Annotated in this window: 51 protein-coding genes and 5 pseudogenes; 38 read left to right on the top strand and 18 right to left on the bottom strand. The window is 58.5% G+C overall.

Annotation, left to right across the window (positions count from 1 at the left end; all coding sequences use genetic code 11):
* Positions 1 to 282 (top strand): annotated as a pseudogene (locus tag ACMX25_RS35545) (hypothetical protein); the annotation flags it as partial.
* A gap of 254 nt (positions 283 to 536) precedes the next feature.
* On the opposite strand, the gene ACMX25_RS35550 reads toward ACMX25_RS35545, so the two are convergent.
* The 4 genes from ACMX25_RS35550 to ACMX25_RS35565 form a co-directional block, all read right to left on the bottom strand.
* Positions 537 to 2,093: a class I SAM-dependent DNA methyltransferase gene (locus ACMX25_RS35550; protein ID WP_414954565.1), complete on the bottom strand. Its 1,557-nt coding sequence runs from the start codon at positions 2,091 to 2,093 to the stop codon at positions 537 to 539.
* Positions 2,094 to 2,234: 141 nt separating this feature from the next.
* Entirely contained in the window at positions 2,235 to 3,359 is a 1,125-nt protein-coding gene (locus ACMX25_RS35555) for a hypothetical protein (RefSeq protein WP_414954566.1), read from the bottom strand.
* A 38-nt stretch (positions 3,360 to 3,397) separates the two neighbouring features.
* Positions 3,398 to 4,360: a tyrosine-type recombinase/integrase gene (locus ACMX25_RS35560; RefSeq protein ID WP_414954567.1), complete on the bottom strand. Its 963-nt coding sequence runs from the start codon at positions 4,358 to 4,360 to the stop codon at positions 3,398 to 3,400.
* The gene (locus ACMX25_RS35565) at positions 4,353 to 4,745 is read right to left on the bottom strand and encodes a hypothetical protein (protein WP_414954568.1); all 393 of its coding nucleotides are present in this window, start codon (positions 4,743 to 4,745) and stop codon (positions 4,353 to 4,355) included. The genes ACMX25_RS35560 and ACMX25_RS35565 overlap by 8 nt, the downstream gene beginning before the upstream one ends.
* A gap of 122 nt (positions 4,746 to 4,867) precedes the next feature.
* Between ACMX25_RS35565 and ACMX25_RS35570 the strand changes: the two genes are divergently transcribed.
* From ACMX25_RS35570 to ACMX25_RS35585, 4 genes are all read left to right on the top strand, one after another.
* Positions 4,868 to 5,287, top strand: coding sequence for a response regulator (locus tag ACMX25_RS35570; protein ID WP_414954569.1), 420 nt, complete (start codon positions 4,868 to 4,870; stop codon positions 5,285 to 5,287).
* 118 nt (positions 5,288 to 5,405) lie between these two features.
* The gene (locus tag ACMX25_RS35575; protein ID WP_414954570.1) at positions 5,406 to 5,777 is read left to right on the top strand and encodes a hypothetical protein; all 372 of its coding nucleotides are present in this window, start codon (positions 5,406 to 5,408) and stop codon (positions 5,775 to 5,777) included.
* Entirely contained in the window at positions 5,774 to 6,289 is a 516-nt protein-coding gene (locus ACMX25_RS35580; protein ID WP_414954571.1) for a sensor histidine kinase, read from the top strand. Before ACMX25_RS35575 ends, ACMX25_RS35580 begins: the two co-directional genes overlap by 4 nt.
* Positions 6,259 to 6,498, top strand: coding sequence for an ATP-binding protein (locus ACMX25_RS35585; RefSeq protein ID WP_414954572.1), 240 nt, complete (start codon positions 6,259 to 6,261; stop codon positions 6,496 to 6,498). The genes ACMX25_RS35580 and ACMX25_RS35585 overlap by 31 nt, the downstream gene beginning before the upstream one ends.
* 117 nt (positions 6,499 to 6,615) lie before the next feature.
* On the opposite strand, the gene ACMX25_RS35590 is transcribed toward ACMX25_RS35585, so the two are convergent.
* The 4 genes from ACMX25_RS35590 to ACMX25_RS35605 all read right to left on the bottom strand — a co-directional run bounded on the left by ACMX25_RS35590 (position 6,616) and on the right by ACMX25_RS35605 (position 9,686).
* Positions 6,616 to 6,804, bottom strand: coding sequence for a hypothetical protein (locus ACMX25_RS35590; RefSeq protein WP_414954573.1), 189 nt, complete (start codon positions 6,802 to 6,804; stop codon positions 6,616 to 6,618).
* A 116-nt stretch (positions 6,805 to 6,920) separates the two neighbouring features.
* A complete protein-coding gene (locus tag ACMX25_RS35595) occupies positions 6,921 to 7,892 on the bottom strand; it encodes an NADP-dependent oxidoreductase (protein WP_414954574.1) in 972 nt (323 codons plus the stop codon).
* 86 nt (positions 7,893 to 7,978) lie between these two features.
* The gene (locus ACMX25_RS35600) at positions 7,979 to 8,413 is read right to left on the bottom strand and encodes a cupin domain-containing protein (RefSeq protein WP_414954575.1); all 435 of its coding nucleotides are present in this window, start codon (positions 8,411 to 8,413) and stop codon (positions 7,979 to 7,981) included.
* An 82-nt stretch (positions 8,414 to 8,495) separates the two neighbouring features.
* On the bottom strand, positions 8,496 to 9,686 hold the full coding sequence (locus tag ACMX25_RS35605) for an MFS transporter (RefSeq protein WP_414954576.1): 1,191 nt from the start codon (positions 9,684 to 9,686) through the stop codon (positions 8,496 to 8,498).
* A 207-nt stretch (positions 9,687 to 9,893) separates the two neighbouring features.
* Here ACMX25_RS35605 and ACMX25_RS35610 point away from each other — a divergent pair, with 207 nt between their 5' ends.
* Together ACMX25_RS35610 and ACMX25_RS35615 are read left to right on the top strand one after the other, a co-directional pair.
* Positions 9,894 to 10,874: a GlxA family transcriptional regulator gene (locus tag ACMX25_RS35610; protein WP_414954577.1), complete on the top strand. Its 981-nt coding sequence runs from the start codon at positions 9,894 to 9,896 to the stop codon at positions 10,872 to 10,874.
* A gap of 808 nt (positions 10,875 to 11,682) precedes the next feature.
* Positions 11,683 to 12,331, top strand: a pseudogene (locus tag ACMX25_RS35615) (SOS response-associated peptidase family protein); the annotation flags it as partial.
* Between the two features lie 400 nt (positions 12,332 to 12,731).
* On the opposite strand, the gene ACMX25_RS35620 reads toward ACMX25_RS35615, so the two are convergent.
* Positions 12,732 to 14,099: an autoinducer binding domain-containing protein gene (locus ACMX25_RS35620; protein ID WP_414954578.1), complete on the bottom strand. Its 1,368-nt coding sequence runs from the start codon at positions 14,097 to 14,099 to the stop codon at positions 12,732 to 12,734.
* 182 nt (positions 14,100 to 14,281) lie between these two features.
* Between ACMX25_RS35620 and ACMX25_RS35625 the strand changes: the two genes are divergently transcribed.
* Entirely contained in the window at positions 14,282 to 14,569 is a 288-nt protein-coding gene (locus ACMX25_RS35625; protein ID WP_414954579.1) for a hypothetical protein, read from the top strand.
* Positions 14,570 to 14,614: 45 nt separating this feature from the next.
* Here ACMX25_RS35625 and ACMX25_RS35630 read toward each other — a convergent pair whose 3' ends face one another.
* Positions 14,615 to 14,884 carry an Arc family DNA-binding protein gene (locus ACMX25_RS35630; protein WP_414954580.1) on the bottom strand — a complete coding sequence of 90 codons (270 nt, stop codon included), beginning with the start codon at positions 14,882 to 14,884 and terminating at the stop codon, positions 14,615 to 14,617.
* 391 nt (positions 14,885 to 15,275) lie between these two features.
* Here ACMX25_RS35630 and ACMX25_RS35635 point away from each other — a divergent pair, with 391 nt between their 5' ends.
* From ACMX25_RS35635 to ACMX25_RS35735, 21 genes and pseudogenes are all read left to right on the top strand, one after another.
* A complete protein-coding gene (locus ACMX25_RS35635) occupies positions 15,276 to 15,941 on the top strand; it encodes a lytic transglycosylase domain-containing protein (protein WP_414954581.1) in 666 nt (221 codons plus the stop codon).
* A 203-nt stretch (positions 15,942 to 16,144) separates the two neighbouring features.
* Entirely contained in the window at positions 16,145 to 16,357 is a 213-nt protein-coding gene (locus ACMX25_RS35640; RefSeq protein ID WP_404615466.1) for a hypothetical protein, read from the top strand.
* 7 nt (positions 16,358 to 16,364) lie between these two features.
* Positions 16,365 to 16,802 carry a VirB3 family type IV secretion system protein gene (locus ACMX25_RS35645; RefSeq protein WP_414954582.1) on the top strand — a complete coding sequence of 146 codons (438 nt, stop codon included), beginning with the start codon at positions 16,365 to 16,367 and terminating at the stop codon, positions 16,800 to 16,802.
* Positions 16,799 to 19,369, top strand: coding sequence for a VirB4 family type IV secretion system protein (locus ACMX25_RS35650; protein WP_414954583.1), 2,571 nt, complete (start codon positions 16,799 to 16,801; stop codon positions 19,367 to 19,369). The genes ACMX25_RS35645 and ACMX25_RS35650 overlap by 4 nt, the downstream gene beginning before the upstream one ends.
* On the top strand, positions 19,369 to 20,160 hold the full coding sequence (locus ACMX25_RS35655; protein WP_414954584.1) for a TrbJ/VirB5 family protein: 792 nt from the start codon (positions 19,369 to 19,371) through the stop codon (positions 20,158 to 20,160). Before ACMX25_RS35650 ends, ACMX25_RS35655 begins: the two co-directional genes overlap by 1 nt.
* Positions 20,150 to 20,395 (top strand): hypothetical protein, encoded by a 246-nt coding sequence (locus tag ACMX25_RS35660; protein ID WP_414954585.1) that lies wholly within the window; start codon positions 20,150 to 20,152, stop codon positions 20,393 to 20,395. The genes ACMX25_RS35655 and ACMX25_RS35660 overlap by 11 nt, the downstream gene beginning before the upstream one ends.
* A 69-nt stretch (positions 20,396 to 20,464) precedes the next feature.
* Positions 20,465 to 21,340: a TrbL/VirB6 family protein gene (locus ACMX25_RS35665; protein WP_414954612.1), complete on the top strand. Its 876-nt coding sequence runs from the start codon at positions 20,465 to 20,467 to the stop codon at positions 21,338 to 21,340.
* A 243-nt stretch (positions 21,341 to 21,583) separates the two neighbouring features.
* The gene (locus tag ACMX25_RS35670; protein ID WP_414954586.1) at positions 21,584 to 22,531 is read left to right on the top strand and encodes a VirB8 family type IV secretion system protein; all 948 of its coding nucleotides are present in this window, start codon (positions 21,584 to 21,586) and stop codon (positions 22,529 to 22,531) included.
* A gap of 44 nt (positions 22,532 to 22,575) precedes the next feature.
* Positions 22,576 to 23,439, top strand: a complete 864-nt coding sequence (locus ACMX25_RS35675) for a TrbG/VirB9 family P-type conjugative transfer protein (protein ID WP_414954613.1) — start codon at positions 22,576 to 22,578, stop codon at positions 23,437 to 23,439.
* A gap of 18 nt (positions 23,440 to 23,457) precedes the next feature.
* Entirely contained in the window at positions 23,458 to 24,825 is a 1,368-nt protein-coding gene (locus tag ACMX25_RS35680) for a TraB/TrbI/VirB10 family type IV secretion system protein (RefSeq protein WP_414954587.1), read from the top strand.
* An 11-nt stretch (positions 24,826 to 24,836) separates the two neighbouring features.
* Positions 24,837 to 25,496 (top strand): hypothetical protein, encoded by a 660-nt coding sequence (locus ACMX25_RS35685; RefSeq protein WP_414954588.1) that lies wholly within the window; start codon positions 24,837 to 24,839, stop codon positions 25,494 to 25,496.
* A 54-nt stretch (positions 25,497 to 25,550) separates the two neighbouring features.
* Entirely contained in the window at positions 25,551 to 26,588 is a 1,038-nt protein-coding gene (gene virB11 / locus ACMX25_RS35690) for a P-type DNA transfer ATPase VirB11 (RefSeq protein ID WP_414954589.1), read from the top strand.
* On the top strand, positions 26,585 to 26,875 hold the full coding sequence (locus ACMX25_RS35695) for a hypothetical protein (protein ID WP_414954590.1): 291 nt from the start codon (positions 26,585 to 26,587) through the stop codon (positions 26,873 to 26,875). The genes virB11 and ACMX25_RS35695 overlap by 4 nt, the downstream gene beginning before the upstream one ends.
* 56 nt (positions 26,876 to 26,931) lie before the next feature.
* A complete protein-coding gene (locus ACMX25_RS35700; protein WP_414954591.1) occupies positions 26,932 to 27,294 on the top strand; it encodes a hypothetical protein in 363 nt (120 codons plus the stop codon).
* Positions 27,291 to 29,078: a type IV secretory system conjugative DNA transfer family protein gene (locus tag ACMX25_RS35705; RefSeq protein ID WP_414954592.1), complete on the top strand. Its 1,788-nt coding sequence runs from the start codon at positions 27,291 to 27,293 to the stop codon at positions 29,076 to 29,078. Before ACMX25_RS35700 ends, ACMX25_RS35705 begins: the two co-directional genes overlap by 4 nt.
* Positions 29,075 to 30,754 carry an LPD7 domain-containing protein gene (locus tag ACMX25_RS35710; protein ID WP_414954593.1) on the top strand — a complete coding sequence of 560 codons (1,680 nt, stop codon included), beginning with the start codon at positions 29,075 to 29,077 and terminating at the stop codon, positions 30,752 to 30,754. The genes ACMX25_RS35705 and ACMX25_RS35710 overlap by 4 nt, the downstream gene beginning before the upstream one ends.
* Positions 30,755 to 30,813: 59 nt before the next feature.
* Complete coding sequence (gene stbB / locus ACMX25_RS35715) at positions 30,814 to 31,524, top strand: StbB family protein (RefSeq protein ID WP_414954594.1); 711 nt, start codon at positions 30,814 to 30,816, stop codon at positions 31,522 to 31,524.
* Complete coding sequence (locus tag ACMX25_RS35720; protein ID WP_414954595.1) at positions 31,524 to 31,964, top strand: hypothetical protein; 441 nt, start codon at positions 31,524 to 31,526, stop codon at positions 31,962 to 31,964. Before stbB ends, ACMX25_RS35720 begins: the two co-directional genes overlap by 1 nt.
* A gap of 58 nt (positions 31,965 to 32,022) precedes the next feature.
* Positions 32,023 to 32,349, top strand: a complete 327-nt coding sequence (locus ACMX25_RS35725) for a TrbM/KikA/MpfK family conjugal transfer protein (RefSeq protein ID WP_414954596.1) — start codon at positions 32,023 to 32,025, stop codon at positions 32,347 to 32,349.
* A gap of 577 nt (positions 32,350 to 32,926) precedes the next feature.
* Positions 32,927 to 33,172, top strand: coding sequence for a hypothetical protein (locus ACMX25_RS35730; RefSeq protein ID WP_414954597.1), 246 nt, complete (start codon positions 32,927 to 32,929; stop codon positions 33,170 to 33,172).
* Between the two features lie 58 nt (positions 33,173 to 33,230).
* A pseudogene (locus ACMX25_RS35735) lies at positions 33,231 to 33,389 on the top strand (ABC transporter substrate-binding protein); the annotation flags it as partial.
* Between the two features lie 247 nt (positions 33,390 to 33,636).
* On the opposite strand, the gene ACMX25_RS35740 reads toward ACMX25_RS35735, so the two are convergent.
* Both ACMX25_RS35740 and ACMX25_RS35745 read right to left on the bottom strand, forming a co-directional pair.
* Complete coding sequence (locus ACMX25_RS35740; protein WP_414954598.1) at positions 33,637 to 33,831, bottom strand: hypothetical protein; 195 nt, start codon at positions 33,829 to 33,831, stop codon at positions 33,637 to 33,639.
* A 100-nt stretch (positions 33,832 to 33,931) separates the two neighbouring features.
* Positions 33,932 to 34,540: a hypothetical protein gene (locus ACMX25_RS35745; protein WP_414954599.1), complete on the bottom strand. Its 609-nt coding sequence runs from the start codon at positions 34,538 to 34,540 to the stop codon at positions 33,932 to 33,934.
* A 468-nt stretch (positions 34,541 to 35,008) separates the two neighbouring features.
* Between ACMX25_RS35745 and ACMX25_RS35750 the strand changes: the two are divergent.
* The 5 genes and pseudogenes from ACMX25_RS35750 to ACMX25_RS35770 form a co-directional block, all read left to right on the top strand.
* A pseudogene (locus tag ACMX25_RS35750) lies at positions 35,009 to 35,772 on the top strand (zinc-binding dehydrogenase); the annotation flags it as partial.
* 31 nt (positions 35,773 to 35,803) lie between these two features.
* A complete protein-coding gene (locus ACMX25_RS35755; protein ID WP_414954600.1) occupies positions 35,804 to 36,058 on the top strand; it encodes a hypothetical protein in 255 nt (84 codons plus the stop codon).
* Positions 36,059 to 36,726: 668 nt separating this feature from the next.
* Entirely contained in the window at positions 36,727 to 38,667 is a 1,941-nt protein-coding gene (locus tag ACMX25_RS35760; protein ID WP_414954601.1) for a putative bifunctional diguanylate cyclase/phosphodiesterase, read from the top strand.
* 899 nt (positions 38,668 to 39,566) lie between these two features.
* A complete protein-coding gene (locus ACMX25_RS35765) occupies positions 39,567 to 39,836 on the top strand; it encodes a DUF1488 family protein (RefSeq protein WP_414954602.1) in 270 nt (89 codons plus the stop codon).
* 64 nt (positions 39,837 to 39,900) lie between these two features.
* Complete coding sequence (locus ACMX25_RS35770) at positions 39,901 to 40,155, top strand: hypothetical protein (protein ID WP_414954603.1); 255 nt, start codon at positions 39,901 to 39,903, stop codon at positions 40,153 to 40,155.
* 284 nt (positions 40,156 to 40,439) lie between these two features.
* On the opposite strand, the gene ACMX25_RS35775 is transcribed toward ACMX25_RS35770, so the two are convergent.
* The 4 genes from ACMX25_RS35775 to ACMX25_RS35790 form a co-directional block, all read right to left on the bottom strand.
* Positions 40,440 to 41,810: a hypothetical protein gene (locus ACMX25_RS35775; RefSeq protein ID WP_414954614.1), complete on the bottom strand. Its 1,371-nt coding sequence runs from the start codon at positions 41,808 to 41,810 to the stop codon at positions 40,440 to 40,442.
* 471 nt (positions 41,811 to 42,281) lie between these two features.
* On the bottom strand, positions 42,282 to 42,866 hold the full coding sequence (locus tag ACMX25_RS35780) for a DUF7713 domain-containing protein (RefSeq protein ID WP_414954604.1): 585 nt from the start codon (positions 42,864 to 42,866) through the stop codon (positions 42,282 to 42,284).
* Between the two features lie 235 nt (positions 42,867 to 43,101).
* Positions 43,102 to 43,254 (bottom strand): hypothetical protein, encoded by a 153-nt coding sequence (locus ACMX25_RS35785; RefSeq protein WP_414954605.1) that lies wholly within the window; start codon positions 43,252 to 43,254, stop codon positions 43,102 to 43,104.
* A gap of 149 nt (positions 43,255 to 43,403) precedes the next feature.
* Positions 43,404 to 43,649 (bottom strand): hypothetical protein, encoded by a 246-nt coding sequence (locus tag ACMX25_RS35790; RefSeq protein WP_414954606.1) that lies wholly within the window; start codon positions 43,647 to 43,649, stop codon positions 43,404 to 43,406.
* 529 nt (positions 43,650 to 44,178) lie between these two features.
* On the opposite strand from ACMX25_RS35790, the gene ACMX25_RS35795 reads away from it, so the two are divergent.
* Positions 44,179 to 44,415, top strand: coding sequence for a type II toxin-antitoxin system ParD family antitoxin (locus ACMX25_RS35795; protein ID WP_414954607.1), 237 nt, complete (start codon positions 44,179 to 44,181; stop codon positions 44,413 to 44,415).
* Positions 44,416 to 44,566: 151 nt separating this feature from the next.
* Positions 44,567 to 44,749 carry a type II toxin-antitoxin system RelE/ParE family toxin gene (locus ACMX25_RS35800; protein ID WP_414954615.1) on the top strand — a complete coding sequence of 61 codons (183 nt, stop codon included), beginning with the start codon at positions 44,567 to 44,569 and terminating at the stop codon, positions 44,747 to 44,749.
* A gap of 382 nt (positions 44,750 to 45,131) precedes the next feature.
* On the opposite strand, the pseudogene ACMX25_RS35805 reads toward ACMX25_RS35800, so the two are convergent.
* Together ACMX25_RS35805 and ACMX25_RS35810 are read right to left on the bottom strand one after the other, a co-directional pair.
* Positions 45,132 to 45,473, bottom strand: a pseudogene (locus ACMX25_RS35805) (SDR family oxidoreductase); the annotation flags it as partial.
* An 82-nt stretch (positions 45,474 to 45,555) separates the two neighbouring features.
* Positions 45,556 to 45,714: a hypothetical protein gene (locus ACMX25_RS35810; RefSeq protein WP_414954608.1), complete on the bottom strand. Its 159-nt coding sequence runs from the start codon at positions 45,712 to 45,714 to the stop codon at positions 45,556 to 45,558.
* A gap of 909 nt (positions 45,715 to 46,623) precedes the next feature.
* On the opposite strand from ACMX25_RS35810, the gene ACMX25_RS35815 reads away from it, so the two are divergent.
* Together ACMX25_RS35815 and ACMX25_RS35820 are read left to right on the top strand one after the other, a co-directional pair.
* On the top strand, positions 46,624 to 47,355 hold the full coding sequence (locus ACMX25_RS35815; protein WP_414954610.1) for a Crp/Fnr family transcriptional regulator: 732 nt from the start codon (positions 46,624 to 46,626) through the stop codon (positions 47,353 to 47,355).
* A gap of 322 nt (positions 47,356 to 47,677) precedes the next feature.
* Positions 47,678 to 47,947 (top strand): DUF1488 family protein, encoded by a 270-nt coding sequence (locus ACMX25_RS35820; RefSeq protein ID WP_414954611.1) that lies wholly within the window; start codon positions 47,678 to 47,680, stop codon positions 47,945 to 47,947.
* Positions 47,948 to 48,241 lie beyond the last annotated feature (294 nt).

Below are 48,241 nucleotides of genomic sequence, written 5' to 3' on the forward strand. Positions count from 1 at the left end.
TTCCTGCTTGACCTGCTGAGCCGCGAACTCACGCCCAAGACACTGCGACGCCATCGCGACAATCTCTGGCTGCTGGGAGGTGAATTGATCCGCAGGCGTTACGAGGACACCAGGCTCAAGAAACTGCCCGCGCAAGAGGCCATCGCCGAGTTGATAGAACCAGACGGCGGCCCTCTGATCTGGCCACGCATCAGCCAGACTGATCAAGACTCCCTGGATGCCACCTGTCGCAGGCTATACAGGTTTCTCGAAGCCCGGGAAAAACCGGCAGCTAAAGGGTAGCGTGCTGCCACGGCTTACCCACCGAGTGCTTCGCACCTGTGGACAAGCCGCCTTGTGTGCCAGTGAAAGGCACCTCGGCTTGTCCACAGGCAAGCTCGGTGGATAAGCCTGCACCTGCGCATAACATCGTTCAAAAAACCATACCTGAACTACGAAACCACCCATAAATTCCGCCGACCAAGCAAAAAAAATCTTGCTTAATTCCAGCGCCGTTGAGCGTTGTAGCAACACTCCCCAATCGAACTGCTCTCCATTCAGAATTCATAGCCGAGCGCCCCCAGTTTTTGCCGGATCAACACATCGAGTTCTACCCCTCGGGCCGTCTGCTCGCCGAGTTGCTCGGTCAGCTTTTGCATCTTGTCGATGAAGGCTTGGTCGTCGTCTTCGACGTCCTCTGCTCCGACGTACCGGCCTGGAGTCAACACATGGCCGTGTTCGGCGATTTCGGCAAGCGTGACACTGCGACAGAAGCCCGGCACATCCTCATATGGGGTCTTGGCATCCGCATTGCCACGCCACGCAGAGACTGTATCTGCGATTCGGTCGACGTCTTCATGGGCAAATTCGATCTGTACCCGACTGATGGATTGCCCCAGCTTCCGTGCATCAATGAACAGCACCTCACCTTTGCGGGTAGTCTTTTGCTTCGCAAGGAACCACAGGCAGGCCGGAATCTGCGTGTTGAAAAACAGCTGTCCTGGCAGCGCAATCATGCAATCAATGACATCAGCTTCGACCATCGCCGCGCGGATCTCGCCCTCGCTGTTTTGGCTCGAACTCATCGAGCCGTTCGCGAGCATAATGCCGGCGCGGCCGGCCGGCTTCAGGTGATACAGCATGTGCTGGAGCCACGCGTAGTTCGCATTGCCCTGCGGAGGCGTGCCATACACCCAGCGTGGATCACCCTCGAGGCTGCCGTGCCACCAGTCCGACACGTTGAACGGTGGATTCGCGAGCACAAAGTCCGCGCGCAGATCCGGATGCTGGTCGCGCACAAAACTGTCGGTTGGCTCCTTACCTAAATTGAAATCGATACCCCGGATTGCCAAGTTCATCGCGGCAAGGCGCCAGGTCGTCGGATTCGATTCCTGACCATAGATCGACACATCGCCCTGTTTGCCGCCATGGGATTCAACGAACCGCTCGGATTGCACGAACATGCCGCCGGATCCGCAGCACGGGTCATATACGGTGCCTTGATGCGGAGATAGCACAGCCACGAGCGTGTTCACGATGCTCGCGGGCGTATAGAATTGGCCGCCTTTTTTGCCTTCGGCACTCGCGAACTGGCCGAGGAAGTATTCATAGACTTGACCGAGAATATCCTTGGCCTTCGCGGTGTCGTCGCCAAAACCGATTTTCGAGACCAGGTCGACAATCTCACCGAGCTTGCCGTCAGGCAACTGCGCGCGCGCAAAACGCTTATCGAGAATGCCTTTGAGCTTGGGGTTGTCGACTTCGATCAGCGCCAACGCATCATCAATCCGCTTGCCGATGTCGGCTTGCTTCGCCTGCGCGCGCAGAGCTTCCCACCGCGCTGTTTCCGGCACCCAGAACGCATTCACCGCACGGTAGTAATCGCGGTCCTCGAGCTCAGCTGCGAGCAATTGGGGATCGTCGTCGCCCAGATAATATTCGTCCTGCTCGTCGAGAAACCGCTTGGTGAGCTCGTCACGACGTGCCTGAAACGCGTCGGAGATGTATTTCACAAAAATCAGCCCGAGCACGATGTGCTTGTACTCGGCTGCGTCCATGTTGGCGCGCAACTTATCGGCGGTCGCCCACAGGGTTTTCTTGATGTCTTCGATCATTGCTCTCTTTTTGGTCTGATTGCTGCGTGGACGTCATTATGGCGTTTACGGCTTCATGGTCTTTAAAGTGAAGCGCTATCGCCCCGTTTAGCTTCGTTCGACCGCGACGACGGATCAATAGAATGAGGCGGCACTGTATCGTCACCCGGCAGCAACGGGTCCAGTTGGGCAGCGAGCGCGAGCGCCCACGCTGCCCATGTTTTGCGGTCGCCCTCGAAGGCTCGTCCGGCGATCGCATCGGGCGTTGCCTGCTTGCTGTCGGGCTGCCACCTGTGCAAAAAGCCGGCTGACCCGGTCCGCTTCTGCCTGGGCGATCCGCTCGCGCTCGCGCCGCTCAGCGTCTTCGCGCTGTTTGCGCGCGGCTTCAAGTGCCTCCTCATAGGAAGACAGTGCCCATTCATAGCTGTGTTGCCGTGACTTCCGGTGTTGCCGCTCGCCAGTCAAGATGATCGCGATGGCGATCTCTCGTATCTTGCCTTCGAGTTTTCCTGCGTCATCATCGCTCCAAAATAGCACCTCGTCCGCCTCATTGTGTTTCCACCGGCCCACTTTGAGCTCGATCGCGAGCGGCTCAGCGGGTCGACCCGGTGCCTTGGATGGATGCCGTCGCGGCCGTAGCTTCGCGGTCGTATCGACCGTAAAGCGGACCCATTGATTGCCGACGTGCGCGTGGGTCTCCCGGGCGTCATTGCCGCGAATGGCAGGCTGTGCATCCATCTGAAACAGCAGCCCGAACAGATTGCTGATGAGCAGCAGGCGCCGTTGCTCCACGCGGCTTTCAAAACGGGGGACGTCGTAGGTTGAGCGTGGGGAGCGATCACGTGCCGTTCGACGTTCCTGGTCTTCACCCAGCAGCCGGGCAATGGCAGGATAGGGAGCATCAAGCGAGCGGGCAGGGCGCCAGCCTTTGGGCACCATCTTTTCGACGCGCGCGGCGACTTGTGCTTCGGTTTCTTCGTAAGCAGGGGGCTTGGGCGCCGTCGTTGGTTGGGACTCGGCACCGCGGTAGTGAGGGTATCGTCCTCCGCCAACGGTGACCTGATCGCTTTCACCAGGCGCACGAAGTGGTAAGGACGTTTTGCTCACAATCTGACCCGCGTACAGCTTGGCCCAGTAGCCGCGTGGCGGCAACGGGATATTGCTTAAACGGCAGGTCTTGGCGAGCCAGACGTCGGACACCTGCAGGGTTTTAGCGAGTGCCCTGATCGGTTCAGCCCAGACCCGCTCGTAAAGTTCGCGACGTGTAAAGAGATGACCTGTACCCATATCCGCGCGCTCCGCATCGCAATATGAAACCCTGCAATTTACACGCGGATCCGCTCAACTTCGTCGAGAGTAATGTCGTCTCGACGCCGGTCGTAGAGCTGGGTTGTGCGAGTCGATGCGTGATTGGCCATCGCGGCGGCGTTCTCCAGCGTGCCGCCGTTTTTCAGATAGGCGGTGATACCCGTCGCACGAAACGTGTGGTTGCCGATCTTCGTGCCGAGGCCAGCCGCGAGCGCCCGGCGCGTCACCATCGCGTACGCGTTAGCCTGGGGCAGGGCGGTGGTACTGAGCCGCCCGGTGCCACGCTGAATGGTGCGAAACAGCGGCCCCTTGCCATCGGCGCCAATCCCGGCGCCTTCGATGTACGTATCCAGATAGATTTCTAGCGTGTGGTGACAGGGCATCTCGTGTTGCTTGCCGCCTTTCTCGCGCAGGCGCACCCACAATCGCTTGTTCTGGGTATAGACGTCCTCAACCCGCATGGCGAGCGCTGCGCCGATGCGAGCGAACGAAAACACCATCAACGCAATCAACGCCCGGTCCCTAAGGCCAATGGGTGTGCTGACATCGATGCTATCGAGCAACTGCCGGGCTTCCGTTGCATCGAGCACGGGCGTCTTGCCCTTGCGGGTCGTGTGACTGGGGCCGCGCACGGACGCAGCGGGATTGTGCGGCACGACTTGGCCGATGACGAGCCAGTCAAACAGGTGACGAATCGCAGCTAAGCGAAGCTTGACCGTCGGCGCCGACAAGGTCTGCGTTTGCAGCTCGATCCAGGTGGCCACATGCAACGGTTGCACGGCTGTGACCGAGATCACGCCGACCTGCGCGCACCAGGTCAGGAATTCGCCTACCGCATGCGCATACGCTCGCCGCGTGTTCGGGTTGCGAATGGTCGATGCGAAAAACTCGTGAAAGCGCCCGCTCGCCCGCTCGCCGGCATTGATCACCACTGCCGGCAGTGGAGAGGACGATCGAACCGCAAGCGCGGCCTCAGACATGATCAGTCGCGGGCTTTTCGTGCCGTTCCGTGACGGCCATCGTCAGGTTTAAAAGGGCGTACAGCTCACCCGCACTGGTCGCATCAACTTCAACGTCGCCCATTGTCAGGCGCAACGTGCGCCCGGCTCGACCTTGCAGCCAGGCGCCGGTCGCCGCGGTGAGCGTGGACCCGGCGACGGGCGTGCACGGGACCATGAATTCCCCAACGAAGCCGTCACCCCCGTCCGCGTGGGCCGCCGTGAAAGTGACCGCGTCAATCTTGCCGCCCTCGGCACGGGCGAGGCTATAGAACTGCCGCAACTCGCGCTGATATCCCGGACTAAAGGACGCTTCGTCGTCGAGTGCGCGCACCAGGGTCAGGCGCAGGGTGTCCGGGGTCGGCATGGCGGCTCCTGATATATGTGATAAAGGCCATTATCATATATAAAAGTTATATTTAAGCGGCAAATCTTGAAGGCTTGGCCGTTGCTCCTAAAATGCGATTGTTGGAGTCTTCGTGCACTCCCATGAAAAATTCCCTTTCTCGGCCCTGGACCGAACGTCGCATTCCGCCCTATACCGCACCCCTGCGCGTATTTATCGTTGATGATCACCAAAATGGGGCCGACGCAATTGGTGCCTATCTGTCACTTCGAAACATGGAGTGCCGCATTGCGCCGGGCGGAGCGCAAGCGATTGAGATGGGAGCGGCTTGGCTGCCTCACATCATTGTGATGGACATATCAATGCCGGAGGTCAACGGGTTCGACGCAACGCTTGCTTTGCGGCGCGGTCTGCGCACGGGCAGCATCATTATCTTGGCATTCACCGCGTTGGATGAAGCTGAGGTACTAAGGCACGGTTCGCATGCGATGTTCGATGGCTATTGTCAAAAGGGGCAGTCCCCGGCCGCGCTAATTGCGTTGATCGAACATTTTGCGAATTAGCCACCACGAAGCGAAAAAAGTACGCAGTGGCGTCTTAATCGGTCTGTCAGGTGGGCCAAAGTCGATATGGGAACACCATGCACGGTTGATTACCCCAAACTATGAGCGCGAGGAACGCATGCCATTGTTCGACTTTATTGAAGCTAACCTCGATGCACTGGTTGATGACTGGGCCGAATTCGCCGGCCAGCTGCTGCGTGAGGGTATGCCGCTCACAGAGCGCGAACTGCAGGACTCCGCTCGCCACATGTTGCAGAGAGTGGCCGCCGATATGCGTTTGGATCAAAGCGGCGTCCAGCAGGTAGAAAAGTCGCGTGGAGAGAAGGGCGGGGGCGGTGGACGTGACGGACGCAGCACTGGAGCATGCGGACGATCGACTGGACCAGGGATTTACTTTCGACGATGTCGTGGCCGAATTCCGTTCGCTCAGGGCGACCGTATTGCGCCGCTGGCAGCAAAGCTTGGTGGACCCGGTTACGGCACTGAATGAATCAACACTTTAACGACGCGATCGACCAGAGGCTCACCGAATCGATCCGTCGTTATTCGCATCGGGTCAGTGGGACACGAGACCGTTTCGCGGGCGTCCTTGCTCACGACTTACGTTCGCCGCTCGGCGCGATCACCAACTCAACCGAGATTCTCCTGCGCGACGAGACGTTACCGACACCCTGCGTGAAGGCGGTCGTGAACATCCAGCGCAGCGCCACCCGCATGAGACGGATAGTCGATGACTTGCTGGACTTTGCCCGCGTTCGGTTGCGTGACACCTTGCCAATTAGCGTTTCGTCGCAGGACGCAGGGCGTGCTTGCAGCAATGCGTGTGACGAGGTCAGCGCTTCCTTTCCCCATGCAAACATCGACGTCTGCCTTGATGGTGACCTTGCAGGCGACTGGGACGGTGAGCGTATCAGTCAGTTGGTAATCAATCCGCTGGTCATGCAATCCAGCATGGTGAGGATGCGATCAAATTGTCCGCGCGTGGCAAAGGGGACTGCGTGACAGTGGCCGTTGCGAACGAAGGACAGCCCATACCAGCGCACCTGGTGGCGCACATCTTCGACCCGCTTACGCGCGCCTATTCTCCGCCAGAGCGGCGCGGCACAGCAGCCGGCATCGGGCTTGACTTATCTATCTGCAGGGCATTGCCCAGGCGCACGGCGGCAGCATCAACGTCGACTCAGCAGATACAGAGACCACGTCCAAAATGACGGTAGCCAGGGTGCCCAAAAATTAATATTTGTTGTTGAGAGGCGGCGCATCGCTTTTGTTGCCCAAAAGCACCCCTTGAAACTATGCTCATGAGCTTGTTGTCGGGTCACCGCGTTTTAATCGTTTTGTTCATCGAGGTTTTTGCTCGATGAATTGGATCCTTCCGTATCAGGCTTCGCGATTTGATCGTTACCGGCCGATGTTTTTGATACATCCAGCTCGTCGAGCTTTCTGTCGATTTTTTCACTATCGCCTTCATCAAGGCGGCGTTGCGCCTCTTCATCGGAGACTGGCTTTTCAGTCATCTACTGATTGATATCGGAGACGCTACCAATGTAAGTCGTCTTCTTTTCAAAAACTCGGTTAGGGTTCGCAGCAAGCTGAAAGTACGGCTGTCGGGCTACACCGGGCGTCAGTTCTGTTAATGTGAAACCTCTAGTACGATCTTTCCTGGAGGATGTGACACCGTTCTAGCCATCATCTCGTGGGCGGTCCGCGCCCTAACAAGCGGCAAGACCGTCCCGACCCAAGTGCGCAGTTTCCCACCATCGAACGACGCTCGCACGCTATCCAGCGTCGAAGTGTCGACAGCCACCAGCATAAATTCGGCCGACACTCCGTGCGTGGATGCTACCGTCTGATCTGGATTGGAAACCGCGGATACGAGGTTACCGCCGGCAGATATAAATTTGAACAAACTGGCCTGGGAGTCACCGCCCACTAAGTCGATTGCGGCATCGACTTTGGTCACTGTTGCCAAGTCGCGTCCAATGACCTGACTAGCGCCAAGCGCGAGTAATTCTGTAGTGACATTGTCGCCGCCCGTCGCGACTACGAACAGTCCGGCGGCATGGGCCAGCTGGACCGCATAGCGGCCAACGCTACCAGCTGCACCATGGATCAGGACACGCTGGCCAGGTTTCAAATCAGCACACTCGAAAAGCATTTGCCATGCTGTGACTGCTACTACCGGAACGGAGGCGGCATCCACGAAAGACAGCGAGGCGGGCTTACGCGCCAGCATGTCGGCACGACAGGCGGCATATTGCGCGTAGCCATTAGTGAAGCGCTTGTTGGTCACCCCATACACCGCCTCGCCAACAGCGAAGCCGTGGGTGCCCTTGCCGATCGCGACAACGACGCCCGAAATGTCGGAGCCCAGCGTCAACGGCAAGGGTTGCGGCAGCACGCTGTTGCCGCTGCGGATCCATGCGTCCCAAGGTCCCACGCCCGCGGCAAAGACCTTCACCAGCACCTCGTGCTCTGCGGGTTCCGGCACGGGGATCTGTTCGGCGTAAATGGCTTCGGGTCCCCCGAACTGCGCGACCCTTAGGGCGATCATGGTGACGGGGAGAGAATCCCCGCTTCCTGTTTCAGTGACTGCATTGACCATGGTGGCTCTCCATAGCGTGATGGCAGGATACGCGTCAGGGCACTTGCGGCGGCCCGTGGGGAAGCGCCGAGACTGTCCGCGCACGCTTACTTCAGCGGCAACTTGACCGGCTCGCCCTCTGCGGCGAAGGTGAAGATCAGCAGCCTGGCCGGCTTGCTCTTGCTGGGATTGCGCGCAATCAGGTGACTTGCGCCCGGCGGTTCGTACCAGCTCTCGCCCTGCTTGTAGGACTTCAGCGGTGCACCGGCCAGTTGCGACTCTACCGTACCTTCGAGCACATAGGCGAACAGCGAGCCGGGATGGCGATGCGCCGTCGATGCCTGCGAGGGTGCGAAGTCGACGGTGGCGATCAGCACGTTCTTGCCGCTAATTTCCGGGATGGCCTGCTTCATCAGCGGCGTGACGGTCTCTTCCACTGCATCGCCGTGCGCGTACACGGCGCCAGCGGCGAAGGTTGTCAGGCCGCTCAGCGCCGCCGCCAGGGCGGCACGCGAACGGGTGCGACAAATCAGCAGGTTCATGAATGTCCTTTGACTCGGGTGGGAATTCCGGACCTCGATCGCCAGGCGATTCCAGCTATCAAGATGAGCAGCGTCGGATCGGTCATGTTGTTCCGGTCGAATGATGGGTCGCCGCGCAATCACGGACGCGTCCGTGCTCGATGCAGTGATGCGCGAGCTCGGCGAGGACGAAGGCGATCCCGATCAGTCCCGCCCCAACGATGCTGAGGGTGTTCCGGTCGATGAACAGGAGCGCGAGCCCTCCGAGGACGCCTGAGCACGCAAGTCCAGCATAGGTGGCGGTATTGTTAAGGGCAAGCAGTAACGGCGCGACGCGCGGCGCGATTTTTACCAGCCGATGCTGTTGCGGCACGATCAGTCCCCATCCGCACACGCCCCAGATAATCAGCGCGATCACGGCGCTTCCCGTATGAGCGCCCGTCCACGGAAGCGCACAGAAATTGATAACGGCGACGCACAGCATCGCGTCAATGATGCTGCGACTTTGCAACCGATCGACGAGGTGGCCGGACAGCACGTTTCCCACGGTCGCCGCGATACCCCAGAACAGCAACAGGCCGGAAAGGACGCGTTCGTCACCGCCCGTCACCCTGTCCAGAACAAGGCCGGCATAGGTGTAGACCATCAGGAATCCTCCAAATGCAAACAGGGACGTAAGCAGGGTCAGCGCAATGCGGATATCGCGAACGGGAGCCAATCTCTCGCGCAGCGTGACGCGTGCAGGCCGCGGTGCAGAGCGCAGCATCGTCCACACGCCGAGCATCGCGACAAGCCCTAAAAGCGCCACGAACCAAAGGGTCGTTCTCCAGCTTCCAAAGCCACCGATGAAGATACCGATCGGCGCGCCCAGCGCCGTAGCGCCGGTCAGACCCGCGGTAACCGTGGCAAGCGCACGCCCTCTCTTCTCCGGTGTCGCAAGCGCGGAGGCGACGCCCAACGCAGTGGGCGAGAACAGGGCGGCGCCGAACCCTGCCAGGACGCGACTGAAAAGAACCGTGTTCAGGTCGGTTGCCAGCGCACTGATTACGTTACCCACGACGAAGATGCCGAGCGCCGACACGAGCAGAGGCTTGCGCGGCCATCCGCCGGCCACGGCTGCCATTACCGGCGCTGCAACGGCATATGACAACGCGTACAGGGTGACCATCTGCCCGGCGAGGCTGACGGATGTATGCAGCGATGCCGCGACGCCGGGCAGGATTCCAGCCACCACGAAGTTGTCCGTGCCCATTGCGAACATGCCGAGCGCAAGTATGATTAATCGACGATCCATTTGAGCGACCTTTGTGTGACGTGTTTAGTCTTTCGCTTCAGGGGGCCTCCCTACAGGCAGAGGAAGCCTCGCATGCCGGAGCCGGAGTTACGCTGGCGTTCACTGGCGTACTGAAGCACTGATGGCATGGGCACAAGGATAGTCATCGTTGACGGCGTCGCAAATGACGTATATACAGGCGATTTAGGACATCGAGCAGGACGGAATATGCACAGAATCGGTCTCGTCGTGTTCCCCGGTTTCTATCTGATGGGCTTTGCGGCCGCGAGCGCGTTCGAACTCGTGAACCTTGTGGTCGGGAAACCGGCCTATGAAGTGACGGCTGTTTCGGAAGCGGGCGGACCGGTGCCGACCTCGTCAGGAATTCGGGTAGAGACGCAGCCTTTCGGCGACGCCGTTTTCGATACGGTGATGTTCGGTTCGGGTCTTGAGACCGACGTGACGTCCCCCGCACTGAGCGATTTTGTCAAACGTTCGCTTAAGACATCGAGGCGTATCGCGGCTCCGTGCACCGGCGCTTTCATTCTGGCGGAAGCGGGGGTTCTGGACGGCAGGCGCGCGACAACTCACTGGCGTTTCGCGCACGATCTGCAACGCCGCTTTCCGAAAGTAATCGTCGATGAAGATCAGATCTTCGTTGTGGACGGACCGATCTGGACATCGGCGGGCATGACAGCCACCGTTGATATGGCGCTTGCCATGATCGAGAAGGACCACGGCAAGGACGTGTCGCGCACGGTCGCGCGCAAACTCGTCGTCTACCATCGGCGTGCGGGCGGTCAGTCGCAGTTCTCCGCGTTGCTCGAACTGGAGCCGAAGTCCGACCGGATCCAGAAGGCCATTGACTACGCGAATGCCAACTTGCGCAACCCGTTGTCTGTGGAGGAGCTCGCCGAGGTCGCGAGGCTGAGCCCGCGCCAGTTCAGCCGAGCCTTCAGCGCGGAGACCGGCCAGTCGCCTGCCAAGGCCGTTGAACACCTGCGCGTGGAAGCCGCAAGGCTCATGCTCGAACAGGGGCGCCATTCGATGGACGTCATCGCCTTTGAAGTTGGCCTTTACGACCGGGACCGAATGAGGCGCGCGTTCCTGCGCACGCTCGGCCAGCCGCCGCAGGCAATTCGGCGCTTCGGCCGGCAAAGTCGACCATCAACGAAGAAGGCCGACCGTGCTCGAACTCCAAATTCTTAAGTCCGAACCGGCGAGGGCCATTTCACCTTCATGGGACGAAGCGCATCAACTATCGCGAAATGATCGACCGCATCCTGAGGATCATTTGTCGGATGTATACGGAGGAAAAGTTGATCCCAAGTACCTCGCGATCAACGAACGAAAACGCCCGTTCGTCCAATCGCCCGACATATATTCATGCGCCGAGGCTATTCCGTTTAGCTGCCCACATCGTAGTTTTGACATAACACCTGTCACCGCGCACCACAACAACGATGAATCGCAACTATCAGGCGCAAGCGTCGAACGGCGGCCGCCTTCTTGCAGCTATTCTTTGAGCTCGGGCCGCGACTGAGCAAGCTCGCGGCGAGCCTCCGTCAACTCGGCGCGCAGGGCCGTCATTTGATTCGCCGAATCGCTATTTTCGTCGCCGTTACGCTAATTGAGGCCACCCGCTGGCGCTGCCGATAAGCAGTCTGCCGCTCTCTGCGGTGGTCATCGCATCTGGTTGCGCGGTCGCCCACGACCGCGCTTGGGCGCCTGCGGGTCGGATTTAGCCGCCACCTCGGATCGACATCTCCATTTTTCGTTATATGTAACGAATATTCAACGTGCAAGGGGTTACTCGCAAGATCGGCGCTGATTGCCGGCGATCGGCGGAGCCGGCGGTGACACCGCAAGGGCTAGCCGATCCCGGCCACCGCCGGCATGAACTATGCGGCAGCTAAGCGATAGCTCAAGTGCTCATTTGAGTAGATGCCCGAGTCTCAGGAGCGCAGACATGCCCCTACGAAACGAGTAAAACTTTATTTCCGTACAGGGTGGTGTCGAAAGCCAGCGGATTGCGACAGACAAGATCGCGTGGATCCGCGGCAAGCTGGAGGACTTCAATCGCACCGAACTGAAGGACCGTGATTCGCGGATATTTCCCGGCCAATACGCGCCGGTGATGGTCGTCGAAAGCGGTCAACTTGTGTGAAGCCAATGCGATACCAATGTCGTCCCGCCGGCAAGCCGGCGTTCTACGATACCAAGTACCCGGGCACCTACAACGCGAGGCGAGACAACCTGGAAGGATTCTGGAAGGGGCTCTTCGGATACACACACGGCGTGATGTTGGTGAGCGCGTTTTATGAAACGTACCCCGTCACCGCGTCGAAGCTCGTGAGCTGGCCGAAGGCGAGAAAGAAGAAAATCTCGTGCTCGAGTTCAAGCCAAACCCGCCGCAGGACGTGTTGATCGCTTGCCTATGGTCAAAGTGGACAGGCAAGGGCGAGCCGGACCTGTTGTCTTTCGCTGCTGTGACTGACGATCCCCCTGCGGAAATCGCGCTAGCCGGTCACGACCGCTGTATTGTTCCGATCAAGCTCGAGAACATTAACGCCTGGCTCAATCCAGACCCGGCCAACCTGGCAGCTCAGTACGCCATTCTCGACGATCGTCATCAGCCGTATTACGAGTATTGTCTCGCAGCTTGATTTGGGGGGAGCTGCGATTCACTTGGTGCGAGGTCATGGACGCGCTCGATCAGGCGGTTCTCATCGGTTATTTCAATCTTGCGCGGGGCGCACGACGTGGCATGTCCAACGTTTAAAACTGTCTCGTAACCGCACCTGCGTAGTGTCTTCATGATTGCAGTGGTGGGAGCGCCTTTGATGCAAGGCTGATGCGACGCGGCCGGAGCGATATTCACTGCGTGGGAACGGGAGTGACTGTCCTTGCCTTGCTACAAAGGATCAGTCTTGCGCCTCAATATTTCGCCTGCTATGCCGAGGCGCAGTGGGTGATGGGACGGCGCGGCGGGCGGCTTTCTCGATGTCCGCTGAGCTGGACGCGTTTTTTGGAACCGCATTCGCGCGGAAGGGCCCCGGGGTGGGTCTAGTGATAGTCGGCTGGTGGCGAACCAAGCGTACCCCAGGTCGCGGAATCATCCGCTGGCGATCCGCCATTCACCGTTGACGGATCCCACCGGGGAATGCCCGCCGCGGCACAGTCTTCAATAGAGGCGGTCGTCGCCGTGTGATAAACGTCGACCCGTCGAAATTCGCATTCCTCTTGCGGAAACTTAATCATCGAGAGGGTTCGCTGCGCTGTCTCAACGTCAGGAAAAACTTGCGCATCATCTAGCCCCGCCGGATTGAAGGCTGACCAAAAGGGAATCCCATAATCTTCACGCAAGAGAGTGCCGCAGCGCGCGCTGTATATGACATAACCGACCCTGCGTTCTGACGCGATCGCCAGAAATCCTTGCTCGGAGGCGGAACGCGCGGCTTCCAGTACGGTTTTTGTCCTCAACTTCGCATTGATGGATCGAACATGCTGACGCTGCAGGGCATAAAGCGAAATATGCAGGTCCTCAGCAACCAAATCGAGTCGTTCACCGCGTGCGATCGCGTTTAAGATACGTAGGTCAAGCGTCGTAAGCCCGCTATTTTTAAGCGCTAACGCCTTCTCTTGTCTCGCATACCAATTCAGCAATTCTGCAGCCAGAAGTTGGAAGATCAAACGGTTCTTGCGCAGCGGCTCTTCCCCATTTTCCGAGGGAAGATCGGTGTTTGCAGCATAGAGGGCACCGAATCTTCGCGCACCCGGGTGATGTGCTGGCATGACGATCCAACTCCCCATACCAAGATGTCTCGACGCCTCGCCCATCTCTCTCCAACTCCCAGATAGGTTTTCCAACAACCCAACGTCGGACGAGAAGACAGGTAGGTGCGATCGGCTTGCGTGCAACTGGAAAGGGTCAGTCGCGTACCATTTCTTCGCGACGTATAGCTGCGTCACTTCCGTGTCGGATCCGGCCAGGATTCGATGTGACTGTTGCTCCCCATCCCGCGCTTGTTCCGTTAACACGAAGAACGCGGTATGCGCGCCATGCGATCGAACAATTGCCATCATCCGTTCTATCAGTGCGCTTTCATCGTGAGCGTAGGCCAGAAGCCGAATCGCTTCGAGCGGGTCGCCTATGCGGGGCGGTCCGGCTTCAACAGTCGGGACCTGGGCGCTCTGCACTAAATGAGAGAGAGTCGGCTGAACGACGTCTCGATACGGCTCGCCGCGCATGAAGCTGCGTAGGTTCGCGTCGTTTGCGAGCAAGACCTGGGTCACCGGAACGTCGCCGCGTCTTCGCGACTGTGATCGAGATTCGCGCTCAAGCAATACGCCTGCTTGGCCCTGCCTGGCACGAAGTTCGACGATTTCCCTTCCGACTGAAAGTGTGGCTATCTGCGGATCATTTGAGGACATCACGACACCTGCAATGACAACCCACCCATTTAAACGCTACCTACAACTACAAATCATCTGAAGTTACAACCGGTAACATGTGACATTGGCTACCGCAAACACGGCGACATTGTCAAGAGGTGGACAGTGTCGCCAGTTGGCTTCTAGCATGGCTTCACGTCTTGAATAAATGCCAGAGACCTATGCCATTGGAAAATTTCAGTCTGCTTTCCAGCATCTGGGGGGCGAGCGCCGTCATCCTCCATGTTGAGTTTCAAGAGCTTCGCCAAGGCACCCGCACTACATGGCAGGCACTGGTCGTCGCTCGCGACGGCCAGATGTATTTTTCGAATGTGAAAGGTGAACCGAGGCGATGGGCGAGCCTTGACCGTGCGTTTCAAGAGTTAAGCGCGGCAGTGCCATTGCTGGCCGAAATGAAAATTGTCCGTGCGGCGCAGCGAAATAGCCGCTCGAAGCAGGCTTCGGCGTGACGGCTGAGTCGATCGGAAACAACGCGGAAGTGAGATACGTGAGCCCTATTTACTCTGCACAGCCTCAAGCATGCGCCGGGCAATCGTTTGAATCTCGTCCGGCGTCATCAGGTCGGCAAGTTTGGTATTTGCCAGCGAGTCGCAGACCCGCTGCACGGAGTCACCTGAGTTTGGCTGCAGTGACTCTGGGAAGGTTGGTTCGAGTCGCGCGATAAGCTCCGCGTTAAGTGAGCGACGGTTGCCGTCTGCTGCTGCTTTGAGCTTGAGATAAAGGTCTTGAGGCAGTCGGAACTGCGAGCGATAGGTATCTTCCATAGACGTATTTGACACTACCGCGTCACTATGAGTGTAGTGACATATAGTCACTAAATAGTGACACACCAAGATGCGGCACGAATTGAACGTTTGTTAAACTGACTGACAAGCAATGAGAAAGGCAGCGAGTACCGGTCCAAGCAGCGTCTGAGACCAACGAATGCCGTCCCTTAACGGCGATCGCAGACGCTGCCGCCAACCGCTGAAACGCATGCCGTGAGCGCTAGCATCAAGGCGGGATAGCTTGTTTAGCGTAAGTAGCGGTTGATGCCGGTGCTACCAACACCGACATCAACCTAACCATTTTTCTCCCCTACGAGGTCGAAGATGGCTGACAGGATTATATCGTTCCAGAATGCGCAGTCCGGTAGCGGTAGAGACGGTGAAATCCATGATTGATTTCATTGCCCTATCTCAACAATGTGCTCCTCACGTCCATCCAACGACGCTGCAAGCGCTCGTGAGGACGGAGTCGGCCTTCAATCCGTATGCGATTGGCGTGGTTGGTGGTCGGCTCCAGCGTCAGCCCCGCAACCGCTCGGAAGCGATCGCGACAGCCAGAGCACTCGACGCTCAGGGCATCAATTTCAGCGTTGGGCTCGGGCAGGTCAACAAGTCCAACCTGTCTCGATACGGCCTTAACTTTCAAACCGCATTTGACCTTTGCGCAAATCTCCAGGCAGGTGCGGAGATTCTGCGAGATTGTTACGCGCGTGCGGCAACTACGATGGGCGTTGGGGATTCGGCCCTGCGTGCGGCCATCAGTTGCTACTACAGCGGCAATTTCACGCGCGGCTTCAGGCCTGATTATGGTGGAAGCAGCTATGTGCAGCGCGTGTTGGCCAACGCCTTGCCGGCCGATAGCCCGGTCGACGTCGTGCCGGCCATTCCCGTCGCGATGGACCGGCCGCGGGGCGGTGGCCCGGCTCACATCAAGCCTGTCGTCGCACATAGGTCAGGCGGTCCGCGCGACGACGCAGCACCTGACATCCGCAATCAGACTCATCCATCATGGGACGCATTCGGCGACTCCGCTTGCGAGGACGACTGTAACTAACCTGATCCGCGATGACGTAGCGTGATCTCAACCGCCTGAAAGGAGAAGCCATGCATCGCAATACGAAGCTCACATTCATCCAATTAGTACAACTGAGTGGTGATGCATATCGCATGCCAGTACAAAGAATCGCAACCCGCGTACGCCAACCGATAGCCTTGGGCATCGCAATCGGCCCCGAACTCGCATTCGCGGGTGGAGGGTTGGACTCAGCAACACAGGGCGCGACCACCTTCAAGATCTGGCTCTATGCGTTCCTCGGTGTGGTCGCAGCATGCGTACTGATGTGGAAGGGCGCGGAGTGCTGGGCCGATCGCGCGCACTGGAGCGAGTTTGTGACGATGTGCGGCAAGGTGGCGGTGGTGGGCTCGGTGGTCGGCGTGCTCGCGCCGTATCTGTGGAACATGTTCAGCTGAGCACGTCATGTCAGAAAAAACCCGCTACCCCGGATTCAATGGCCTCGGCCGCACGGCCGCCATATGGGGCATCCCTTACATGGCAATGCTGGTGGTTGTCGTCGCCTCGATGTTTGTCGGCGTGTTGATCTCGTTTTTCGTCGGGCCGGGCGGGCTGCTGTTCGTCTTTCTCGGCTCTCCGGTGCTGCTGTACTTCAAGCACGTGTGTGAAACCGATGATCAAGGCCTGCGGATCATGTGGCTGGAACTGCGCTGCCGCTTCTACTTCTGGCAGTTGCGCATCCGGGCGCGGGTGAACGCTGGGCGCGCAGCACCCCGCTTTGGAAACACGGCAACGCTCGCTCCCCTTAGATACGGCCGGCAACGCCGCGTATACCGCGACTTCTTCAAACCGTTGGTCAATGGCGAACGCCGACTGCGCGAGCTCGAAACGGAGCAGTTATGAAAGGCAAATCCCTTGTCTTCAGCGAGATCCTTGGCGTGATCGGCGCCGTGGAGGACTGGATCCCGAAGTTCGGTCATCCGGTCACGCGCCACGTGCAGCACCTCGAGGGTAACCGCTTCATGGTGACGCTCGCCAAGTGCGGTGTGCCCTTCGAAGTGCACGAAAACAGCGCGATCGAACGCATGTTCGACCGCGACACCGAAACGTACAGCAAACTCGGGCGCGACCTTGGCGGGCGCCTGGGTTACTGTGCGACTTTTACGCGCCGGCGCGTCACGTTCGACCGGGTGTACCGCTTCAACAACCGCTTCATGCAATGGTTCGCGAAGGCGTACATCCAGCCGTTCAACGAAGGTAACTTCTACGAGAACCGGTACTACCTGTCGCTGATCCTGAAGTATGACGATTTTGACGACGGGCTGAAGGAGATTGAATCGCTCGCACAGCAGGCGCTGCTGCAGTTCTCCGACTATGAGTCCGAGCTGCTCGAGGTGTACGAGCGCACGCACATGAACGGCACGAAGATGCTGTTCTCGAAACTGTACGGCTTCGTGAGCGACCTGATCAATGCGACGCCCGGTGATCTGCCGGTGACTGCGGAGCCGGGCACCGACGTTATTTCTTCGAGCTATCTGCATTTCGGCTATAACACAGTCGCAATCCGGGGTCAGGCTGTGCCTGCCCCCCGTCAGTTTGCCACCTGTTACGACCTCCGCGGCTTTCCGGACAAACCGGGTTGGGGCCAGTTGAATCCGCTGCTTTCGTTGCCGATCGAATTCACGGTCACGCAAACGTTTAACTGCATGACCGGTTTCGAAGCCAACCGGTCGATCGACTCGGCGATCAACAAGCTGGAGTCAGCCGCCGACAAGGCGAAGCATCAGGTAAAAGAACTCCGCGACGCGCAGGGGTATGTGAATACGGGGGAACTGTCGTTCGGCGAGTACCACGGCGCAGCCGTGATTTATGGCGAAACGGCGAAGCAGGCGCTGGATAACGGAAACCTGTTCGCTTCGCGCTCGCAAAATGAATGCAGCGTCGGATGGGCGCTGGCAACCGGCTCGGCTCCCTTTACGTACTTCTCGCAGGTTCCGGGTGCGAAGGTGAAGCCGCGGCCCAAGGCGCAGTCGTCGCGCAACTTCGCGGCGATGCACGCGTGTCACGACTATTCAACAGGCAAGGCCGGGGGTAATCCGATCGGCGACGGCTCGGCCATCATCCCGTTCCGCACGGCGGCAGGCAGTGTGTACCACGGCAACTATCATGCGACCCGGCTGGGCGACATCAACGTTGCGGAGAAGATGGCCGGACATCTCGAGGCCAAGGGAACGACGGGTACCGGAAAGTCGTCGCTCCAGGCCGCCATGAGCGGCATGCTGTCGCGCTTCAACCCGCAGCTGTATGTGCTCGACAAAGGGCGCGGCTGGGAAGTGTTCATTCGGGCGATGCGCGGCGCGTACGTCTACCTGGAAAAGGGAAAGCCAACCGGCTGGGCGCCATTTGAGCTCGCCGATACGCCCGACAACCGCGAGTTCCTGTACGGGCTGGTCGAATTGTGCGGCCGCAAGAATGGCATCGATCACCAGGGCAAACCGGTCAAGATCGATCTGAGCGCTGCGGAGAAGATCCAGTGTCGCAATGCTGCCGACGCCATCATGGGCATCGAGGATGTGCGGCTGCGCCGCTTCAGCCTGTTGCTGGACAGCATTCCAGACGAAGGCGACGATTGCCTGCGTGCGCGGCTGTCGATCTGGTGCAGAGCGGAGAACGGCCGCTTCGGGTGGGTGTTTGACAATCCGCCGAACCTGTCACTGAACATGAGCGAGCAGCGCTGGATTGGCTTCGACGTCGAGGCTTTTCTCGTCGAAAACTATGAGCCGTTCGAGCCGGCGTTCGCCTACCTCTTTCATCTGAAGAAGCTGATGCGCCGCGAAGGCCGTCTCATGCAGACGGTGATCGAAGAATACTGGCTGCCGATCCGTTTTCGTACGATACGCGAGCAGATCGAGGAGACGCTCGCCAGCGGCCGCAAGGAAGGCGAGTTCATGTGTCTGATCACGCAGCAGCCGGAGCAGGCGCAACGCGCGGCGGACCTCTTTCCCGCGTTGCGCAGCCTCATTGCCACCAAGATGTGGCTCGCCGACCCGGCCGCCGAGGAAGAGCCTTATCGGCGCGACGGCATGACGAGCAAGGAATTCCAGGAATTCAGGAAACTTGCACCGCAGTCACGCCGTTTTCTGATCAAGCAGGGCAACCAGTCCGCGTTCGCCAGCTTCGACCTAAGCGGGCTCGATGACGCGATCGCGGTGTTCTCTGGCGATCGCGAAAACGTGCTGATCTGCGATGCGGTGCGCGCCGAGCTCGGCGACGATCCGGACGTCTGGCTGCCCGTTTATCTGGAACGTGTGTTCGAGCGCAAGCTGCGCGCGCGTCTGTCGGCGAAATACGGTGCCGACGAGCGTCTGTGGAACGGCGAGCTGCAGCGCGGCCTGGAGCGCAAGCGGGCCGAGCTCGCCGTTATCTACCCGCCGTCGCACGAGCCGGCCGACGACGAAGTTCTTGCGTGATGTCTGCGACTAAAGAGGAAATGATGAACAGCACTACTGTCTATCTAGCCATACCCCGCACTGTCGATCCGGCGCTCGCCGAGCTTCGCCTGACGCTGCGCGAGCGCTCACCGCGCTACGGCAAGAGTCTCACGTTCCGGTCGCAGTGGCTGCGGCCCCGAAGCTCTCTCATGGCGCTCCTGTGTGCCTGCACGTTCTCGCAGGCACAGGCGCAGGGCGTACCGACGATTTCGCCGGCCGAGCTCGCGCAACAGATGGTGCAGGTCCAGCAACTGTTTCAGCAGATCCAGAATCAGGAGGCCCAGTATCAGGCGCTGACCGGCAACAGCAGTTTCGGCAACATCATGAACGACGCCTCGCTGCGGAACTACCTGCCAGAACAGTGGCAGGACGTCTACAACCAGGCGAAAAGCGGGGGCCTCAGCGGCGTGAGCTCATCGATGCGCATGATTGAGCAACAGGAAGGCATGACCGGCGCGAGCACGGCTGGGCAGCAGCGCTATTACGACACGCTCGCGACGAACAAGGCGATGAACGAGCAGGCGTACAGCGCGACGATGGCACGGCTGAACAATATCCAGGCGCTGATGCAGCGGTCCAACCTCACGCAGGATCCGGCGCAGAAGGCGGATTTGCAGAACCGCATGGCCGCCGAAGAGGCGATGGTCACGAACGACCAGACGCGCCTACAGGTTACCGCGCAGCTTCAGCAGGCGGAACTGAAGCTTGCTCAAGAGCAGCGCGACCGCGAATTCGACAACGCTTTCCTGGGGAAAACCAATGGTCAATAAGGCTCTTATCCCGACGGCAATCGCATTGCTGATCGCTATCGCAGGCTACCTCGGATACCTCGCATGGGATCGTCATCAACACAACCTGCAGGAAGAAGCGGAGCAGAAGAAGGAGCTGGCTTTCGATGCCGCGTTCCTGGGAGTGACGCCGGAGAAGCTGGCCGCTGAGCGAAAGGCGAAGGGCATCAATGCTGCAAGTGACGATGCCGAAGCGAAAGCGGCGGGGCTGAAGTAAGCCCATGTCGCAAGCGCCTTTTTAAACCACCGGGAGGCATCCGTGGCAGACATCCAGCTTTTTTCGGCGATGACAACAGCGTTTGACCAGAACGTGTTGAACACCATCACCAGCGGGTCAACTCGCATCATTTCGCTGATTTCACCACTGATGGCTACCTGTTTCAGCATCTATGTGCTGCTCATTCTGTGGACGTATTGGCAGGGACGAAACGATGAACCTGTCAATGACTTCCTGATGCGTATGGCGACCTGGGCGCTCATTCTCACGTGCGGTATGAACATCCAGTTTTACAGCGATTACGTCGTGCCGTTTTTCAACGGATTAGGCGAACAACTCGCCGGTGCGCTCACCAACGGGAACAATCCGGTTTCCGGCCTGGATAACCTGTTGAACGCCTATATCAACGCAGCGCAGTCGATCTACACGCAGGCGTCGGGACTCAAGGTGATTGCGGCGGTCTGGACGATTGCGCTGATGATCATTTTCGGCGGTCCGTTCATGGCGATAGCGATTGCCTACATCATTCTCGCCAAATTCGCACTTGGAATTCTGCTGGCTCTTGGGCCCTTGTTTATCTCGGCCGCGCTCTTTCCCCCGTCGCGTCAGTTTTTCTGGAACTGGGTTGGGCAATGCATGAACTATGTATTTCTCGTCACACTGTTCGCCGCTGCCTGCTCCCTCGAAGTCAACTTTGCGATGAGCATCGTTCCGCAGAACGGGTCGCCGTCCCTGGCGCAGGTTATTTACCTTGACATCATGGGTCTGGCTTTCTGGGTCATCTCCCTTAACTTGCCGGGGCTGGCGTCATCGCTCGCTGGGGGCGTTGGAATATCGACGATGGTTGGCAAGCTCGGCAACGTAGCGAGGCTTGCCGCCTCGATGGGTAAATTCGGTGGCGGATCGGCATCACAAACTGGCGGAAGCCTTCGTGAAGCGAGGTAAATCATGCACGTGTTTCTGGTCAAGCTTGCCCGATGGTGGTTGCTGGCTGCGGTTGTAGCCACCATTGGCGCCATGGTGTCGATCAAGCTTTTCTGCTGATGGGCAGTCGCACCTGATGGTAGGGCGCTTTCACCTTTTTGTCTCAGGGAATACGCAGTGCCGCTGCGTGGTTCACGCGGCGGCTGAGCAGGAGAAACAGAACATGAAACGTGTAGCAAGTGTCGTGCTCGTGCTGACAGTTCTATGGGGATGCAGTTCGCCGCCGAAGCCGCCAGAGCCGACCGGACAGTGGGTACCGGTCAATCAGCCAACGGCGCAACAGGCCAGTCGCACGGAACCGAAATGAGGATCACGATGACATCAACAATCAGACAGTGGTTTGCAGCGGCTTCGCCCGCGCGAAACCGCCGCCAGATCGGCAAGGCGTCGACGGCAGACCAGGCGGCCGCTCATGTCGGTAACGTTGAGGCGCACAAGCGTGATGCGATCAGCTGGTATCTGACTCAGGCGCAGGCGTTCGAGAAATCGAAGGTCGAAGCCGCTGAAGAGAAGGCCCGTATTGCGGACCGGCGCTCGGTTCTCTCGGCAGTTGTTGCTCTGGCCGCCGTTTCTGGCATCGGAGCTTTAGGACTCCTAAAACGTCCCAATCCACCCGCTGTGCTGCGCGTGGATTCGTCGACCGGCAAGGTGGACGTGCTGCCGACGACGGCCAGCGGCCATGTGACCTTCTCCGAGAAGACCGACCGGCACGACCTGCACACCTACGTCGAACTTCGGGAAAGCTACGACTGGGAGACGATTTCGGACACGCACGCCGCAGTGATGTTCATGAGCGACGATCATGAGAAAGAAGCTTACGACGCGCTCGTGCGGGGGCCGGCTGGGCCGCTGAAGCTGCTGAAGGATCAGGCACGCGTCATCGCACGGGTCGGTTCGATCACGTTCGTGGGTTCGACCGCACAGGTGTTCTTTTCGCGGCAGCTGATTCCGCTCAATCCGGCCGCAAAAAGACCGGATCCGGCGTACTGGATTGCGACAGTCGCATTTGAGCGCGTGGATGTGCCGGAAAAGAAGGATCAGCAGGATATCGACCCGGACGGCTTTCGCTGCACAAGCTATGAGGTCACGCGCGACTGGAGCCGCGCACCGGCAGACGCGTCGTCGCCAGCGGCCACCGGCGGTGCGTCATGAAAGCGCGACGCCTGGGAGCTTTTGTCCGGCTCACGGCCATTGCGATGGGTGTGGCGGCCGCGGTCTCGCCCGCGCGAGCACTGGAGACGCCGCACAGCTGCGGTTCGGACCCGCATATTCAATGCGCAACCTATGACCCTAACCAGGCGTACCGGGTGTCGACGATGGCGGGGCGCGTGGTGATGATCCAGTTCGAACCTGGTGAACACATCATTGACAGCGGTGAGGGGATAGGCGACGCCAAGGCGTGGCACGTGGCCATCAACGACAGCGGGGCGTTGCTCAAACCGGGTGCGCTGCAGCCGGAAACCAATCTCGTGCTCGTCACCAACCGGCGCACCTATTCGCTGTCACTTGTCGACGTGTCGGCCGCGCAGCCGGCGACATGGATGCTGCGTTTCGACTATCCGGACACGCGTGCGAAAGCGGCAACCGCGCAGCAGCGCCGTCTGGACGCGGTGAGCGCGGCGCTGGGCGGTCAGCGGGCTAATGGGCTGGCGATTCCGGCATCGATCGCGAACAGTCTGGGTTCAGCGAAAACCGCCCCTCTCGCATCGACTCCAGCGGCCAATACCCAATACATGATGCGAGGCGATCGCGCACTGGCGCCGACCGCGTTGTGGGATGACGGCCGCTTCACGTACTTCAAGTACGCGACCGCGCGTGACCTGCCGACGATCTTCACGAAGCTTCCGGACGGTGGCGAGGCGACGGCGAACTTCCATATGGAAGGCGACACGGTCGTCGTGCACGAAGTGTCGAAGTCGTTTGTCATCCGCTACGGCCAGTCGGTACTGGGTATTCGCAACGATGGCTATTCGCCCGATGGCCGTTACAACCGCGCCGGCTCGTCGGTACCGGGCAGCGCGCGCATCGAGCGCGACCATGCCGACGCATCGGCGAACTGATCAGGGAGCGAACAGGGCATGACTGAACGAAACGAAATGGAGCATGTGGCATCGCCCGACATCGGCCCCCAGCCTTCGCTCGACCTGCCGGGCCGTAGGAAGACGCGCGTGGGCAAGCTGCGTCTGGTACTGGTCGCGCTCGCTGTGATCGCGCTAGGTGCATCGGGGGTCACGATCTATCTGCAGCGTCTGTTCCAGCAGCATCAGGACGCGAAGCAGGCGGCGCTGAACAAACCGAAGGACAGCGGCGCGAGTGACGCCAGTGGGGACCTGGAGACGCAGAAGGATCGTATCAAGCGCGCGGAGGCCGAGCAGGCTCGTGCGGCGTCGGAGGCCGCGGCGAATTCCCGGCTTGCGACGCCGGCCGGCGCGGCATCGCAGCCGGGTAGCGCGACAAACAGACAGGCGGTGGCCGTGAGCAACCAGCCGCGGCCGCTCACGCCAGCCGAGCGCCGCCTGCAGGGCAGCGTGCTCGTCGCGGGTGGGGGCAATGAAGGCAACAACGATTCCGGCCAGAGCGATGATGGTCCTGTGGCAGCGAATGAAACCGCCGGCGGCAGCGATGGCAGCACAAGCGGCGGCAGCACTGGAGCCGTCGACCACGATGCCGGTGGTCTGGCCGGTCTGGCGAAGTCGATGGGCCTGTCAGCGCTGCGCGGCGGCAGTGCAGGCGGTGCATCCGCCTCAGCGAGCAAGGCGGACGCGGGCGACAGCAAGGGCTCGTCGATCGACCAGTCGTTGCAGCCATCGAAGCTGCAGCCGATGCAAGCCTCGTTCCGGCCGAACCGTCACTACCTGCTCAGCCGCAACACGATGATCCGGTGTGGACAGGCGACGGCGATCCGTACCGACCGGCCAGGCCTGATCGGATGCCCGATCGCGCAGGACGTATGGTCCGACGATGGCACGACGCTGCTCGTTCGCAAGGGTGCGATGGCAAAGGGCGAGCAGCGCGATGCGGTGCTGCAGGGGCAGGGTGTGATCGGCGCGATCTGGGACGAGATCGACGACGGCGACGTGCATATTCCGCTGAACTCGCCCGCAACCGATCCGCTCGGCGCCGCCGGCATTCCGGCCTACGTCGACGAGCACTTCTGGCAGCGGTTCAAGGGCGCGCTGATGGTGAGCCTGATCGGCGACTTCGGCCAGGCGCTGGCGAACAAGGCGACCGGCTCGGGCCAGACGATCACGTTCTCCAACAGTTCGAACGCTACGCAGGACGTGGCCGCAGAGACGCTGCGTAACACCATCAACATCCCGCCGACGGCTTACTCGAACCAGGGCTCGGTAATCAACATCTTTGTGGCGCGCGACATCGACCTGAGCGGCGTGTACGAGAACGTCGACACGCAGGGCAACACGGTAGGCCAGAACGGGCAGCAATGAGGAGCGGACCCATGAACCTGAAGATCACTTACCCGGACGATTTCCCGCTGCATGGTCTCGATCGCGACATGTTCGAGACGAAGCTGCGCGACGCCCTGCGTTTCTGTTTCTACGGCAACACGATCCGACAGTTGGCCGAACGGGTCGATGCACGGCGTGCGCGTGTGGTTCCCGAGGCCTTGCCACTGCGTCAGATCGCCGACGAACACGCGTTCGAGGATTGCATGACCCTCGACGGGTGCCGGATCGACGACATGTCAGCGCCGCTGCGGCGCAACCTGCTGCGCAATGTCGGAGCGCGTACCGGGCTGACGATCTCGGAATGGGGCGACAGCGCGTTGCCGTTGCTCGATGAACCAGTCAATCACGCCGCCGATAACGCAATGGAACCGCACGCAACTAACCGTCGGGGCATCAGCATTCCACCAATTCACGATCGCCAGCCGCCGCGCACATCACGCGTCCTGCTTGCAGCAGGGCTCTGTGCAGTAGCGATCGGCGCTGCGGCCTGGAAATTGACCCGGCCGGCCGCACCTCTCAGCGCGACCGTGGTTTCCACGTCGCCGGCGCAAACGCTCCGCGAGTTGGCCAGCAGCGTGCCGGACGATCGACGCCCGTATCGCGTGTCCGTGCAGATCGAGCCACAGGATACGGGCACCACGCCTCGCTGATCCTGCACGGCACTTTGATGAACGGATGTGACGCTAAACCAGAAAGGAGTACTCATGAGTGAAGTCGCAATCGATGTGATCGAGAAGGGCACGATCGCCCGCAGTTTCCTCAAGCAGATGGGCATCTCAAGCTTCTTCGACGGTAGTCTCACCGAGGTCGCGATCAACCGTCCCGGTGAAATCTGGACGCAGGGCAGTGCCGGATGGCGACGGCACGATGCATCGGCCTGCTCGCTCGATGCGTGCTTCAAGCTCGCCAACGCGCTGACGGTGATGAAGGGCGGCAAGTTCTCGACGAAGGAGCCAATTCACCCTGTGGTGCTGCCCGAGGGGCAGCGCGGGCACGTGTTGATGCAGCCGGCGTGCGAGCAGGACACCATTTCCATCACGATTCGCATCCCGTCAGAAGTGCGCTTCTCCGTCGCCGAATACGAGCGCAACGGCTGGTTCGGCGGCTATCGCGACGTGTCGCCACGCCGTGACATGCCGGCGGCACTCGACCTGCAGCAGTTTGAACTCCAGATGCTGGAGGCGAAAGAGCGCCGTGATGTGACCCGCATGCTCGACCTGGCTGTCGCGAACCGACTCAACATCGTGCTCGCCGGCGGCACCGGCTCCGGCAAGACCACGCTGAACAAGGCGCTCTCGGATCTCGTGCCGTCCGATGAGCGCATTGGCACGATCGAGGACACGCCGGAGCTGTCACTGCCGAACCACCCGAACCGCGTGCACATGTTCTTCAGTGACACGCTGCCGGCGAAGGAACTGGTGCGCTCCACCCTGCGCATGAAGTTTGACCGCGTGTTTCTCGCCGAGCTGCGTGGGGATGAGACGTGGGACTACTTGACGCTGCTCAATACGGGGACGCCCGGCGGTATCACGACCGTCCATTGCAACGATGCGCGCTCGGCACCGTCGCGCATTGCGACGCTGATCAAGCAGAGCGTGGTCGGCCAGACACTCGACTGGCGATTCATCATGGAACAGGTGCGCGTAACGGTTGATCTCGTCCTTTTCATGCGCAACAAACGGCTCGCCGAGATCTGGTACGACCCGATCGGCAAGGCGCAGTTGCTGGGCTGTGTCTCATGAGCGCGGCAGAGACAGGCGAAGTCAGCGAACCGGCCATGGCGGTTGTTGGCGAAGCGGCCTGCAAATGGCGGCCGTCGGGTGAATTCGCCATGGTGCACCCGTCGGGCTGGTCCATCGCGCGGTATTCGGTCTACGACCAGTGGCGCTACCTGCTTTGGGAGCCGATCAACCGCTGCACAGCGGCGAACGCCAACCAGTTCCACGGACCCTTCGACAACGTGCGCGACGCGATGCGCCTTCATCGCGACCTGACCGCGCACCTGCAACAACAGGAGATGGCGGCTTGACAACGCATCTGAAATTTCAGGCCGCTATCGACGTGGCCACCTACTGAGGACCGACTATGCCGAAATCACTTCGCATTCTGATCCCCGTTGTCGTCTTTCTGCTGATCCTGTGCGGATTCGCGTTACTCGGCCAGTTCGCCGCCGGCGAGCTTTTCGGGAAGATGCAGAAGCTGCCACAGGACAGCGTGGGCGTGTTCACGCTGTACGACTACTGGCATGCCTACGGCGACGTGCCTGCGGTTGTGCGCGCGCTCAAGGTGTGCACGTTGCTGTCGGTGGTCATCACCGGCCTGCCAGTGGTCGTGATCACGATGGCACTCGTATCGGGACGCAAGCGCCTCGCGCAGTTTGGCGAGGCCCGGTTCGCAACCCGCAGCGACATCGTGAAAGCAGGCCTGCTGGAGAAAAAACATTCATGACGACTTCACAACAGCTGTATCCGCCGTTCATCGTCGGCAAGTACAAGGGCGACTACCTGAGGTACTACGGCCAGGATTTCCTGATGGCCGCCGCCGGCACCCGCTCCGGCAAGGGCACCTCACTCGTGATCCCCAATCTTCTCACCTATCCCGATTCGGTGGTGGTCGAGGACATCAAGGAAGAGAACTTCCTGTACACGTCGGGCTATCGACGGGCGTGCGGTCACGAGACCTATCTGTGGGCGCCGTTTTCGGAAGACGGCCGCTCGCACGCGTACAACCCCCTTGAATACATCCAGCACCGCGCAGCCTACACGCGCGTGGGCGACGTGATGACGATCGGCGAGCACCTGTATCCGTCCAATGTCGATGCGAAGCTGAAATACTGGAACGACAACGCCCGCAACTTGTTCATCGGGATCGTTCTGTACCTGCTGGAAACGCCGTCACTGCCGTGCACGTTCGGCGAGGTGTTGCGGCAGGCCTCCGGCAAGGGGCGGACTGTCCGTGAACATATCTCGTCGATCGTCAGCACCCGTGCCAATGCAACTCACGCGACCGATGGGCTCCCAGCGCTCACCTTTGAATGTCTCGATGCGCTGAACCGCTTCTTGTCGCAGTCGAAGGAGGCCTTCGCGAACATCGTATCTACGATGACCGCACCGTTGAACGTCTTTACCAATCCGGTTGTCGACGCGGCAACCAGCCGCTCGGACTTCGATCTGGCCGATGTGCGCAAAAAACGCATGTCGATCTATGTCGGTATCAAGCCAGGCGATCTGAAGGCCGGCGCGCTGCTGGTTAATCTCTTCTTCTCGCAGCTGATCGACCTGAACACGCGCGAGCTCCCCGCCGAGAATTCGGATCTGAAATACCAATGCGCGTTGGTGCTCGACGAGTTTGCAGCGCCCGGCAAGATCGACATCATCGATACGGCCAACCCGTTCATCGCAGGCTACAACCTCAGACTGATGCTGATCTTCCAGGGCATGTCCCAGCTCGAGGATCCGAAGTTGTACGGAAAGCACGGCACCGAAACGCTCGCGATCAACTGCAAGATGCGCAGCCTGTATGCACCGCGTACGGTAAAGGAATCGGAAGAGTATTCGAAGATGCTGGGTACCTTCACGCACATGGCGCGCTCGCGTAGCCGCAGCCGCGGCCGCAGTTCGTCGACGAGCACCAACGAGTCGGAGCACGGCAGACCTTTGATGCTGCCGCAGGAGCTGCGGGCGCTCAAGCACAACAAACAGATCATCACGATGGAGGGGTGTGAGCCGATCCTGTGCGACAAGGCGTTTTTCTATGAAGACGCAGAGCTCGTCGACCGGCTCGTGCGGCAAAGCCCCTACCTGCAAGGGGTGATGGCGAAGCTGGAGAGGACCAACCGCCGGCGCGCGTGGTTTGGCTTCGCCCCACAGTTTCCGGACGAACAGCAGATGAAACACGCTGCGTTCGTCGCGCGCGAGCTCTGCGCACCCGTGCCAAAGATCGACGTCGAGCAGTGGTGGCAGATGCAGAACGCCGCACGCCGTGCGCAGCGGGCCGCCGCGGATGCGACCAGGCAGTCAGGCAGTCCCGCGCGCGATGTGCGCGAGCACGAGATCGGCGTGCTTGCGCCTGCTCACTTCGCCAACCGTCACAGCATCCGCACGTCGCTCTTCCAACTGATGCCTTATCTGCGCGAAATCCTGCCGGACGCGGCTGCCGCCGCTGAGCCGACCGCGGGCGCGCAAACCTCAGTCGCCCCGTCCCAACCTGAACCGCAAGGAGCCACCGTATGAACGAGATCGAATTTCCCACCGACCTGATCGATTACCGCGAGCGTGGCGCGGCCAATGCCGACGATGCGTCGGCGATACGTGCCCGGTCGACGCCGCCAGCGAACGAGCCGGACGCTGGCACGTCGCCGGGTAATCGCGAGTCCCGTGTCGACAGCGCGACGCAAGAGCGGTTGAGAAAAATCCGGGCGGCGGACCGCGAGAAGGTCGAGGCGCTGATGAAACGCGACTCGTCGACCAACACAGCGACCGACGAAGCGGTGAAGCCGGCCGCCGGCGCAGGCAAGCCGCTCGGGAGCACTGGCGTGCAGACTGAAAACACCATTCGGCCGAAGCCAATCTTCGAAAAGACAGGCTACGACGTGCCGAAGTCGGTCAGCACCCTGTATGTGATGCATGAAGGCAAGTTTCTCGATCGTAAGAGCGAGACGGTGCACTTTGAGGACAAGGGCCGCTCGCTGTCGACGGCCAGTGAGGACCGCGACGTGATCGCGCACATGGTCGAAGTCGCGAAGGCGAAGAACTGGGGTGAGCTGCAGCTCAAGGGCACCGAGGAATTCCGTCGGCAGGCGTGGATCGCGACAGAGCTCGCTGGCGTGCCGACACGTGGATTCAAACCCAAAGCGCAGGACCGCGCCGCACTGACCGCCGCGCGCGAGGCCATGCGTATTGGGGCAGGCAAGGGGGCAGGCGAGCGATCGAATGATGCGGACAAGGCGCGCACGAATGAGATGGAGCCCGCGGACGCAGCAGCGCAAAAGCAACCCGCTTCGCCAGAGTCGACGAAAACGGGCACCGCGGGGCGTGAAAGCGCCGCGCCCGAAGGCGGAGGCCGGACGCCCGCGACGCAACCGTCGTCAGCCACGCCGGCCACGGCCAGCCCCATTCAGGACACGCCAACACCGGCCGGTGTCACGGCTGGGGTGCTGGTGGCGCACGGGCCCGCTCCTTTCAACCACGATGAAAAGCAGAACGATAGCTACTACGCGACCGTACGTACGCAAGAGGGTGAGCGCACCGTCTGGGGACTGGACCTCGAGCGCGCGATCGCCGCGAGCGGCGTGCAGACGGGCCAGCAGATCGAACTGGAGAAGGGTGGCAGCCGCAGCGTGACGGCCCAGCAGCGCCAGTTCGATAAAAAGGGCAAGGAGCTCGCGCCGAAGACGCTCACGAGCCGGCGCAACGAGTGGTTTGTGTCCTCACCCGATGTACCGGGCCTGCCCACGCGTGAGCAGCGCGAAGCGCTTGCCAGCGCACGGCGGGAAGCCGACGAGCGCCGGCGGATCGTCGAGGTTCGCGAACGGTTTCTGAAAGGCGAGTGGAAATTCTCGAAGGAGCAGCAAGCGACGCTCGATGCAGCACGCGAGCGGATCAAGGCGCAGGCAGCGCGCGAGGTGCTGCGTGACGAGATCAAAAACCTCCCGGAGCAGCAGCAGGAGACCCTGATGGGGGAGTTCGAAAGCGTCGTGGCCGCGGCGCGCGCTGCTAATCGGCCGCTCGACGTGCCGATGCCTCAAGTGAGCGAGGCGACGATCGAGGCGGTACGCGAGCAGATCGAGCGCGAGCGCGCTGGGCAGGACCGGGCATCGGAGCCGCGAGAACAGACATCGGATCAGCCAACGCATGAGGTAGGGCATGAGGCAGGGCATGACTCGCCGACGCTCGAACTCGAACCCTAACGTAATGCGTGTTCGCGACAGCGGCGCAACCGCCCTGATTATCAACGGAGAGGCATACCATGAAAATCGCAGTCATCAATTTCTCGGGCAACGTTGGCAAGAGCACCGTTGCGCGTCATCTTCTCGCCCCGCGTCTGGACGGGGCGGAAGTCATCGCGATCGAGTCGATCAACTCTGACGATCGCGAAAAGTGTGGAGCCCTTCGGGGCGCGCAGTTCGACGAACTGCAGGAACAGATGATGATGCTCAATAACGTCGTGGTCGACGTGGGCGCATCGAACGTCGAGGATTTCATCAGCCTGATGCAACGGTACGATGGTTCTCATGAGGACTTTGATCGTTTCGTGGTGCCGACCGTGCCAATTACGAAGCAGCAGGTCGACACGATCGCGACGCTCGACGAGCTGCGCGACCTTGGCGTGCCGCCTGAAAGAATCCGTCTGCTGTTCAACACGGTCAACACGAAGTCCGACCTTCGCAAGGCGTTCATGCGGATATTCGACCATCACGAGAGAAAAGGTGGTTTCGTGCTGAACAGCGAAGCCGTCATCTACGAGAATCCGATTTTCGAAAAGATCAAGCCATTCGACAAGTCGATTATCGAGCTCCGCGACGACCCAACAGATTACGTCGCCTGGAACGCCAAAGCGATGGAAGAAGGCGCACCCGATAGTCAGCGGGCCTACATACGGCAGATGGTCGCTCTGAAGCGTCTGGCGAACCGGGCTGCGTCCGAACTGGACGCAGTCTTCAAAATGCTGGTGCATTGATGGGCGCTCCGGACGATTCGATCCGCGAGGAACTGATCGGCGCGGTGCTCGGCGAACTGTCGCTGCTGCGCCGCGACGTCGGTGAACTGCGCACTGCGCTGCAGCAGGCGGGCGATCAGTTCAAGGATAGTAGCGACCTCGCGGTGCTGCGGCTCGCTGCGCGCACCGACCAGTTTCTGGCTGACTTTCGGGACAGCACGGCTGGTGTGCTGGACAAGGCCCGACAGTTTGGCGAGGCGCGTGAGCAGTTGCTGGGCGAGATTGCAATCCGCCAGTACGACGCGGCCCATGATCGCAGCCTGGCCGACATCCGGCAGATCCTGCACGAGCCTCTCGCGCGACCGTCACTGACCCGCGGGGAGATAGCGCTGTGGGGTATCGGTACGGCGCTGCTGTCGGCAGCACTCGCCGTCATCGTAGTCGTGGTGCTGGCGCACTGAGACGAACATGGCCACAGCGTGTGGGACAACCCTTGGCACACACATGGACGCATGAATCATGAAAGCATATCTTGCGATTACGACAACAGCGGCAGTCATCGCCGCTGCATCGATTGCACCGACCACGGCGCACGCGGATGACAATCCGTCGGCGTGTGGTGCGGTGCTGTGTCTCGCCGGCCTGATCGCCGGTGGCAGTGCTGGCGGGGACTGCAAAAACTATATGACGGATTACTTTTCCATCGTGAAATTTCATCACGGTCATTTCGATGAGACAGGCACGGCGAATGCCCGTAGCGATTTTGCGGACCAGTGTCAGAGCGTCGGATCCGGAACAAAGAAAGGCGTCAACGACAGGTATGGAAACGTGCAATCCGGTCCGTGACCGGCAATTGCTCTCACGTTTTCGCACACTTATTCACCCTCGAACGCCAGAGCCCTTTCAAAAAAGCTGGCGCACCTAGTCGCTTACTCAGCGAAACCCACAGGGTCGGATGCTGATTTGGGGGTTTAACATTCAGATACTGGAATGGGGTACCTGTCGCTTTCATCCGTGGCGTTCACACTTGCTAAATTGCTCACTCATCTCGAGAGATACCAACGCGCTCGCCTGATTAAATGTTCACTCGACTACAAAAGCGAATCGCCAACTTGGTCCTTTGAAAGCGAGCTTATAAATAGAGACCGGGCCGTCGTCGAAACCTTGCGAGTGCGATCCATCCTCCTTATTGCTGACAGAGAAAAAGATGGAGCCCTCTATCGACTGTGCCGAGCAATCCGTGACGCGAAAGCGAGTGACTACGAGTCCTTCATAGGGGTCGAGTTCGGTTCCGAGTGACACTATCTCGCCGCCCACCAGATTAGCGCTTCCTATACAGCCGCACTCCCGCAGAATGTCCACATAATGTCCATCGCGGTTCTGCCGTGGTAAATTCCCGCCTCGGTTAGATTACGGAGGAAAAATGCTGGCGCGCCTAACCGCTTACTCTAGCGAAACATCACTGGGCGGAGTGCTGATTTGGCGCTTTAACATTGAGGTGCTGGAATTGGATAATCCCATCATCATGGAAACGCTCTCGCTCGATGCTGTCGCTTCGATCGCCGATATCCGCCAGAATGGGCCGATCACTCGCCTATGCCGAGCGATCCGTAACGCGAACGAGGGCGACTACCAGGCGCTACTCGGGGTCGAATTCGGCGCTGACTAGCGCCAGCCTTTCATGGGAAGACGATTGCACTGAACTTGCATATAGTAATTCGTGGGTGGACGCGACGATCATGGGTGATGGCGATGCTGCCGGTATTCGCAGAGGCGATTCCGATCTCCGTGACGCATTGAACACAGCCTTTGCCGGTTTGCTCGCCGACGGCTCCTACAAGAAGTTCGAAGCGCGTTACTTCGACTTCGACGTGTATGGCAAATAAAATGCGCAGACCGTGCCATCGAACGCATCCGTTCGACTCTCGTGGAAAGCATTCGGCGATTTTCGGATCTATCTGCGACGACCGGATTAATGCAACGACGCCAATTGCGAACGGAGAGTACTCGCGTACTTGGTCACGAGATGTTCAAGTCGATGCAGCGTGCGAGAGGAATAACATCAGATAAAAACGATGCGGCGAACGAGATATGTCCTCTCGGCCGCCGCTGAGCGCTGCGCTTTATCTCGAATTACGGACGGCGACGTTCGTCGCGGCGTACTTCGGACATTTTGTGATCACGTACTTCGCGGTGTTCGACAGCTTCATGATGTTGCTCAGCGCGTTCATGACGCACCTCTTCGCGATGCTGAAGCTGTGCATTAGCTGTCGGCACAAACGCAAGTGAACTGGCTGCAATAGCGATGAGCAAGGCGATCTTCTTCATGTTCTTCTTCTCGTAAAATTTTTAAAAGTTGGTGGAAAATGTCAGCGACTTCGATGGTCACGTTCTTTGCGCCTATCGCTAACGGTTCTGCGCAAAGCAATCAGGTCGTTTTCTTTGGGTCTTTCTTTGCAGGTGCGGCGGGCGTCTTTGCTGGTTGCACGGCTGCCGCCTTCGCTGCAGTGGCGCCGCTAGCATGTTGTCCGGAAGCAACGGCGCTTCCGACCGGCACGCGAGCCGAAGCACCGCTCGGCGCGCGGGCGGTCGCTTGCGCGGTTCGCGAATTGGTTGCAACCGTATGAGTTGCGGATATAGCATGGTTCGGCAGCGCACCGCCGTTGTGAGCGATCACTTGCTGCAACTGTGCATGCCGCGTCACCACCTGCGCTCGCATGTCTCCGTGACCATAGAACACGCGACGACGGTGACCCGACGCATCCGTCGCCATCACGTAGGTATCGCCGTTCTGCACTACGACGTCAGTTGGCTGAGCGTTGGCGACGGCCTGATCGTTTGCGGCTGGGGTGTAGCCTTGCTTGTCGTCATCGGCGTCTCCATCATCTTTTGCCTGCTGTCCAGGCGTGAGAACAGTGCTGACGAATGTATTGACCTTATCAGGATCAAGAACGGTCTGACCTTGCTCGTTGGTCATGCAACCGCTGATCATTGATGCCAGCGCCAAGCCAGTTGCGGCGAATACAACACGCTTCATATCTTCCCCCGACTTTTTCTGGTTATTAGAATGGTTTCAAGCTTTATCACCTTAAACCGCTGAAATCTCCCGCTTTAGAACCGTTAGAGGTCCCCAACTAAAGGGGTTATCGGCAAACGTGCTCCCGTCTTTACGAAGACCGTACGCTCGATTTATTACCATCTATTACATGCAGAAAAATTGTGTAAAAAATCAAGTAGATCAGGTTACGAATCGCAGCTCGGCAGCAGTGACATTTTTTAGACAGGCGTCCAATTCGTTTAGGGGTCACGCGGAAAGCAGGTGTCACCGCAGATACGCACGCTGGTCGAAACGGGCTGCGCTTCGACCGCTCAATCAGTGCTATGAGAAAATCGCCCGAAATGAGGCCGACTTTCTCAGCGAGGCCGCGGCGCTTTTTTCCGTCGCGCGTAGCCAGAAACCAGACGTCAATATGTTATCGATAGTATTTTTGGCACTTTGAAGGCAAGCAATGGGCGCCTAATCAAGCTGCCCGACAGTATCGACGGCGACCGCGCGATCCTCATGTCCGATACCCGACCGACCAGCTTTCTCGGCGCGCAGCTGGCGACGGTTTCTCTCGGGGATACGGTAGCCATCTTCGGAGCCGGCCCGGTGGGACAGTTCGCCAGCGCGAGCGCATTCAGATGGGCGCAGGACGCGTGATCGCAGTGGACCGCCTACAGGACAGGCTCGACAGCGCGCGCTCGCTCGGTGCCAAGGATCCCGTCGATGCGATCATGGCGCTGACAGGCGGCATCGGTGTGGATCGGGTGATCAATGCAGTCGGTGTGGATGCGCAACATCCGGACAGCGGGCCAGCCGCTTCGGCAGACGAGAAAAAGCAGGCGGAGTCTGAAAGCCGCGAGATTACGCCGGAGCGGCACGAGGACGGCCCCAACTGGGTACCCGGCAACGCACCTACCCAGATGCTCAACTGGGCCGTGGCGGCCCTTGCAAAGGCCGGCACGCTGGGCGTAATCGGCGTCTATCCGCCCAATGACCGGTTTTTTCCGATGGGCCCGGCCATGAACAAGAACCTCGTGATCAAGATGGGTAATCGCAACAATCGCTCGGTCATTCCGCAACTGGTCGAAAAAGTGCGCAACGGCTCGTTCGACCCGCTATCCGTCCTGACAAACCGTGAGCCGATGATGAACGTGCTCGATGCGTATAAAGCGTTCGATGCGAGACAACCGGGCTGGCTCAAAGTCAAGCGGGTGAACGGTTGAGCGTCGGGGTTGGATGAAACAGGAGACAAAAATGCAGATCCTCGAAAAGCCACATGTGCAAACGCCGTTTTCCGCCACGGTGATGCTCGCCGCGGTCCCCATCATGCGACAAATGTCGCAAGGTCGATATTGCGTAACAGACACTGCAGTCGCGAAGTTCCTGCTAAGCGGCAAGTATCCGCTTGCTCGACGATGTGCTGATGATGACCGCTATCAGGAAATCACGACGCGCGGCAAAGAGTGGCTATCAGCTGCGTTTCCTCTCGACAGCTCGAAAAGGCGATGACCGGGTCGCTCATTATTGCCGCTTTGCTGGTTGTCGCTGTTTGCTATGCCCATGCCGAAATTCCGAGGTTCACGAAAGGGACGACGCATCGAACTGTCGCTCACGTCGTGCTGATCGTCGTCGGGTGTGCGTGTGGCGCCGTGAGCTGGTGGATACCCGGTCTGTCCTCGCCTAGATGGCTAGCGGTCGTTGTCGGATTTGGCGTTGTGCATGTACCCGCGGCGGCGATCTTGCTCATTAAATATTTGCGCGGGTCCAGTCAATCTTAGCGACACCGGGGCCAGGTGGCTCAGCCACGCAGACAACGCGCCTGTCAATGCAATCCGCATTTCGTTGGCGAAGTAAAACGACTCCTGTTCATCTGACAAGAGTCCAGCAAACAGACGGTGCGCCAGCTTCCATCGCTAACCCGGTAAACGGTGGGGAAGATGGCGCGTCAAAAGACCCGCGCCGGTGCACGTCGAAACGTTCCTCGACGGTGACCACTCCCGCTTTCAGCTGAACGCCCCTGCAGAATAACGGCTTTCCTGACACTCCTCGGGTCCTACGGGAATCGGAGAAATTAAAGATTTGCTAAAAGGAACCGTTTACTGTATCAAGCACTGGAATCGCACGCTCAAGCGTCCCGTCGAGAAAGCGAGTGTTCAGGTTAGCTGAGGAGCGAAACATTGGCGAAAGGTAAGGTCGGATCTTTGGGAATACTAACGTCAGCGGCAATTGCACATCGGTCGGGGTTGCGCTTCGCTGCCGGAACCTATCGCATCCGTATATTCGGCGCAACTGCAGGATTGCTCAGCGCAACGCCGATTGCAATGTCCGATCGCGCAATAACCCTGCCACTGATCGGCTTTGCGATGGCTTTATTGCTATGGCCCCACCTAGCCTACATGGTCGCTCGACGATCTATGGATCCGGTGAGCGCCGAGCGCCGCAATCTATTGATTGATTCAATCTTCGCGGGCGCCGTCGTCGCGCTATTAAATTTTCGACTTGTTCCATCGATGATCGTTTTGCTGTCCGTTGCAATGAACAGCATCGCTGTTGGTGGCATACGACGGATGTTTTGGGGATGTATTGCGAGCGCTCTGGGTGCAATTGTCGGTATCGGTCTATTTGGCGGCCACGTAACAGGGGTGACCGAACCATATTCGACGCTAGCGATGCTTCCAATGATGGTGTTTTACCCGCTATTTATTGGAAAGTTTGCGCACGATGCATCAACCCGTCTTGCCGATAAAACTCGTCAATTGAAGGCGCTGTCCGAGCTCGACGCGCTCACTGGGTTGTTGAATCGAACAACATTTATCGCGAGCCTGGATCGCTTGCTGCGCGCCTGCACTGGGAAAACCACCGTTGTTGGCATCATATTTATTGACTTGGACAATTTCAAAGTAATCAATGATTCGCTGGGTCATAAGACCGGGGACCGCGTTCTCACGCGTCTTTCAGGGCGGTTGATGCGAATTTCGGAGCAGGGTGGACTCATTTGTCGGTATGGCGGGGATGAATTCGTCGCAGCAGTACAGGTCGCGTCGGCTAAAGACCTTTCATTCATTGCGACGAAGATCATCAGCGATATGTCACGCGACGTGTCTATCGACGGTACACGACTTAAGCTTGGCGCAAGCGTTGGCATCAGTGTGTTTCCAGAGAACGCAGTAGACGCCACGTCGTTAATCACTCGCGCGGACGCGGCAATGTATCGGGCTAAACATAGTAGAAAGGGGACCGCTATGTTTTATGACGAGCAAATGGCACAGGCCTCTGCGATAAAATATCGAATCGCGCGCAGCCTGCGAGCTGCGATCCAGAAAGACCTCAAAGTGCACTATCAACCACAGGTTGATATGTCAAACGGCAAGCTTGTCGCGGTCGAAGCTCTCGTGCGATGGTATGACACGGACCTTGGCCACGTTTCGCCCGAATTGTTCATGCCGATCGCAGAGGAGCTGGGATTAATCGGGGAACTGGGCATGGCTGTCATGCGTCTAGCATGCACGGATGTGGCGCGCTGGCGTGCCGTCCACAATACTAGAGTACAAATCTCGATTAATGTCTCGGTCCCGCAACTGCGCCGACCCGAATTTCTGGAAGACGTACGAGGCTTAATCACAAGTTTCCAGATCGAGCCTTCACAACTGGTATTTGAAGTGACGGAGAGTGCATTGCTGAATAACGACGGCGATGCTCGGTCTACATTTGAGCGGCTGGCAGAGCTCGGCGTGGGTGTCGCTGTAGATGCGTTCGGGACCGGGTATTCAAATTTATCTTACTTACACACGCTTAAGGTCGATCGAATCAAAATCGATCATTCGTTAATCAAGGGATTGCCCGCCACAGAAATCGGGCAGTCTATCGTTACGGCAATGATCGCAATGGCACACGCGATGCAGTTAACGATCGTAGCAGAAGGTGTTGAGACGTGGGATCAAGCGCGCTGGTTGGTCTCGCATGGATGTTTGATCGGGCAGGGGCAACGCTTCTGTGCGCCGCTCCCGACCGAAGAGTTTGAACGTTGGTTGATGTACGTTCCGGTGTCTTTAGCCTTATCGACGACTGGGCATAGCTCCGGTCTGCTTCTAGCGCCGAACCACGCTGGTGTTTTATAAACGACACCGGGACTTATGGTTATCGCGAAGACAACCATCGGTTGCCCCATGGTCTAACAACGGCGCGCGGCGAGAAACTGGAACCAGTTTATATGCTTCGGGCGGCTTCTTCGCCTCACCGTAACCCTGGATTTTAGTTAGTCAAGGATCTGAGTGTGCACGGTGTTGGCACCGATCCATGTGCTCTGCCTCTTGCGCAAAGAGTCCTGAACGAAGTCGAGAGCTGGTCGAACAATGGCTGTCTGATCAGTGAACGCGATTGGGATGAGCGTCCATCGTCCGGCGATATTTTCGTCATGCTCAGATTCCGACAACGGCCAAGCGGGCACGTTCGTTGGTCGGCAGAAGTCCTGGACAGAAGTGTCTGAAACCCCTGCCGTAGCCGTGAGAACATTTCATTGACGGCGAGAACATTTGACGCAGCTACGCCGGTAACACGTCCAAGTACGCGTGCGCGACATCCTGCAGTATTTCGCTGCGCCTTTCCTCATCAGCTTCCAACTCGTCAAGCGGGCCAACTGCGCCAGCCCGATAGCCGATAACTGTTTTCACGCGCTCCCGGTATCGCTTCGTAGAATTGCTATCCAGCTGCGGGATCCGGTCATCGGTTAGATTTGCCCGGGCGCCTAGCTTTTGTCGGTTCAATCGCGTCTCCGTCGATCCAGCCCCGACAGTTCTTATCGTACCCGAGCGAAATCCCTCCCGCGCTAACGGTGAGATGCATCCCCTGGAAGCTCACAGGCGCGGCATTAATGGCAAAATGCGCTGTATGGACGAACAATATGCTTCTCATCGAATGGCGAAGCAGCGGGTTTTCTTTTTAAAATTCGACGCCGCGAGGTCAAAATGGACTCACTTCCGTGGGGCCGGCTTTTCAGCGAATGAAGCAGGGATGCAAGATGGACACAACTAGCGTTTCCGAAATTTTGCTCACAGCCGATGGGACCGCACTCGTGTTTCCGGTTTTCGTCGGCGGTCGAGAAGTTCGTTGTTGGCTGACGCGAGATGCACTGGAACAGTTCTTTTGGCTGCCGCCGGACGCCAACGAAGCTTGTATGCTCAAGGCATTCGCAGATGGACGCAACCGCATCCTTGCGTTGGCCGTGCGCAGGGCAATGCTCGCCAAGACGGAATCTTTGAAACTGACGGCCAGTGACTTCGAGCGATAGTCGTCCTGTCTTCTGTTACTGACGTGTTGCCGATAATTTTCGTGGACAACTATTTCAAGGTGCAATGGCCCCTTTAGAACGCGAAGAGCCGAAGGCTGAACGTGGGCGCTCGCCGGAAGCTCAGGCACTTGAACGAGTAGCCGGAGCAGCGCGTGAGGTGCAGGCGGCGTCCGCCGCATTAGGGCGCCGCTATTCCGAGCACGGCGCTCAGCAGCCGTCGCTCCTGGAACTAGCTCGTTTCTCGGCTGCGATGCAGGAGCTTAAAGACGCGCGAGAAGCGTTCGACTTGCTTGTCGTCGGCGACGGCCGTCCTCGATAGCAGAGTAGCTGCGCCTTGCCCAGACGCTTTCCGAATCCTTTCTTACCCCTGCCAGCGATCAGACATGCGCCACCGCGCGCACGCATGATGCCTGCAGCGCAGCGAGTCAAGGGCAACCTGGCACCCAAGCCTCTCGACGGAAGGACGACGACCGTTCTCCTCTGGAAATTTCATCGACCGATTCATGCGCTTTGAAGCGAGGCAGAGTTGGCAGTCAGTAGCTGAAAAAACGGGGAGCCTACCGAATGTGCGAACGGTGACGGCACTTGCCGCGTCATTTCTAATCAGAGCGACACGATTTTTTGCAGTAGTTCCAGGGCTTTCATTTCGTCCAGGCGACCGGTACGTGCTTTACCTGCGAGTGTCTTTATCAGCGCCTCTGCGATCGGTGCAATGCCTAGCAAATTGTCCAGGCTTGTTGCTGAATTGAAAGCGCTCGGTTCCATGATGACCTGCGCGACGGAGGCCGGCGCCAGCTGCTGATAGGCGGCGGGGATCGAAACATCGTCATTGGCAGGTTTCCGAATCGACGGATCGTCCGCCGGCGGGACCGTTTGACCTTGCTGCCCAATGACCGCAGGCGTCTGGGCGGCAAGGTCTGTTGGACCGTCTGTGCCGTCCGCATCAGGGGAGAAGGCGAGTCGAGCACCTGCAGCTGTTGTCTTTGTAACTTTAGGCTTCTTCGCGGCTGTTGATGGTAGCGCACTCGCGGGTAGCGTCTGCTGCTGAGCGGATGCAGGAGAAGAGGACGGATCGGCGAGCAAATCCGACACCGACTCGGGGATGTCCGTTACGGTGCGCGGAATGTCCAGCCAGCCAGCAGGCAAACCAAGGCGTTCGGTAAACCGGTTTGCTTCGACATCGTCTATACGTTTCTGTCCGTAGTAACGATTGGCCATGTTGGAGGCGCTGATGTCCATTACTACGCCGAGCCGAACCTTCGATCCTTTGCGAGCCGTCAGCACGTGCAGATTGGCGCGACGAATTTTTTCCAACGCTGCGACGTCGTTCAGAGGCAATGCCTGCTGAACCCCCGATTTAGAGGACGCTTTAACTTTCGCAGGCGTCGGTTGGGGTGGGATTGCCGTGGCAGGCTTTGTAGCCGTAGGGTGGCTTTTCGCGACAGCCCTTGGCGACACGACATTTGTCTTCTTTGGCATCTCTGGTTCTCTGGGCAAACTATCGGTAAGGGCAGGGTGGTGATTCACCTGTGTGGCAGGCGCTGGCTTCAATACGTGCTCGTATGCAGATTCCGGTTCAGCGTTCGCGTTAATGAAATCAAGTGGTGACTTTAAGCGAGTAATTAGCTCAGGCGCGAGGACTGGATTGGGCTGATCGAAAAATCCATCCTGTAGCCCAAGCGTCGTTTCGATATGAAAGGCCGTCTCGGGCGTGAATCTCTCGCCGTTTAGCAGCTCAGCCACGCGTGTTAAGTTGGAATCGAGGCCCAGCGCGATGTTCTCTGCGCCCACTGCATCTACCAACAACTTAAACGAACGCGTTTTGAAAATGGATGCCGTCTGGGCCGGGTCCCGCGCAGATGAAGCTTTTACGTACGGCTTGTTTGGTCGGTGGGACGTCGTGTTCGAAGGTTGGCGCGATTGGCGCTGCCCTTTGTCTCGAGGTCCCGAGTATCGCCCGTGTGTTTGACTCATAAAGTAGGGCTCCTCCGCGAAATCACTATCAGTTTTAGCATTATAGGCGAGGGCGTACTGACATCGGACTTGCCGCACAGGAAATGACCCGTTCTCGTAATCGCGACCGACGCTGACTATCCTCCTCTCGGCGATCTGTATGTCTGGATCGAAGGGCAGCATGAATTTAAAGAATTCGGAGATGCCAAAATCTTGCCGATGTGCGCGAGGCGTTTCAGGATGAGATCGGTGATGTACTCGGTAAGACGGGCGGAAGATTCATGGGCTCATTTCGACCATGTGACGTATCACAAGCGATGTAATCGTAGGGCCCGCTCGCCAGGCCGTGCTCGTCGCAGACGCGATACATCATGATTGGCCAGTTTCGGGCGAAGTCGTTGTCACGCCGAATTTTGTCAGCGCACACCATTCTTTTTTTTAAGTGCGCTCCGGCTTGCGTTTTCGGCTTTCACATGAAGTCGCCAATCACATTCAGACCTCGTCACTTGGATCGCGTACTTCAAGCTTAAACTGCCACCCTTCAAACATCATCAGCATGTGCCCGAGCTCGTCCCACTCAACGCGGCGACCGTCTATGACGACACATGGCATACGTGAATCCTCGCTGCCATCCGATTCGATTCTGCCGCGGACGGTATCGTCGATGATTTGCAATCCGAGATCAGTGTCCCTTATGTGGACGACCGCAAGCGAACGGCGCATCTTTTCGATCAGTGTTCCGAGCAAAACGAACTGATCCGCTAGCGGATCGCCAATGATTTGGAAGCAATATCCCGAAGGTTTATCGTCGCTTGTCGACTCAAATGACTCTAGCGAAAGTTTGTCGCGAAAAAGAAGTGTTCGAAAATGGAACTCGTGGACGACTCCGTTAGCGTCGTTCAGGTGCACCGGCTCAAACTTGATCGAACCAAAATTGTCGATACCGGCGTGGTGAGCCATTTGGCGATTGAAGCAGGCGGTGCATAATAATCGAGCGCTCCGCCCCTCGTTTACAGTATTGACTGTGTCGTACTGCGGCATGTTAGTGCCGCAAGCTGCGCATCGGCTGACGGACATGATGGAACTCCAGGGAATTCGGATACGCAGCATCCGACAAAATGCACTTCAGCTCGTCGCGGCCCGCTGCAGCACAAAAGATCGGTTTCGCCTTCGCTGTGCACATTTTGGCACGTCTGAGAGGGCCCTTCGCGACTGCGCGAGTGGGCAACGCTGACATCGGTGGGCTGTCTGCGAGACATGTAGCTGAATTAGCCATTCATCTCTCGCACATATGCCTGTCCCTCTTCTGTGATCAGACATCCGCCGCGCGGAGCCGCTGAAACCAACTCACTTTTTTCAGTTCCGTTTGGATGTCCCACTCAACCATGAGAGGTTGGTCGCCCGCGGCGCGTTCGTTAAGTTCCAAAAGCGCCGTTTTCGCTTTTGCACTGAGTTCTTCTGGCATGCCTAACTCCTTGCAGTCCCCAAGACGCTAACTATGACAAATTTTCGATCGCTTGTCAGCGACGTCGTGATTGACGAAGTGATGGCCCGATCGGATCACGACGCTGCTACGGCGACAACCAGCGGGAACGCATATTGAAGCGGCCTTTCTCAAGACGCCTGCTCACCATCAATCAAGCTGCGCGCCTCTCGGGCACTGTGGTTCAACGCGCGCTCCGCAGTCATTTGTTCCTTATCCAGCGCTTCCACCGGCCGAGTTTCGTTCAGAAGAAATTGTCCCGTGGATATGTCTTCGATGGCAACAGTAACATCGAAACGCGCACACTCAGGATCCGCATCATTTCTCACTGCGTTCATCGAGACGGTAAAGCCTTTGTGCACAAACGAATTTTTCATCAGCTACCTCCGTTGATTGGGCGACTCATAGTATGAGCCAAATCATCTGCCGCTTGCCGTCCTGCTGGTATCCGTGAGCATTCGCACATCATCGCCCAGAAAGCGAGTCCCAAACCGTCAACCTTGGCGCCTCCATATCAAGTCTTCAAACGACAGTGTCAATATTTTGCCGTCGCCGCGGTGCGTTATCAAAATGTGCATCGGAGAAACAAATCTGGCGCGTCATGGAACGCTGATCACCATACACTGAGGAAGATATCTTGCTGCATCGTAGATGTACTCAACTATTTCGGACTACGAACGAAAACTCGATAATTTAACATTATGCCCAATTAATAGTATGTTATGAATCGACCAGCTTACGGTCGAACGCCGCGCGCACGGTCGCATATCCGTTACTTTGTTCGCCCGACGCGAACTACCGTTCATAGTTTATGCGCACCAAAGCCGTGGCCGTCACTCTCTATCAGCCGCCTCATAACACCGCATCGCTTTGGCAAAATTTGCCAAAGCGTGCTAGAGTTGTTTTATGACGACTATGAACATTTCCCTACCGGATTCACTGAAGGTCTACGTCGACGAACAGGTTGGCGAGGGCGGGTACGGCACGAGTAGCGAATACGTCCGCGAACTGATCCGAAAAGACCAAGATCGCAAGCGTCTGCGCGCAATAATCCTGCAGGGCGCAACGTCCGGCCTCGCCGCCCCTGTTGACGCCGACTACTTCGAATCGCTGCGCGCTCGCGTGCATACTTCTCGCAAATGAGGGCTAAGCCCGTCATTCCGACAAGGCTAGCCAGGCAGGACGTGGAGGACGAGGTGACGCACTACATCGTAGACGAAGGCTCGGAGCAGGCTGCGCTCGGATCATCGCGGAGATCGAGCAGGCTTACGAGCGTCTCTCCAAGCACCCGAACATCGGGTCTCCCCGTTACGCGTACGAGCTGGGTATCCCAGACCTGCGGTCGTGGCCACTGGATCGGTATCCGCACCTAATCTTCTATATTGAGCGCGAGGCTCATGTGGAAGTCTGGCGTGTGCTCAACGGCAAGCGTGATATTCCGGCTTGGCTGGAGAGCAACGACGATGAGACTCATTGACAGCCTCTGCACGACACCAGGTCCGTGAGGAGCATTCACGCACTTCCCCCTTTTGCCGCCCCATCGTGCACGGACATCGCATCTAACCAACAGCTCTCCCCGCCACGCGCAGACCGTCACCTCGCACCCTGGAGGCACAATATATCCGAATTTGTGCAGCGGCCCGCTGCACAAATTGATAAACATCCTCGCCTTAATACGCATAGGAATGCGAACTAAATTCCGATCATTCTATTTATGTTAAAGACAGGAGCTCGACGATGGAATCCCGCTAACGGGCCGTCCGACCATACCCGTTGTCACCGCTGAGGGCTATCCTCGCGCCCGTCACGTCAATTGGACTCCTAGCCCTTCGTGTCTGGCCGAGTCACCGGTCCATGCATCAAGCAGTGGGGATGCTCCCGCCGTCGATGAGATATTCCGTTCCGCTAATGGCCGGCGCACGCGGTGAAATCAGAAAGGCGACGAGGTCGGCGACCTCCGCGAGTATTGACGAACGTCCGAGCCGGATACCGCCGTGTGCATCCATGATGATCTGTTTGCCGCCTTCGTAATCCGTGCCGCCCCGGCTGGCGAGCCGTTCTACGAGTGCGGCCGTCGTGTCTGTTTGTCGCCAACCCGGCGACACCGGCGCGCCCTTCAGCACGACTTCCTTCGACAAGCTCTTGTTATACGTGGACAGCTCAGCTTTGGCGACAGCATAAGCCGTGGTCGACTCGGGCAAGGCCTCAACTTGCTACCAACCGCTGGGCGCGCGGGCCTGTCAACACTGCAGGGATAGCTGGGATTCACGCGCGTTCCCCAAATTAATGAAGCCTGGTGCGCTTGTATTCGGAAACGACGAAGTGGAACGGCGCGTGAAGTAAATCATGGCTCACCGCGAAGGCGACGATGATGTCGAACTGATCGCCCGAACAGGAAAACTTCTCACGCGTGGGGCGCGTCGTGGCATCCTTCGTCGACATATAGGGTGCCGCTAGTATCTCTCTCATACAGTTTCCTTTAACGATCCGGCACGCTGACGTCGACAGCGAAGTACGGCTAAATCAAACAAACAATTCGTGTTATGTCAGATGAATTGTACGCATCGCCTTAAAATCCAACTGTCCGTTAGCCAACACATCATTTTGGATGCGTCAAAGGGTGGCGTGCCATATATAGCGGGCACGATCAGCTCAACTTCCAATACCTTGGTAATCCTAATCGTTCGGCAATGTCTGGGCCAGGAGATCCTTGGTGGGGATATTTGCTTGCCGTAGCCGTAAGAGGTCGATTTCCCTTACCGATTTCGTCGTCGCACGCCTTAACGGACAGCATCAGTGATTCAAGCGCTTTTCCTAAGTTCAATACTCGTTCGCCCTTTTAGATCGCGAAAAGCAGCGAAAAGCGCGCGAGCCGAGGTTGATTCGACAGACAAATCTGAAACACTTTTGGAATGGCGGATAGATGCTGATGCGACTAGGGTTTTGCCGCCAGCAAACCGGTGCTTTCAAACATCGCTTCAAAACTCGGACGCCCTTCCAGCAAGGCATTGACCCGACGACAGCGTTTGCGCGTTTGATCGGACAGATAGCGTTCGTTCGGGTTTGTACTGTTCAAGAGTGAATCAAAAACGTTCTCACCCCCATTGTGCGCTGCTGCATATCCAATGAGGCTCCCATGCTGGTACTGGGTTTCAGAGATCTGGCACGGTCCTCGCTTTATGTGTGGTGCAGCACCAGCCGGAGTCTAAAAATAACCCACGACTTCGGCAAGTCTGCTTACGGGGCTGGTCGCAACATGTCTTCGATGAATGCCGTCAGATGCATCAAGAAGACGCGAGGCGGACCGGTATAAAAAATAGGCGCACAGCGCACGAATCAGAGAAAAAAATCATGTTGACCCTCAAATCAGACCTGCACGGCAATCATCTTTTGGGCGCGCTTCCGGCACATGAATGGGAAGCGCTCACGCCGCACCTGGAACTCGTTCAGCTTCGTACAGGCCAACTGCTTTGCGATTCGGGTCAACGGATTCATCACGTGTATTTCCCGACGACAGCCATCATCTCGTTGCTTCACTCGATGGAAGACGGCAGCTCGGCGGAGATCGCCGCGATTGGCCGCGAAGGCATGACCGGCGTTCCTATCCTGACCGGCGGCGACACCATGCCGACGCGCGTTCAGGTTCAATGCCCGGGCTTTGCGTATCGCATGAGCGCCAGTGCGTTGCGTGAGGCGTTCAATCGTTCGGATTTCCTGCGCCGCCTGATGATGCTGTACATGCAAGCGCTGCTGACGCAAATTGCGCAGACCGCTGCGTGCCGTCACCATTCGCTGAGCAAGCAGTTGTGCCGCTGGTTGCTGATCGAGATTGACCGCACGCCGTCCAACGAATTCCAGGTGACGCAGCAGATGATCGCCGACATGCTGGGCGTGCGTCGCGAAGGGGTCACGGAAGCGGCAGGAAAGCTCCATGACGCGGGGCTGATCCATCACAGCCGTGGTTGTATCAAGGTGCTCGATCGCGCAGGTCTTGAAGCGCGTGCTTGTGAGTGCTATGGCATCGTCAAGCGCGAGTTCGACCGCATGCTGCCGCGCGTGCGCCAGGCCGAAGAAGTTTGCTAAAGTTGTCTCGCTCGTACAGCGTTGGTTATGCGAATCGCAAAATGAGTGAAACGGCGGCGTGAGGCGATGGTCTTTTCGGTTTCGGAACAGATATTCGGCCTTGCCAATCTGTCATGCCTGAGTGAAATACGCCCCGCGTTGACGGTGAGACGAATTCCCTCGGAGCTCGCAAGCGTGACATTAATGGCAAAATCATGGACGTACTGCGCTGCTGATCGAATTGAAAGCAGCAGGGCTCTTTTTTAAAATTCAACGCGGCGAGGTCAAAATGGACCTCACTCCGCAAGCGCCAGTTTTTTAGCGAATGAAATAGGGGTGCAAGGTGGACACAACTAGCGTTGCCGAGATTGTCCTCGCAGGCGATGGGACCGCAGTCGCGTTTCCGATTCTAATCGGCGGTAGAGAAGTTCGTTGTTCGCTAACGAGAGACGCACTGGAACGGTTCTTTTGGCTGCCACCGGATGCCAGCGAAGCTCGCGTGCTCAAGGCATTCGCAGACGGGCGCAACCGTATCTTTGCGTTGGCAGCGCGCAGGGCAATGCGCGACAAGACAGATTCTCTGAAATTGGCGGCGAGAGACTTCGAGCGATAGTCGACCTGTCGTCTGTTACTGACACGTTGCTGATAGCCTCCGCGGACGACTACTTGACGAAACCATGGTGCCGATAGAACGCGAAGTGCCTAAGACCGAACGTCGGCGCTCGCCGGAAGCTCAGGCAATTGAACGAGTAGCTGGAGCTGCGCGCGAGGTGCAGGCAGGGCGGTCTCAAGTCGAAGTGCAACAACTGGTCTAATGTTTAGATGACGTTGCGAGATCCGCTGCTTTTAGTGTCGCGGCAAATACCTCGAAGGGTGAATGAAACGCATGCGTAGCACGAGGGCGGTT

The organism is Caballeronia eucalypticola (assembly GCF_047608185.1).
Classification (GTDB): domain Bacteria; phylum Pseudomonadota; class Gammaproteobacteria; order Burkholderiales; family Burkholderiaceae; genus Caballeronia.

Coding starts and splice junctions, on each gene's coding strand:
- ACMX25_RS35605 (WP_414954576.1), bottom strand. CDS start 9,686: ATGGATCGTCGATTAATCATACTTGCGCTCGGCATGTTCGCAATGGGC.
- ACMX25_RS35650 (WP_414954583.1), top strand. CDS start 16,799: ATGAAAGGCAAATCCCTTGTCTTCAGCGAGATCCTTGGCGTGATCGGC.
- ACMX25_RS35790 (WP_414954606.1), bottom strand. CDS start 43,649: ATGAAAAATTCGTTTGTGCACAAAGGCTTTACCGTCTCGATGAACGCA.
- virB11 (WP_414954589.1), top strand. CDS start 25,551: ATGAGTGAAGTCGCAATCGATGTGATCGAGAAGGGCACGATCGCCCGC.
- ACMX25_RS35740 (WP_414954598.1), bottom strand. CDS start 33,831: ATGAAGAAGATCGCCTTGCTCATCGCTATTGCAGCCAGTTCACTTGCG.
- ACMX25_RS35705 (WP_414954592.1), top strand. CDS start 27,291: ATGACGACTTCACAACAGCTGTATCCGCCGTTCATCGTCGGCAAGTAC.
- ACMX25_RS35645 (WP_414954582.1), top strand. CDS start 16,365: ATGTCAGAAAAAACCCGCTACCCCGGATTCAATGGCCTCGGCCGCACG.
- ACMX25_RS35745 (WP_414954599.1), bottom strand. CDS start 34,540: ATGAAGCGTGTTGTATTCGCCGCAACTGGCTTGGCGCTGGCATCAATG.
- ACMX25_RS35570 (WP_414954569.1), top strand. CDS start 4,868: ATGAAAAATTCCCTTTCTCGGCCCTGGACCGAACGTCGCATTCCGCCC.
- ACMX25_RS35660 (WP_414954585.1), top strand. CDS start 20,150: ATGGTCAATAAGGCTCTTATCCCGACGGCAATCGCATTGCTGATCGCT.
- ACMX25_RS35595 (WP_414954574.1), bottom strand. CDS start 7,892: ATGGTCAATGCAGTCACTGAAACAGGAAGCGGGGATTCTCTCCCCGTC.
- ACMX25_RS35780 (WP_414954604.1), bottom strand. CDS start 42,866: ATGTCCGTCAGCCGATGCGCAGCTTGCGGCACTAACATGCCGCAGTAC.
- ACMX25_RS35560 (WP_414954567.1), bottom strand. CDS start 4,360: ATGTCTGAGGCCGCGCTTGCGGTTCGATCGTCCTCTCCACTGCCGGCA.
- ACMX25_RS35600 (WP_414954575.1), bottom strand. CDS start 8,413: ATGAACCTGCTGATTTGTCGCACCCGTTCGCGTGCCGCCCTGGCGGCG.
- ACMX25_RS35655 (WP_414954584.1), top strand. CDS start 19,369: ATGTCTGCGACTAAAGAGGAAATGATGAACAGCACTACTGTCTATCTA.
- ACMX25_RS35765 (WP_414954602.1), top strand. CDS start 39,567: ATGGACACAACTAGCGTTTCCGAAATTTTGCTCACAGCCGATGGGACC.
- ACMX25_RS35730 (WP_414954597.1), top strand. CDS start 32,927: ATGCTGGCGCGCCTAACCGCTTACTCTAGCGAAACATCACTGGGCGGA.
- stbB (WP_414954594.1), top strand. CDS start 30,814: ATGAAAATCGCAGTCATCAATTTCTCGGGCAACGTTGGCAAGAGCACC.
- ACMX25_RS35630 (WP_414954580.1), bottom strand. CDS start 14,884: ATGGAAGATACCTATCGCTCGCAGTTCCGACTGCCTCAAGACCTTTAT.
- ACMX25_RS35675 (WP_414954613.1), top strand. CDS start 22,576: ATGGGTGTGGCGGCCGCGGTCTCGCCCGCGCGAGCACTGGAGACGCCG.
- ACMX25_RS35625 (WP_414954579.1), top strand. CDS start 14,282: ATGCCATTGGAAAATTTCAGTCTGCTTTCCAGCATCTGGGGGGCGAGC.
- ACMX25_RS35815 (WP_414954610.1), top strand. CDS start 46,624: ATGTTGACCCTCAAATCAGACCTGCACGGCAATCATCTTTTGGGCGCG.
- ACMX25_RS35580 (WP_414954571.1), top strand. CDS start 5,774: ATGAATCAACACTTTAACGACGCGATCGACCAGAGGCTCACCGAATCG.
- ACMX25_RS35670 (WP_414954586.1), top strand. CDS start 21,584: ATGGGGATGCAGTTCGCCGCCGAAGCCGCCAGAGCCGACCGGACAGTG.
- ACMX25_RS35665 (WP_414954612.1), top strand. CDS start 20,465: ATGACAACAGCGTTTGACCAGAACGTGTTGAACACCATCACCAGCGGG.
- ACMX25_RS35700 (WP_414954591.1), top strand. CDS start 26,932: ATGCCGAAATCACTTCGCATTCTGATCCCCGTTGTCGTCTTTCTGCTG.
- ACMX25_RS35795 (WP_414954607.1), top strand. CDS start 44,179: ATGACGACTATGAACATTTCCCTACCGGATTCACTGAAGGTCTACGTC.
- ACMX25_RS35550 (WP_414954565.1), bottom strand. CDS start 2,093: ATGATCGAAGACATCAAGAAAACCCTGTGGGCGACCGCCGATAAGTTG.
- ACMX25_RS35590 (WP_414954573.1), bottom strand. CDS start 6,804: ATGACTGAAAAGCCAGTCTCCGATGAAGAGGCGCAACGCCGCCTTGAT.
- ACMX25_RS35725 (WP_414954596.1), top strand. CDS start 32,023: ATGAAAGCATATCTTGCGATTACGACAACAGCGGCAGTCATCGCCGCT.
- ACMX25_RS35710 (WP_414954593.1), top strand. CDS start 29,075: ATGAACGAGATCGAATTTCCCACCGACCTGATCGATTACCGCGAGCGT.
- ACMX25_RS35720 (WP_414954595.1), top strand. CDS start 31,524: ATGGGCGCTCCGGACGATTCGATCCGCGAGGAACTGATCGGCGCGGTG.
- ACMX25_RS35575 (WP_414954570.1), top strand. CDS start 5,406: ATGCCATTGTTCGACTTTATTGAAGCTAACCTCGATGCACTGGTTGAT.
- ACMX25_RS35770 (WP_414954603.1), top strand. CDS start 39,901: ATGGCCCCTTTAGAACGCGAAGAGCCGAAGGCTGAACGTGGGCGCTCG.
- ACMX25_RS35695 (WP_414954590.1), top strand. CDS start 26,585: ATGAGCGCGGCAGAGACAGGCGAAGTCAGCGAACCGGCCATGGCGGTT.
- ACMX25_RS35610 (WP_414954577.1), top strand. CDS start 9,894: ATGCACAGAATCGGTCTCGTCGTGTTCCCCGGTTTCTATCTGATGGGC.
- ACMX25_RS35685 (WP_414954588.1), top strand. CDS start 24,837: ATGAACCTGAAGATCACTTACCCGGACGATTTCCCGCTGCATGGTCTC.
- ACMX25_RS35775 (WP_414954614.1), bottom strand. CDS start 41,810: ATGAGTCAAACACACGGGCGATACTCGGGACCTCGAGACAAAGGGCAG.
- ACMX25_RS35680 (WP_414954587.1), top strand. CDS start 23,458: ATGACTGAACGAAACGAAATGGAGCATGTGGCATCGCCCGACATCGGC.
- ACMX25_RS35785 (WP_414954605.1), bottom strand. CDS start 43,254: ATGCCAGAAGAACTCAGTGCAAAAGCGAAAACGGCGCTTTTGGAACTT.
- ACMX25_RS35565 (WP_414954568.1), bottom strand. CDS start 4,745: ATGCCGACCCCGGACACCCTGCGCCTGACCCTGGTGCGCGCACTCGAC.
- ACMX25_RS35620 (WP_414954578.1), bottom strand. CDS start 14,099: ATGTCCTCAAATGATCCGCAGATAGCCACACTTTCAGTCGGAAGGGAA.
- ACMX25_RS35555 (WP_414954566.1), bottom strand. CDS start 3,359: ATGGGTACAGGTCATCTCTTTACACGTCGCGAACTTTACGAGCGGGTC.
- ACMX25_RS35810 (WP_414954608.1), bottom strand. CDS start 45,714: ATGTCGACGAAGGATGCCACGACGCGCCCCACGCGTGAGAAGTTTTCC.
- ACMX25_RS35755 (WP_414954600.1), top strand. CDS start 35,804: ATGCAGATCCTCGAAAAGCCACATGTGCAAACGCCGTTTTCCGCCACG.
- ACMX25_RS35635 (WP_414954581.1), top strand. CDS start 15,276: ATGATTGATTTCATTGCCCTATCTCAACAATGTGCTCCTCACGTCCAT.